Source organism: Parabacteroides sp. AF48-14 (assembly GCF_003477465.1).
Taxonomy (GTDB): Bacteria; Bacteroidota; Bacteroidia; order Bacteroidales; family Tannerellaceae; genus Parabacteroides; species Parabacteroides acidifaciens.
Window position 1 is genome coordinate 1 of the sequence record NZ_QUDI01000034.1, and the last position, 57671, is coordinate 57671.

A 57671-nucleotide genomic window follows, 5' to 3' on the forward strand; every position below is an offset into this window, starting at 1 on the left:
ATGTTTTCCACTTCGTTCTTCCTCGGATAAGTCCTTCTCATCTAAGTATATTAATATGGCTGTTGCTGTGCGATCGGCATGGGTTACTTCAAAGTAAGTCAATATGCCTTCGGGTAAGAATAGTTCGTAACCTGTTTCCATTGAGCAAAAATAATTATTTTTTGCTTTCTCCACAACTTTTCGGGGTGAGCCATGATTATCGGGTGATCCCTAAATCGGCTACCGATGAATGGACATAATAAAAAAGGCCATCCTTTTCAGGATAGCCTTACGGGTGAAAGATGGGGCTCGAACCCACGACCCTCGGAACCACAATCCGATGCTCTAACCAACTGAGCTACTCTCACCATGTTTATCTTAACGAACCACGTTTCCTTTAAGACGGTGCAAAGATAGATATTTTATTTTAAGCTCCAAACATTCCGGACACTTTTTTTAATCAAAAACATACTCATCAACCGCTTTATTGTTTCCATTTAGAAGCAAACGGGTATTCTTTACATACTTAATTAATGCCGAATCGACTGAAAAAGAGCCATTTTGATTCTTCTCCGACCAAGATGCCGCCGGAACGACCCGGATATCTTCTTTTCCCCGTTTATTTACATACCGGGAGGAATAAACCAATGAATATTGTGCGGAGGCAATATATCGGCGTAGCCCTTTCCGGCACAGGACTACTTTTACCATTGCACCTCCGTCCGTATGTTCCCGGCTCATGTTTGAGATAAAATTGCCTAATGAGTAGACGACCAAACGATCGGGGACGCCGTCCTCCCCTTTCCGAAGTTCCATAGGTTGGACGACATGCGGATGGCAACCGATAACCAAATCCACACCTTGCCCCAGCAACCAGTCTGCCAACCGGCGTTGTTCACGGGAAGGCATCTGCTCATATTCCAATCCCCAATGCATATTGGCAATAATAAAGTCAGGATTAAAAAGTTTAGCTTCGGCAATATCCGCCTCCATCACCTGTTTGTCGATATAGTTGACAATACGGGGCGTATCGACCGTCAGACCGTTGGTATCATAAGTATAATTAAGCATGATGATACGGAAATCCTTCTTGCGGAGCAACATCGGATACGTACAATGCCGATGGTCACGATCCAGGAAAGTCCCGGTATGGCGTATTTCGAGGGAATCCAGCATCCGGATAGTACGCACAAGTCCTCGTGTCCGCCTGTCAAGACAATGATTATTTGCTAACAGGAAGAAATCGAAACCCGCCTTCTGCAAAGCCAAAGCAAAGTCTTCCGGCGCACTGAAAGCGGGATAACCGCTATAAGGTTTCCCTCCCAACGGAACCTCAAAGTTCACGACAGCAATATCCGCAGCCTTCACCTCTTTCTCTATATTCGAAAAGTAACCGCTCAGATCAAAAGAATCTCCTTTCCGGGTATTATCGAGCTGCGCCTGGTGCATCATGGCATCCCCCGCAAACAAGATTGTCAGCGAATCCTGGGCGGAGAGCGGCAGGCAACTAAAAAGGAATAAATAAACGACAAAGGAACAAATCTTATTCATCATAAGGCTTGTTCCTTTGCGGTCCCGCATCAAGCGCGGGAACAAGGTATGTCGAGGCAACCCCACTATATTATTTATAAATAGCTTTCTTCCCTGCCAGAAGGGTATTACGCATCAAAGAGATAATTGTCATAGGACCGACACCTCCCGGAACCGGCGTGATATAAGACGCTTTGGGAGCGACTTCGTCAAACTTGACATCGCCCGTCAGCTTAAAGCCGCTTTTGCGGGTTGCATCCGGCACGCGCGTCGTTCCGACATCAACAATCACAACGCCATCTTTCACCATATCGCCTTTCAGGAATTCAGGCACGCCTAAAGCTACGATAATAATATCGGCACTCTGGCACATCTCCTTCAAGTTTTCCGAACGGCTGTGGCAGACAGTAACCGTGCAGTCACCCGGATAAGCCTTCTGCATCATCAGGGTTGCCATCGGCTTGCCTACGATATTGCTACGTCCTAAGACTACGCAATGTTTGCCGCGTGTCGGGATTTCATAACGGCGCAACAGTTCCAGAATACCGGCCGGAGTAGCCGACACGAAACAAGGAAGACCAATGGACATGCGTCCCACATTGATCGGATGGAAACCGTCCACATCTTTACGATAGTCGATCGCTTCGATGATCTTCTGTTCAGAGATATGCTTCGGCAAAGGAAGCTGCACGATGAATCCGTCCACATCGGGGTCGTTATTCAATTCGTCCACTTTGCGCAGAAGTTCTTCCTCAGTCACATCGCTTTCGTAACGGATCAGTGTCGACTTGAAACCGATCTCATTGCAGGTTTTCACCTTGCTGGCGACATACGTCTCGCTACCGCCGTCATGACCGACCAAAATAGCCGCCAAATGCGGAATCTTACCGCCTGCAGCCTTGATCTGAGCTACTTCTTCAGCCATCTCCTGCTTCATCTGGGCAGAAACAGCCTTTCCATCCAATAGTTTGTACTGTTGCTCTTCCATATTCTATTATCTTTTCGGATTTATCTTTTAAATGAAGGGAATTTCTTGCTTCCCGGTTTGGCGGCAGTCAGCATACGCATCATCTTACGCGTTTCGTCGAACTGCTTGATCAGCTTGTTCACTTCCTGGATAGTCGTACCGCTACCCTTGGCGATACGCTGGCGGCGTGAACCGTTCAGGATAGCCGGGTTGACACGTTCGTCCGGAGTCATGGAATAGATGATCGCTTCGATGCTCTTGAAAGCATTGTCGTCGATATCCACATCTTTCAGGGCTTTGCCCACACCCGGAATCATGGATGCCAGTTCCTTCAGGTTACCCATCTTCTTGATCTGCTGTATCTGAGCGATGAAGTCATTAAAGTCGAATTGGTTCTTGGCAATCTTCTTCTGCAGGCGTTTGGCTTCTTCTTCGTCATACTGTTCCTGGGCGCGTTCCACCAACGAAACGATATCACCCATGCCGAGGATACGGTCTGCCATACGTTCGGGATGGAAAATATCCAGCGCATCCATCTTTTCACCGGTTCCGACAAACTTGATCGGTTTGTCGACCACCGTACGGATAGAAAGGGCGGCACCACCGCGTGTATCACCATCGAGCTTAGTCAGGACAACGCCGTCGAAATCCAGGCGTTCGTTAAATTCCTTCGCCGTGTTGACAGCATCCTGTCCGGTCATGGAGTCAACTACGAACAAGGTCTCATCCGGCTGGATAGCGCTCTTGATAGCAGCGATCTCTTTCATCATCTGCTCGTCGATAGCCAGACGGCCGGCGGTATCGACAATCACTACATCGTTTCCTTTTGCACGTGCTTCGCGAATTGCGTTCATGGCGATCTCCACCGGATTCTTATTCTCCAGTTCCATGTAAACAGGCACGCCGACCTGTTCGCCGACCACGCGCAACTGTTCGATAGCAGCCGGACGGTACACGTCGCAGGCAGCCAACAGCGGCTTCTTATTTTTCTTAGTCTTCAGCAAATTTGCCAGCTTACCCGTAAAGGTCGTTTTACCGGACCCTTGCAGACCGGACATCAGGATGATTGACGGATTACCCGTCAGTTCCAGTTCGGTAGCCGTCCCTCCCATCAGTTCGGCCAGTTCGTCATGCACGATCTTAACCATCAACTGGCTGGGCTTAACGGATGTAAGCACATTCTGTCCTAACGCCTTCACCTTCACCGTGTCGGTGAAACTCTTGGCCACTTTATAGTTTACGTCGGCGTCAAGTAATGCTTTACGTACATCTTTCAATGTTTCCGCCACATTGATTTCCGTAATCTTACCTTCACCCTTCAACAGTTTAAACGATCTGTCTAACCTTTCGCTTAAGTTCTCAAACATAATTCGTATGTATATTTATTTTATCTTCTATTCTTTGAATGAGGGGCAAAGGTAAGAAAAACTGATGAATAAAGCAGGAGATTGCCCGGACAAAATAGCTTCAGATTTTCTTATTCTGCCAGGAAGCTTTCTTCAGATAGGCAACGCTTGACACCAACAGACCGGTATAATAAACAACCTCGGTCAGGAAGCAAACGGCTACCGGCAGATGCAAACGCATTCCCGCTACATATATAAACAAGGTGTAAAAAACAAGCGTAACCAACTCCATGGCAAAGGCGGAACGCGTATTTCCCGTACCTGTCACCCCGTTAAAAACGATATTCGCAACCGCCCCGATCAACAAAGCGCCGGAAATGACATAAAGCGAAGGTACAGACGCCTCGATCAAAGACGCGTCATTCGTATAAACTGACAGAATCGTAGACGGAATCAAACAGGTGACGGAAACGAACACCGCCATGATCCCCAACGAAATCCAAGTGATATGACGGATAATCGGTATCACCTGATCTTTATGACCCGCACCGATGCTGTTACTTACGAATGTATTCGTCGCCGTCGACAAGGAATTGACAGGAATCAACAAGACAATATAGACACTGCGGACAATATTCGCAACCGCCAGCTCCCGCTGTCCCAGATGTTCCACCGCCACGAAAAGCATGAAATAGGTACTAAGCGATATGAAATACTGCAACATCGTGAAGATGGAAATACCCAACACATGCCTCAGCAGCTTGACATCGAACGAACGGAACTGGTTCAAGGCATACTTCTTGATATCCACCGTCACCCGAGTATAAATCATATAAAACACAATCGAAACAGCCTCCGCCATCACCGACGCAATAGCCGCTCCCTTAATCCCTAATTCCGGAAATCCCCAATGTCCGAATATCAACAGATAGTCGAGCAAGACATTGGTCAGCGCCATCACAATCGCATTCAACGTCAACACCTTTGTGCGCGTAATACCGATGAACAAAGCACGGAACATCACATTCACAAAAGAGAAAAAGAAACCGAACACGCGCCAGTCCAGAAACTCTTCCGTAGCAGACAGAATCGTATCGGAAGAAATCAGTCCCCGCATAATATCACCCGCAAACAGACGGGACAACGTAAACATGACTGCCGCTAACGCAAGCAGGAAGAAGACGCCCTGTATCATCACCGGCCCGACTTCCCTGTAATTCCGCTCTCCATTGCGCCGGGCCATGATAATCTGCGACCCGGTACTGAAACCGAAAGCAATCGTAAAGGCACAGATATAGAACAAACCGCCCATCGCCGATGCGCCCAGTTCAACCTCGCCTACCCGCCCTAAAAACGCAGTATCTGTTACGTTGATAACATTCTGCGCTAAAAGGCTTAAAAAGATAGGATAACTTACATTCCAGATTTGTTTATTCGTGTACATACAGTTTATTTTCGAATGGGATGTTTATACTCATAAAAAAAGCCCGTCACATCAGACGAGCTTTTTCTATATGCTTTTGCATTTATTATCAGCTACCGATGTTTCATATCAGCCTATTTGTCGCCGTATCGGGGAACACAACAGACGGCTTAAATGTTTTCGCTTCCTCAAAATCCATCAGGGCATAAGACATGATGATGATGATATCGCCGGGCTGTGCCTTTCGTGCTGCCGCCCCGTTCAGGCAAACCATACCAGAGCCTCGTTTTCCTTTAATAATATAGGTCTCAAGGCGTTCGCCGTTATTGTTGTTCACAATAGATACTTTCTCGTTGGCAATCAGATTAGCGGCGTCCAACAAATCCTCATCGACCGTAATACTGCCGATATAATTCAAGTTGGCCTCCGTGACCGTCACCCGGTGAATCTTTGATTTAACTACTTCTATTAACATACGATATGAGTTATGATTCCAATTTCTGAATTATTTAGTTTCACTTGTTCCCCTTGCTTGAAACTTTTGTTTCACCAGCATGAAACTTTTGTTCCATAGGCATGAAACTGGAGTTTCATGGGCAGGAAACTATTGTTTCACTTATATGAAACTTTTATTTCGCAAGGAAAGCAAAAACATAATTCACAAGTCTATTTTAGTACTTAATATTATCTATCAGACGAACCTTTCCGCAATATACGGTAATACATCCCACGGGATAAGTCGTATCGGACCAGTTCCGGATGGATTCCATCGTGTAGCCATCTACAATCTCATAGTATTCCACCCGCATGACAGGATCGGCATTTATCGTATCGATAACATAATCTATCACCTCCTGCACACTCTTTTCGGGCGCAAAGTTAGTACTTTCTTTTAACGTACGAGCTATTAACGGCGCTTTTTGACGTTGTTCCGGCGTCAAACGTACATTCCGGCTGCTTAAAGCCAGGCCGTCTGCCTCGCGTAAAATCGAACAGGCATTGATTTTTACCGGGATATCCAACTGTTTCACCATCGCGCGAATCACAGCAATCTGCTGGAAATCTTTTTCGCCGAAATAGGCATTATCCGGTTCGACCACATAAAAGAGCTTGCTCACAATCTGGGCGACCCCGTTAAAATGACCGGGCCGACGCGCCCCTTCCATAACTGCCGACACCGTCCCAAAATCGACGTACGGGTATCCGGCTCCGGATACATTTCTTCTGCCGACGGGGCAAACACATAGTCACAACCGGCCGGCTCTAACAAAGCGCAGTCCTGATCCAGCGTACGCGGATAAGTTTCAAGGTCATGCTTGTCGTTAAACTGGGTCGGATTGACAAAGACGCTGACCACACATACGTCGTTTTCCTTCACACAACGTTCGACCAGGCTCAGGTGTCCGTTGTGCAATGCCCCCATAGTGGGAACAAAGCCGATTTGCTTGTTATTACGCTTTTCTTCAGCGAGATAACTCTTTAATTCTTTAATACTGTTTACTATTTTCATCCCTTAGATGCTTATTGACGGTGCAAAGCAAATAAATAATTGCGGTAAATGAAAGAAATTTTGTATCTTTGTAGCGTCTTTATAAAACTAGTTTACAGAATGGATGCAAAAAAAATCTTGTTTATAGCTCAAGAAATAACACCCTACCTTCCCGAATCCGAGATTGCAACGATATGCAGAAACCTGCCGCAAGGCATACAGGAGCGCGGTCGTGAAATCAGGACTTTCATGCCTAAATTCGGCAGCATCAACGAGCGCCGTAACCAATTGCACGAAGTGATTCGTCTTTCGGGTATGAATCTTATCATTGATGATACCGACCACCCGTTGATTATAAAGGTAGCGTCCATTCAGGCAGCCCGCATGCAGGTATACTTCATTGACAATGAAGATTTCTTCCAAAGAAAACATACTATAAGCGATGATGATGGAAACGAATACGAGGATAACGACGACCGCTCGATCTTCTATGTTCGTGGTGTATTGGAAACAGTGAAAAAGCTCCGTTGGATACCCGACGTGATTCACTGTCATGGATGGATGTCAGCGCTAACAGCCCTGTACATCAAACGTATGTATGCCGACGACCCTTGCCTCAAAAATGCAAAGATTGTCTATTCTATTTATAACGATGACTTCAAAACACCGTTCAGAAAGGAATTTGCAAGCAAATTAAAGATGGATGGAGCCAAAGACAGCGACCTGAAAGGTATCAAGGCCGATACCAGCTTCACCGGACTGACAAAACTTGCCATTGATTTCGCTGACGGCGTGATACAGGGAAGTGAGACAATCAACCAGGATGTGTTGGATTATATCGCGACCAAAAAGAACACGCCGTTCCTGCCTTACCAGTCTCCGGATGTTTATATGGATAAATTCAACGAATTCTACGATGTCGTATTAGGCACAAAATAAATTTAGAGAAATGAAAATCAAGCTTTTTATACTTGGCCTGAGTCTCGGGATCTCGATCTTGAGCGGGTGTAATGATGAGTTGACGCAGGTAGGAACCGGTATCCAACCGGAGAATGACAGACCGCTGGTGCATGCGGACACATTCTACATGAAAGCAAGCACAATGCTTACGGATTCTGTTTATGCACGAACGACTTACGGTTCGTTGGGAGAAATCTACGATCCTTTATACGGCAACCTGAAATCCGATTTCATGTGCCAGTTCTACAGCCCGGAGAACTTCCGGTTCAGAGAAACTCCATATAATGGTAAAATAGACTCTGTTGAATTTAAAATATATTACAGCAGAAGCTGGACGGGTGATTCTCTTACGCCCATGCGTGTCCAACTCTATGAAGTTACGACACCGTTGACAAGGGATTTCTACACAAATATCGATCCCGGAAAGTATTGCAATATGCAGAAATCATTGGGTATGCAGACTTATACGGCACGTGATTTGGCCGTTTCCGACTCTCTTTGGAATGATAAAAACACCACATCCGGTGAATACACTTACTCGCCAAATGTAACCATCCGTATGCCGCAGGAGCTCGGACAACGTTTCTATGAAGCGACGATCAACACACCGGAAGTCTTTAAAAATCAGAACACATTCAATGAGTTCTTCCCGGGTATTTATGTAACAAACACGTACGGGACAGGAAATATCCTGAACATTGACGGTACCCAAATGAACATATTTTATAAATATGTAGTGAAAGGTTCTGCCGGCCAGGATTCAATCATACAAACAGCAGAAGTATTTAGCGCCACATCTGAAGTAATCCAGTTGAACCGCTTTAAGAATACCGACATGAGCCATCTCTTGGAACCGAATGACAGCATCGCTTATTTGAAGAGTCCGGCAGGTGTTTACACTCAACTGACCATTCCTGCACAGGATATCGCGCCTATCATTAAGGGCCGTATCGTCAGCAACTTTGCGCTTTCATTGAAAGCGCTTCCGCAGGAAGACTGGAAATATGCATTTGAAGCTCCTGCCAACCTGTTGATTTTGCCAAAGGATTCGGTTGATAGTTTCTTTAAAAGCAATAGTGTTGAAAATAGTATAACCTCTTTTAGAGCTCCATATACGGCTTCTACCCGAACTTATACATTTGGGAATATAGCAAAATTGCTCAAAGCTCACATCGAGAACTCTCCGGACGAGGATCTTGTTCTCAGTGTTATCCCGGTAGAACGCAGAGTAGGAAAGACTACAAACTATTACGGACAAACAAGTGATTATACCGTCGCTATCGAAAACTACTTGAAACCGTCCGGTGTTAAGTTGCGTATCGACAAAGATGCAATGGAAGTACGTGTTGTAACAATTGAATACAGATAAATCAACCTTACATTACAGACATAAAAAAACCGGGGTTTCCAGAAGGAAGCCCCGGTTTTTACTTTTACCACTTTACCTCTATTCAGCAGAAGCAGCTTTCTTTGCTACTTTTTTCTTGCATTTATCAAGTTCTTTCTGCAATTCCTCTATCTCTTCTCCCTGATTCTTGATTGTTGTCAACAAAGAATTCAGTTCTTCGTTTTCTATTGTTTCCGGGAATTCGGCATTCACACGAACGATAAAGTCCGACAAGACGTTCATATAGTTATTGAAAGCGTCATACGGATTGTCGTATGGACTGAATCCGGCACCGATATGCTTTGTACTCATATAATAGAAATGGTCGCTGCTCTGCAGATAATACCAATCCTGACGGATACGGCGGGTCTGCGACAGGCGTACGCGTTCGCCTATTTCATTCAGCTTGCGGAATGCCTCTTGCTGCAAAACATTACCCAACCAGGAACTGCAGTCTCTTTCTTCATCCACCCATGACATCGGGTAAGGAACAGAAATACAATCAACCGGTTTCATCAAAGCCAACACTTCCGAAGGAGTAGAGAAACCTATTCCCTTTTCAGCGGCAAAGCGAGGCAGTGCCTTAAAGAAGTCGAAGATTCCGGTTTCTGCCGGGTGCAGAGAACCTAACACCTCATAATTCATAAACAGATTGATGATCTGTTCGGAATCCGGAGTTGCAGCAATCCAGGATATATATTTATCAGCCGTCAGCGGATATTCATTCCAGCTATAATTACTGAAACGGTCGGACAGGTCTTCACTGAAACGGTCGTTCTTCAACAGCAATTTCAATTTCGGTTCCGTGCAGGAAGAATAGACATAGTTCGGGCTCTTCCATCCCAAGATGTGTTTAGCCCCTTCAGTCAACATTCCTTTATAACCCATTGCATAAACCATCTCCGAAATCTCGTCGGAATAGATCAGTTCCGTATTGCGGAACACCTTCGGTTTAACGCCGAACAAGCTCTTGATCTTATCTTCCTGTTTCTGTACCTGGTGTTTGAATTCAGCAGGGTCGCCCAGAGAAGACAAAGAGTGAGCATATGTTTCCGACAGGAATTCCACATTGCCGGTTGCAGCCAGCTCCTTAAAGCTGTCGATTACTTCCGGTGTATAGATTTCCATCTGTTCCAATGCCATTCCCGAAATAGAGAAAGCCACTTTAAACTTGCCGCCACTCGTTTTAATCATCTCCAGAATAGCCTTATTAGCCGGCAAATAGCAGCGTTCGGCTATACGGCGGATAATTTCTTCATTCTGGAAATCATCATAATAATAATGATCGTTGCCGATGTCGAAGAAACGGTATCTTTTAAGACGGAACGGCTGATGTATCTGAAAATAAAAGCAGATCGTTTTCATAATATCTTATTTTTTTATTTTTTCTTGTCGTTACTTATTCAATACTTGATCATAGATGCGGCGAACCTTTTGTCCGGCATATTCCCATTTAATATTGTCCACCTCTTTCTTACCTTCCTCTTGCAGGAACTTATGCATGGCGGGGTAGGTAATAATGGCGTACATGGCATCTGCCAACGCCTCGATATCCCAATAATCCACCTTCACTGCATAATCAAGAATCTCGGCACAACCGGATTGCTTGGAAATGATGGAAGGCACACCGCACTGCATCGCTTCGAGCGGAGAAATACCAAACGGTTCGGAAACAGAAGGCATCACATATACATCACTGGCTTTCAACACCTCGTACACCTGTTTACCTTTCATAAACCCGGTGAAGTGGAAACGGTCCGAAATATTGCGCATCGCCGCCAGGTTGATCATCTGATCCATCATGTCGCCGCTACCGGCCATCACGAAACGGGCATGCGGGGCTTTCGCCAACACCTTGGCAGCTGCTTCCACAAAGTATTCAGGTCCTTTCTGCATTGTGATACGTCCCAAGAAGGTGATCACTTTATCTTTCACACCCTTTTTATCCTGGATGGACAAAATCTCCTGGCTCAGCGGTTCAACGGCATTATGCACAGTCGTCACCTTTGACGGGTCCTGATGATATTTTTCGATCACCGTCTGCCGGGTCAGGTTACTTACCGTAATAATATGGTCCGCATTATCCATACCGTTCTTTTCGATGGCATACACATCCGGGTTCACATTTCCGCGACTGCGGTCATAATCGGTTGCATGTACATGGATCACGAGAGGCTTGCCACTCACATTCTTGGCATGAATACCGGCCGGATAAGTCAGCCAGTCGTGCGCATGAATAATGTCATACTGTTCCGTACGAGCCACAACGCCGGCGACGATCGAATAGTTGTTGATCTCTTCCAGCAAGTTATCAGGATAGCGCCCGGAAAACTCCATGCATCCCAAGTCATTTACATGCCTGTAACTGAAGTCTGCATAAATATGGTCACGAAGATCATAATATTTCTGCGGATCCATGTATTTCGACAGTCGTTCTCTGACATAATCCATCTGGACATCACGCCATACGATCGGGACGTTGCACATCCCTATTATCTTCAGGAAACTCTGGTCTTCATCACCCCAGGGCTTCGGTATACAAAAAGTTATATCCATATCCGGCTGCATAGCCATTCCACGTGTAAGACCAAAACTGGCCGTACCCAGACCTCCCAGGATATGAGGAGGGAATTCCCATCCAAACATTAATGCTTTCATATGGTACTGTTTTATTCGGCATTATACATCTTCAACAAATCCACTACCCGGAGGATAGCAGCCACATTCATTGCAAACGAGATAGCTCCTCTACCCGTAAACGGAGGGTTACCATCAAACAATTCAGGAATTGTCCCGATACAATGCAATGACATTTCCTCCTCCATGCTTATCAGCATACGTTCGGCGAAAGGCACCCCGCCTTTTCCAAACACACGGAGATAAGCCTCCAGATAAGCTCCCAGCAACCACGGCCACGCCGTACCTTGATGATAAGCTAAATCCCGCTCATATTGCGGCCCGACATAATATGGTTTATATCCTCCACTTTTCGGACTCAGAGAGCGTAACCCCTTAGGCGTCAACAACTCTTTCGTCACAATATCCAACACTGACCGTTTCTGCATTCTCGTCAATGGAGAATAAGTCAGTGCAACAGCAAAGATCATATTCGGACGGACACTCCAGTCAACCGTTGAACCGCTAACCGAATCAAACAAGTAATTATACCCGTTTATGAATGTTTCGGGGAACGATTTATCCAGCGCCTTGATAATTTTGTCATACTTCTCAACCGGTGCACCACCGACCAGTTCCGTATAGAAACAAAGAGCATTATACCAAAGAGAGTTGAATTCTACAATATAACCGGAACGGGACACCACTGGTTTTCCGTTAATAGTGGAGTTCATCCAGGTTATCGCTTTATCACGGCCATTTGCAAAAAGCAAACCGTTATCCATCAACTTCATATCCGGATGTTTCTGGCCGGAAATATATTCCAGGATTTCATGTACGAAATCGGCATACAGCTCACGGGCCTTTTCCACGCCGACAGCTTTTGCATACTGTTGGATAGCCCAGATTGCCCATAAAGGCACATCCGGATGTTCCAACTCCCGGATCACAGGATCTAAACTATTCTGTGACATGAAGGCACGCAATGCAGGCATAGCTGTACTCATGATTTTCTCAAAGCGGACAGGATCGTCGATAGACAAGGTACAACCCGGCAAAGCGACGAACAAGTCTCTTGCACGGACTTTAAACCAAGGATAGCCGGCCAACAAATAAGCATCGTCTTCTTTCGGACGGAAATAGAACTGCTGCGCCGAGTTTTTCAGACAGTTGAAAAAGCTGGTACGCGGCGTACGGGCATCGACCTCCTGTTCATACAAACTTTTCAGGCGGGTCGTTGTGACAGCACTGTCGCCTGCACTGAAAATAATCGATTCCCCTTTCTTGATCGGGACTTCAAAGTAACCGGGCACATACAAGTCTTCCTGATACGGATATCCCCGCTCCTGCTCTTTCGGATATTCTATTCCAAAATACCAATTCGGCTCATACACAAATTTCACTTTCTTGTTGAATTGCATATAAAGCTCGGGATATCCGGGATACATACAAGTCTTGATACCATTCGTAACCTCTTCAAAACTCTGATTCACATTCCCATTCGCCTGTGTCAGGGATTTTACACTACGGAAAGCCAGAAACGGGCGGAAACGCAGGGTTGTCGCCGAATGGGCATCTTCCAAAGTGTACTTGATCATGATACGGTTTTCATACAGGGAAAAGACCTTTTCCTTCGAGAAGATAACGCCACCGACACGATAAACGGTCCGGGGCACTGTTTCCGAACTATATTCACGAATATATTTATGTCCCTTCGGGCTAAAGTTATTGCCCTGATACTTATGTAATCCAAGATTAAATTCCGCGCCATGCTGAATAACCGTTTCGTCCATAGATGACAGCAACACGTGGTTGTCGTCATCTATTGCAGGAACAGGCATTACCAGCAGTCCGTGGTATTTTCTTGTATTACAATCAACGACAGTTGTACAATGATAGGCCCCCTTTCGGTTTGTTCGGAGGACTTCACGGGTCAAAGACTCCTCCAAATTTATCATGACTGTCTTGTCAAATTTAAGATAACTCATACTTTATATTTGGTTTTAAGTTTATGCTTTAACGTGATAATAAATAAATCGGTTTTATATTCTGACCAAAAGTATCACTTAAAAAATAAAAAAACAAATTTGCTTTCATATTTATTTAGAAATTACATTTTTTACTATTTCAGAACAGTTTGATAAATAATTTGTTACGTTTTAGGACTTATCAGTATATGTGTTGTCAAACACATGCAAGGTTGTTAAAAACTGCCAAATGCACCAATTTCAGAAAGCCCGAAAATCAAGACATTTTTATTTACCGATTATTCCGTACCTTTGTTATATAAATATGATAACACCAAAGAATATGAAGCAAAATAGCGAAAATCCCTTTTTCGGGACTTACCAGACACCTTTCGGGACTCCCCCGTTCGATCAAATCAAAACAGCTCATTACGAACCGGCTTTCGATGAAGGCATCCGGCAATTGGATGAAGAAATCCGGGCAATAGCCGATAATCTGGAACCGCCGACTTTCGAGAATACGATTGTCGCGTTGGAACGGAGCGGCAGGCTACTGGATAAGGTCAGTTCCGCCTTTTTCAATGTGCTGAATGCTGAAGCGGACGACGAAATGATGGAAATTTCACAACGGGTATCGCCCAAGCTGTCGGATAGCTCCAATAATATTTACCTGAACGAAAAACTGTTTACACGGGTAAAAAGCATCTATGGGCAGAAAGAGATGTTGCATCTATCAACGGAAGATGCCCGCCTGCTGGAAGAAACATTCGAGGCTTTTTCCGTACGTGGCGCCGCCCTCAACCCGGAAGACAAGGAAAAATACCGCAAACTTAGCTCTGAACTGAGCCGGCTCTCCCTGACATTCGATCAGAATGCGCTAAAAGATAAAAACCGCTACGAGCTGCTCTTGACAAAAGAAGAAGAGCTGAAAGGCCTTCCCGAAAGCATACGGGAAGCGGCTGCGCTCCGGGCCAAAGAGAAAGGAAAGGCCGGATGGCTGTTCAACCTTTCGGCTCCCAGCTATGTGCCTTTCATGCGCTATTCGGCTTTGCGGGAATTACGTGAAAAGATGTACCGGGAATACATGAGCGTCGGTAACAAAGGGGACGGATACGACAACAAAGAGATTATCCGGAAAATCGTCAATATCCGGTTGGAAATCGCCCGCCTGATGGGTTACACGAATTATGCAGACTACAAGTTGAAACACACGATGGCCAAAACACCGGCGCGCGTCTACAAGCTGCTCAACGAACTGCTGGAGGCTTACAAACCGGTTGCCGTCAACGAATATAACGCCATACAAGGTTTTGCTTTAGGGACTGAAAAAGAAAACATGAGCGTTATGCCTTGGGACTGGAGTTATTATTCCGAGAAGCTGAAAGACATCCGTTTCAAGGTGAACGACGAAATGACGCGTCCTTATTTCGAACTGGGCAACGTGAAAAAGGGCGTGTTCGGGTTAGCGACTCAATTATACGGCATCACATTCAAAGAGAATAAAGAGATACCGGTCTATCATCCGGAAGTGGATGCCTACGAAGTGTACGATGCGGACGGCCAGTTCCTTTCCATATTATATACGGACTTCCATCCGCGCGACGGTAAACAATCGGGTGCCTGGATGAACAGCGTAAAGGAACAATACCGCGAAGGGGACGGAAGCGACAGCCGTCCGCAGATCATTATCGTGATGAACTTCACCCGTCCGACCGAGACAAAGCCGTCTTTATTGACCTTCGACGAAGTCAACACATTGCTGCACGAGTTCGGACACGCCCTGCACGGTATGTTTGCGAAAGGGTCCTACGCGAGCCTTTCCGGAACGAATGTCTACCGCGATTTCGTGGAACTGCCTTCCCAACTGATGGAAAACTGGCTGACGGAAAAAGAATTCCTCGACCAGATCGCCGTCCACTACCAGACCGGAGAAAAGATTCCGCAGGAATTAGTACAAAAACTGGTCGATGCCGCCAACTTTAACGTAGGATACGCTTGTTGCCGCCAACTGAGCTTCGGTTTTCTGGATATGGCCTGGCATACACGTACAGAGCCGTTTGAAGGCGACGTGATCGCCTTCGAGAAAGAAGCATGGAAACAAACCGTCATCGTCCCGGAAGTTCCCGGCACCCTGATGAGCAGCAGCTTCGGGCATATCTTTTCCGGAGGTTACTCCGCCGGATACTACGGTTACAAATGGGCGGAAGTCCTGGATGCCGATGCTTTCTCCCTGTTCAAAGAAAACGGTATCTTCAACCGGGAAACCGCCCGCTCCTTCCGCGAAAACATCCTGGAAAAAGGCGGCACGGAAGATCCGGACGTCCTCTACAGACGCTTCCGGGGGAAGGAGCCGGGAATCGAGGCGCTGCTGAGGAGGAATGGGATAAAGAAATAAAAACTTAATCCACGGGAAATTACAATAACCCCCATTTTCGTAATTTTTCTATTTCATCCGAAATCTTGATCCATTTTGGATTGACTTTTTTCACGGATTTACCCCTTCCTGCTGACAACAGCCGGAAAGGGGTGCCGAGCCCATTCCAAAAAGCGTGCAATTTGATTCTCGAAAACCGGAAATACCGGCAAAGTGATAAACCTTAACTCCCGGAGAATCACCTGTAGCAAAATAAAACGGACGGCGCTCCAAATATCGCAAGGAAATTCAGGGGCTTTTTTGCCCTAAAGACGGTCCTCTTTTCAATTACGACCGTCCTAATCGCCATTACGACCGTCCTAATCTTCGCGAGGTGCCGAGTGCACTACACATTAGCACGGTCGCAGTGGCAAAGAGGACGGTCATAATTGCGGAAAACGCACAAAAAAGGCGAAAAAGTCCCTTTTTGAGGTCAAAAAAGCGGATTAACATTTGTTTAGTTTCAGATCTCTTTTTTGCCGGAAAAATACGTTTTATACAATAACCCCCTAATAATACCCCCTCCAAAAGCGTACCGGGAAAATCCGGAAGGGACGTCGGGATCTTTTTCAAAATCCACCGGAGGTAAACAAAAACCGTTAAAGCTGTTCCATATATCCCAAATATATGTACCTTTGTCTGCTATTATATAATAAGGTATATAAAATCAGAAAACGATGTGCGATAAGAAGGAAAAGCAACTCGAATTGGATAGACGTTATCTCAGGATGGCGGCCGTATGGGCGGAAAATTCGTATTGCAAGAGACGACAGGTTGGGGCACTGATAGTTAAAGACCAAATGATTATCTCTGACGGATATAACGGTACGCCATCTGGTTTCGAGAATGTTTGTGAAGACGAGAATAATGTCACCAAACCCTATGTCCTGCATGCCGAAGCTAACGCAATCACAAAAGTGGCGGCTTCGTCAAACAGCAGCAAAGGAGCGACTATTTACGTCACATCCGCACCCTGCATCGAATGTGCCAAGCTTATCATCCAGTCGGGAATCAAACGGGTGGTCTACTCTGAAAAATACAGGGTGGAGGACGGTTGCAACCTATTGCGTCGCGCAGGTGTTATTATTGATTACATAGAAGATATAAACGAATAAAGATACGTTTTTATGGAGAAGAATAGAAGGCTGTCCGTATGGCTGCCTGTGATTATAGCTTTAAGTGTTGCTCTCGGGATCTTTGTAGGAAATCATTACCTTAGACTGACACAGGGTAAGAGACATATTTATTCCAGCGGGAACAAGATCAATGCCATACTCGACATCATTGACGAACAATACGTCGACACGGTCAATATGAAACAATTGGTAGAAGATGCCATACCTAAGGTTTTCAGCGAGTTGGACCCGCATTCCGTATATATACCAGCCAAAGACGCCCAACGGGTGAACGAAGACCTGGAAGGATCGTTCAGCGGGATCGGCGTTTCCTTTAATATGCAGACGGATACCGTTTTGGTCATTAACGTAATCCCCGGCGGACCATCCGAAAAAGCGGGCTTGAAGCCGTTCGACCGTATCATTACAATCAACGACTCCTTATATGCCGGCAACAAGAGCGACCAGGAAGTAATCATGAAGACACTTCGCGGAGCCAAGAACAGTACCGTCAAGTTAGGAGTAAAGCGAAAAAACGAACCGGACCTGTTGTATTTTGATGTAACCCGTGGCGATGTTCCCGTGAACTCCGTCGATGTGGCCTACGAAGTGAGTAAAGGAATCGGTTACATCAAAGTTAGCAAATTCGGACGTACAACCTATAACGAATTTATCACGGCAATCGCCAAGCTGAAACAGGCTGGCTGCACTTCCTTCGTGATCGACCTCCGCAGTAACACCGGCGGTTACATGGATGCCGCCATCAATATGGTCAACGAATTTATGCCGGAAGGCCGCCTGATCGTTTACACCGAAGGAAAGGCGTTCCCGCGCAATGATGTTTATACGAACGGAACCGGCACTTGCCAGGATGCACCGCTCGTAGTCCTGACAGACGAGTTCTCGGCTTCCGCCAGCGAAATCTTCTCCGGGGCGATCCAGGACAACGACCGGGGTCTGATCATCGGCCGCCGTACGTTCGGCAAGGGATTGGTGCAGTCGCCGATCCAACTTAGCGACGGCTCGGAAATCCGCCTGACAATCGCCCGCTACTACACGCCGTCCGGACGCTGCATCCAGAAAAAATATGAATTGGGCAAGGACAACGAATATGAACAGGATATCTACAACCGTTTCATGCACGGAGAGTTTGATTCTGCCGACAGCATCAAACAGGACAATGGCGAAAAATACGAGACCGTCATGGGACGTACGGTTTACGGCGGCGGCGGTATCATGCCGGATATCTTTATCCCGCGCGACACCAGTGGCGTGACGACTTATTTCTCCAATGTGGTCAATAGCGGAACACTGAACCTGTATGCACTCGAATACTCGGACCGCAATTACGACAAGCTGTCTTCTTTCAAGACCTATCAGGAGTTGTACAAATACCTGCAACAGCAACCGTTGCTGTCCGACTTCATTAACTACGCGACAGCGAAAGGCATCAAGAAACGCCCGCACCTGATCAACATATCGAGCAAGCTGATGGAGAAACAGATACATGCTTACATCGTCCGCAACTTCTTTGACGAAGCGGGCTTCTATCCTATTTTCCAGAATGACGACGTCACACTGAAACGTGCGATCAAAGTGCTGAACGAAGGTAAATCGGTCCCGACACCGGAAAATAAAAATATTACAGAAGATGGAATTGCACAAAGCCAAACAAGCACTTCGAGAAGATATGGCCTCATTAAAGAGATCATATACGAAGACTGCATTGCTGGAACTCTCTGCTAAGATAACGGAACGGCTGGAAGAGACCGATCTCTTCCGGCAAGCTTCCTGCATTGCGCTCTACCACGCCCTTCCGGGAGAAGTACAGACAGCTGCCTTCATCGAAAAATGGTACCTGAAAAAGAGACTTCTTCTCCCTGTTGTGAAAGGGAACGACCTCCAATTGTTGCTTTATGCCGGAAAAGAATCCCTGAAAGCCGGAGCTTTCGGCATCCTGGAACCGACGGAAACATGCCAGCCGGTTGCGGAAAACGAGATAGACCTTGTGATAGTTCCCGGTGTCGCCTTTGACCGCGGGCGTAACCGCCTCGGGCGGGGAAAAGGTTTTTACGATCGCCTGCTCTCCACGTTTGACGTGCCTAAAATAGGTATCTGCTATGATTTCCAACTGAAAGACGCCATCCCGGTCGAACCGTTCGACCGAAAAATGGACTTGATCGTAACCGAAAAAGAGATTATCTGATCACGATATCCTGCAAAACTTCCGCCCCGGCATACTCGTTCAAGCTCTTTATCAAACGCTCCCGGCACAATACCAATTCGCTGCGCAAGACGGAGGACGTGAGGGAAACATGCAACACACGGTCCTTTACATATATATTACGTGTGTATTGTGCGACCATCGGCCCCATTATCTCGCCCCAGGCCCGTTGGACACGTATCTCTAAAATCTTCCCGCGCAGTTCGGCGTTGTCTTCGAAGACTCCCGGATCGCCTCACCCAATGTCTGTGCATTCCGACGTATCATCCTGCTTCCTCCATCGGTTGGACTTCGCCCTGTTCGACCCTGAACAGAGCATAACCGTGATTGATCGATTGCAGGATTGCATCCAGATATTTACGGTTCGTGTCCGTAATGAATATCTGCCCGAACTGATCGCCACTCACCAACTTGATGATTTGCTCCACCCGGTCGGCATCGAGCTTGTCGAAGATATCGTCCAACAACAAGATCGGACATGCCTGCCCCCGGCGTGAAAGGAAAACGAACTGCGCCAGCTTGAGCGCGATCAGATACGTTTTGTTCTGCCCCTGTGAACCGACACGGCGGATCAGGTAGTCGTTCAGCGTCATCTCCAACTCATCCTTATGAATGCCTGTCGAGGTATAACCGAGGATACGGTCGCGCTCCCGGTTGGCAGCCAGCATATCCGCCAGGCTGCCGCGTTCGAGTTGGGAGATATAGCGCAAGCCGACTTGTTCGGTCGAACGGCAGATCGTCTGGTAATATTCGTTGAATATCGGGGTGAAATCATTTACCAGCATTTGCCGCTTCTCATACACCATCCGCCCGTACATATCGAGTTGCATTTCCAGCACTTCGTACAGGGAAGCATCCGTGCACTGGTCCTTCAGCAATGAATTCCGCTGGAGCAACGCCTTATTATATTGTATTAGCGCATGCAAATACGGCTTGTCCTGCTGCGAAATGATCACGTCGACGAAACGGCGGCGCTCCTCGCTCCCGCCCTGTATCAGTTCGGAATCGGCGGGCGACACCATCACTAACGGCAACAACCCGATGTGTTCCGACAGCTTGTCGTATTCTTTTTTATTCCGTTTGAACTGTTTCCGCTGCCGGCGGCGGATGGCACAGAATATCTCTTCCTCCCGCCCTGCATAATCGTAATTACCTTGCAACACACACATATCCTGACCGTTATTGATCAGTTGGGAGTCGGGCGTATTGACATGGCTCTTGCAAAAAGAGAGATAATGAATGGCATCCAGCAAATTCGTCTTTCCCATTCCGTTATTCCCGAAAAAGCAATTAATCTCGGGAGAGAAAGAAACTTCTGCCTGGAGAATATTTTTGTAATTGAGTATAGAAAGCTTTTTAAGTATCATCCGCACTATATTAGTCGCACAAAATTAAAAAATATACTTCTAAGTATAGATTTTCTCAGTAAAAAAAACTACTTTTGCGACTTGAATTGCCACAGGCATAAAACAGTGATAAAATAATAACAACTATAAAACATTATGGCTACTAAGGAAAAAGACACCAACAAAGAGTTAGAGGTCGAAGAAATTGTTTCGAAATCGGAACAGTTCATTGAAAACAATTCAAAGAAAATCATTTATGGTATCATCGCTATCGCACTCGTTGTTGGAGCGGTTTTAGGTATCAAACACGGATATTTGATCCCGCAGGAGAAGAAGGCCGCAGCAGCTATGTTCAAAGGTGAACAATACTTTGCAAGAGATTCTTTCAACCTGGCATTGAACGGTAATGGTGCAGATTATGAAGGATTCGAAGCCATCATCGACCAGTATGGCAGCACATCTGCCGCAAACCTGGCAAAAGCTTACGCAGGTATTTGCTACTTCAAGATGGGCAACAACGAAAAAGCGCTGGATATGCTGAAATCTTTCAGCGGTGGCGACAAGATGATCTCTCCGGCTGTAACTGGCCTGATCGGCGACTGCTACGTCAATATGGGCAACATCAAGGAAGGTATCAGCTATTTCGAAAAAGCAGCCAAACAGGCCGACAACGAAGTGGTCAGCCCGGCATACCTGAAGAAAGCCGGTATCGCTTACGAAAACCTGAAACAGTATGGAGATGCTGTCAAGGCTTATACGACGATCAAAGAAAAATATTTCAATTCAATGGAAGCAAGCGATATTGATAAATATATCACGCGTGCATCTGCTTTGAATAAATAAAATCATCTGCTTACACAGTATTTATAATCATAAAAGAGGATGCCTTGTTCTGACGAGACATCCTTTTCTTTTAATAATAAGAATATGGCAACAGCTTATCAAAATTTATCGGAGTACGACTTCAATAGTGTTCCCGACGGTTCAGACATGACCATCGGTATTGTCGTAGCGGAATGGAACAAGCACATCACCGAAAAACTACTGGAAGGTGCCTGCAACACACTGGAAAAGCATGGCGTAAAAGCAGAAAACATATACGTGAAACGAGTACCGGGCAGTTTCGAACTGACTTTCGGAGCAAAAAGACTGGCTGAAACCAAAGAATTGGATGCCGTTATCGTCTTAGGATGCGTTGTAAAAGGCGATACTCCCCATTTTGACTATGTATGCTCCGGCGTTACACAAGGCATTACGGAACTCAACCTGATGTATGATATCCCGTTCATATTCGGTTTATTAACAACAGACAACATGCAGCAGTCCGAAGACCGCGCAGGCGGCAAGTACGGAAACAAGGGCGATGAGGCTGCAGTTACCGCACTTAAAATGGTAAATTTTTCAGCCTAAACACTTGCAGGTTTCAAAAATAATCGTACCTTTGCACTGCAATTGAAAATAACGGGGGCAGTTACCAGAGTGGCCAAATGGGGCTGACTGTAACTCAGCTGTCTTTCGACTTCGGTGGTTCGAATCCATCACTGCCCACCTTTTTTAATTGAACATGCGGAAGTAGCTCAGTCGATAGAGCATTAGCCTTCCAAGCTGAGGGTCGCGGGTTTGAGCCCCGTCTCCGCTCTCAAGAAGAGGAAAATCTTTTAGGTTTTCCTCTTTTTTATATGCTTCCCCCCTGTTTATGTACAAAATAGTACTATCTTAGCTTCGTGTTTACAAACCATAAAAATAAAGGCATATGAATAGGATGAAATGGGCGTATATGTTATTAGTCGCATTGCTGTTGACAGGCTGCGGAACACTTATGCAGCCTTACCAGATGGACGGCAAGATGAAAGATATCGAGTTAGGAATGACCAAGAAGAAAGTAATCTCTGTGTTAGGAAAAGATTTTGAGTCTGCCGGTGCCCGCATGACACCTGAAGGGGCGATTGAAAGTATCAGCTATAAGACAGCCTCCATGATGGAGGATACGGAAGGATATTATATCCTGAGTTTTAAGGACGGAGGTTAGTAGAATGGTTTAAGGAAAAATACCCGGCCCGCAACTACAACCATTCCCATTAATTAAGACAAACGGTCAAAAACAAATAAGGCAGACGCCTCTGGGCATCTGCCTTATCTCTTTTACGGTTATAAACCTTTTTCGATACATGCACCCGGTTAAAGCTAACCGGATGGCCGTGATTCTCAATCTCCGCTTCCCTACTTCCTTTTCGGTTCGCCTTGATGTAATCCATAAACGAATCTTTCTTCTTTGTCCTCATACTGAATATATTTAACGGGACAAAGATACGGATAATATTTGGATCCATTGATCTTGCCTAAGTATAATCTACAATAGCATACAAAGCAGCACATTACGCCATATTCGTAATATTTACATACAATTCGTTTGTACTGTCAATTATTAATGTTACTTTAGCCGGAAACATTATTCATTTTTCAATCTTACGCATTATGAATAAACATTTACTTTCCGCCATAATCCTATTTCTACTTATGTCCTGCCAACAGGGGAATAAAAAAGACCAGGGTCTATTGTTTGAAATCAATGTAGAAGAGGGTATCAACAATAAGGTCGACAAATTGCTGCTAAGTGATGCGGCTATGGACATCGATATTATTCCGCTGGAAACAACAGACAGTTGCCTGATATCCAGGATCAGGAATTTGGTTATTGGAGAAAACGATCTGTTCATTAACAATTTCTATACGATCTTGCGCTTCGACAAGACGGGAAAATTCAGAACTGTAATTACAAAAAAAGGAGACGCTCCTTTCAACATCTCAGCATCAAGCGGATTAGGCATCGACGAGAGGGCTAAACTCGTACACGTAGCAAACAGCTTCGGCTTCCATAACGAAATCAAAACATATCGATACGACGGGACATGGGTCAATACAATCCATCCGGCACGGCCCGGAAAGGCTCTTTTCGGAACCATGAACTGGGATGAACGTTCTTACAATTTCTTTAATGGGAAACATATTATCCGACGCTTCCTTCCCCTACAAGATGGCTCGAAAGACAACTGGCAGATCGGTATATTAGACGTAAACGGCAAGGTTCTGGCTCATTTCTATGATCCGAAGATCCTCCGCTATCAAAAAGAGGTCGATAACAACAACAGCGGACACTCCATCGACAGAATCCGGTATGCCTGGGGAACAGACAGCCCGGTACAGAACCGTTACTACAACCACGTAAACTTCATGTTCGAGGCCAACGATACAATCTATCGCTACAGCGAAAAGAATAATACCCTGAAACCCCGTTACGTCATGCAGTGCGGCAAACGCCCGGATGCCGAGGCTACTTACAAACTCGGAAAAGAATCCGGCTACTTCCAATACATATTCGCCATTGAGCTATTGGAAGCTAAAGACTACCTGTATATAGATGTGGAAAAAGACCGATCAGCCTTTCTTCTTCGCGTCGACAAACAAGACGGCAACATCCAGTCACTGGAATTGGAAGGAGAAATCGTAGACGGGGCAATGACGAAATACCGGAAAGTTGACGCTCCCCACTTCACAAACGACCTGTGTGGGGGCCTCCCTTTCTATCCCACCAGCACAAACGACCGGCAATGGCTCTGTGCCTACAATTCCTTCGACCTGTTAGAACAGATCGACATCGAAAAACTGAAGCAGACAAAAGTCCTTCTCCCAGAGAAACGGGATCAACTGGTCAAGATACTGGAAAATCTGAAAGATGACGATAATCCGGTTGTCATGGTAGCAACCCTCAAATACTGACCGGACTTTACTTTTCCGGATAGGTCCGCTTTGGATTCTTGGGGAACCAGCCTTTGAGGACGCGTTCTTCCTGTTCGAACACCTCCTTTATTGTCCAGAAGGAAGAGAATGCGAAAACGCCGCAAATGGCCGAAAAGAAAACGCTTTCGATCAGCAAAGAGGCGATTGTTCCGGCAATACCCAATACGAGAAAAATCCACCAGCATTTCGTGCCCCAGTAATATTCCGCTTTCACTACGACCGGATGAAAAAGCCCGATAATCAAGAAGGTTGCGATACCTATCAATAATCCATTAAAGTTAATCAAGTCCATCATATTTGTTTACTGTTTAGAGGAGGGTGCCTGTTTGCACATCCTTTTCAGACAAAGATACAAGAAAATAATATCTCCCACGATCAATTATATCTATCCATTTATCGATAATTATATAAAAGATAACAAAAAAAGAGGCATTCCGGTTGCGGAATACCTCTTCTCTATATCAGAAAATTCGTTTCTAATTAATTAGCCGGAGTATCTTCAGAAGGAACAGGGGCTGTAGCAGGCTGCTGAGCCGTACCGAAGTCAGGAGCTACCGTATTCGGATCGATCGTTACAGCGTTGTTTATCTGTTCTTTGATTTCAGACTGGGTAGTGTGCTGAGCTCTTGGAATGAAAGCAGTAATCACAATACTTAAAACAACAACGGTACCGGCAAGGCTCCATGTTGCTTTTTCAAGAAAGTCCGTGGTTTTGCGTACCCCCATAATTTGGTTAGAAGAAGAGAATCCTGAAGCCAGACCTCCGCCTTTTGAGTTCTGTATCAATACAATCAAGATCAATAGTATAGATGCGATCAGGATTAAGATAGAAATAAATACGTACATCTTTGTTTTATTTTTTAGTGTTAATAATCAACTTTTCAAGAAATCTGATTTGGTCTGCAAAGTAAACATTTTTTTCTGGATATTTCAAGTTTAAGTTTTTAATTATTTGCAATGCCTTCTCATATCGCTTCTGTTTTATGTAAATATGGGCCAAAGTCTCGGTAAAATAGGAGTCGTCCAGCGATTTATGCTGTCCTTCTTCCAGCTCGGCCAGATTTTCGGGAGCGCTTGCTTCCGGAGCTTCCGCATCCAGATTCAGACCGCTTCCGGGCGGGCGCTGTTCCTCGTTGCGGATAAAAGAGTCGATCAGGTCGTGATGCTGCAAACGGACCTCTTCTTTTTCCTCGGGCTGTTCGTTTTCTTTTGTCAGCGACCAATAGATATAATCGGACGAAACGGACGGCTGGAACAAGAGGGAAGCATCCGCCTTCGGTTCCTCCTCTTCTCGGTTGGACAGGAAAGCGTCAATCAGGGAAAAAGCATCTTCCTGTGACGGTGTTTCCTCTTCTACCGGCTTGGATTGCAGACCGTAGCGCTCTCCTTCTATCAAGGTGAACAGTTTCCTGCGGTCAGGAATAAATATCGCCATTTTTTTAAGTTCAGCGCTGAAACGTATATCACTCAAGACAGCCAGATTCTTCAGGTAAAGCATCCGGGCTATCTGAAAATAGGGAAACTCGTCCACGATCTGCTTCAACTGGGGAAGCGTTTCCTCAGTCAGCAGCGTGGGATTTCCCATCAATTGATATAAATCAGCCGCTTTCATCCTTACCAGTTAGCAACGGTTGCATTATAAATCTGGTCGACCAACTCATCCGTAATCTCTTCCGACAGCTGGTCCTGTACCTGCTGTAACATCTGAGTCGCATCGAACTCGCGATAGGCCGAAAAACTCTGTTCGAAATCTTCTTCCGGGTTCACCCGGTTGGAATAGCGGACACGCACCGTAATCGTCAGCTTGGTCTGTGACGCATAGGCATCTTCCTTAACTGCCATAGGAGTCAGGTCGTAGCCGGTGATCTCACCTTCCAGATCGAGGTCGCCATTGCTGTTGACCAGTTGCAGGCGGGTCTGGCGGATATAAATATCCTTCAGGGCTTCCGTGAACTTCTGCGAAAGGGGCGGATAGACCAGCGGGGCCTGGTTGGGGAAATCCTTGATGGTGATCGTCTTGACCTTCGTATAGTCGATAGAGGCACCATTAAACTTATAGGAGATCGAACAAGCCGTCACGATCAGCCCGATCAGGCAGAAAAGCCATATCTTATTATTCTTCAACATCTTTTATTCCAGATTATATTCTTTAATTTTTCTGTACAGGGTGCGCTCCGATATTTTCAGGTCCGCAGCGGCATTCTTACGGCGTCCGTTATGTTTCTCGAGCGCTTTGCGGATCATCTCTCTCTCGACCTCTTCCAACGACAACGTCTCTTCCTCTTCCACCGCTTCGGCTTCCTGGATGGTGGGAACGGGATGAACCGGATGTGCGGAATGAATCGGATGCGGATACGTCACCGGTTCTTCGGGAACATCGATCGGCATCTTGCCTCCCATAATATCGTGCACTAACTTTTTCAGGTCGTTGACATCTTTCTTCATATCGAACAATACCTGGTACAGGATTTCCCGTTCACTGTTAAATATCTTCTGATCCGGGTCTTGCTTGACCAGGACCGGATATTTCTCCATATTCAGATCCGGCAGATACAGGCGGAGCGTGGGAGCTGTGATATCCCGGTTCTCCTCGATCACGGAAATACGTTCGGTGATATTCTTCAATTCCCTGACGTTGCCCGGCCAGCGGTACGACAGCATCAACTGGCGCGCTTCCTCATCCAGGCGGATCGGCGGCATGCGGTATTTCTCCGCACAATCACCGGCAAACTTACGGAACAGCAAGATTATATCTTCCCCCCGCTCGCGCAAAGGAGGAACCTGGATAGGTACCGTACTCAAACGATAGAACAAGTCCTCGCGGAACTTGCCTTCCGCAACGGCCTGCGTCAGGTTCACATTGGTAGCCGCTACGATACGGACATTTGTTTTCTGTACTTTGGAAGAACCGACACGAATGAACTCGCCCGTTTCCAACACACGCAGCAGTCGTGCCTGCGTCGGAGTCGGCAACTCCCCTACCTCATCCAGGAAAATAGTTCCGCCGTCCGCCACCTCGAAATAGCCTTTACGGTCGGACAAAGCCCCTGTAAAAGAACCCTTTTCATGCCCGAACAATTCGGAATCGATCGTTCCTTCAGGGATGGCGCCACAGTTCACGGCTATATATTGCCCATGCTTACGCGGGCTGTTCTGATGTATTATCTGAGGAAAAGTTTCTTTACCGACACCGCTCTCTCCGGTAATCAGCACAGACAAATCCGTCGGAGCGACTTGTAAGGCAACATCGATAGCACGGTTCAACGCGGCATTATTGCCGATAATCCCAAAACGCTGCTTTATCTGTTGCACGTCAACCTTAATCATATCTTCTATCTGTAATTATTTCAGTTTAACCTGCCAAAATTACAAATCTTAATCCAATTTACCGAATCTGCAGGTGGTTTCTGTGCCGCTTTGTTATTTTTTAGCACCGTATGTCCGCTGATACAGGAATTCGGCCAGGTCTTTATCATCGGCGATCGCCCCGATTTCTTCCGGAGTGACAGGCTCGCCGATATAGACGTCGACCGTACGTCCGCGTTTGTTAAACGCTTCGGTCGGTATCCGCAACGTACGGATACGCCAGTCGATACGCCCCAGCCAATAGAAAAAGCGGGAATTCAGAAAATCGAAATAGACAGGATAGACAGGCACTTTGGATTTCCGGATCAGGCGGATCACACTGTGCGTCCAGGGCAAATCCTGTATCCTCTTTGTTTTCTTATTATACATCGAGATACCGCCCGCCGGGAAAAAGCCCATCGGATGGCCCTCTTTCAGTTGTTGCAGGGAGAGGCGGACTCCGTTTATATTTTTGGGATTGGCCCCTTGCTTGTTGGAATCGGGAGTGACAGAGACGAAATTGTCTTCCATCGCGCCGATCTTTGTCAACACTCCGTTGACCATCACTTTGAAATCCGGACGCCGCGAAGCAAATATATCGATCAGCATAATGCCGTCTATCGACCGATCGGATGGTTGGAGACAGTTGCAAACGCGCCTTCCGGCAAGTGGTCCAACACTTCGGCATTGTGCAACCTGTATTTAATATCAATCAACGGATCATTCAGCAAAGCCGTTGTAAAAGCAGCCCCCCGCAGGTGGCAGTTGTTAGCATGTACCCGGTTTACCTTTTCGATGTTAAACCATTTGATCAGCGCATTTCCGAGAAATGCACCGAAACGACTTTTGAAGAACGGGGCGACCTGCTGTAAATCATGGATGTCTACTACGCTCTCTTTCATAAGTTATTGTTTATAGAATGTTGCACACATCTTTTCGTGCTTCCGCATGGCAAGCAGCAAAACGATGTTCAACACGATTATCTCATAGAGGAAATAAAACCAGACCTCCCCGACCAACACGACGATAAACATCACGATCGTACGCCCGTTGAAGGTCAGCAGGTCGATCATACGCATCAGTTCCTTGCTCTGCTTGCGAAACCTGACGCGGATATCCTCCGGTATATTATCACCGTAGCGGGCATGCAGGCTGCGGAGCATCCCTTGCAAGGAAGGGGTAGCTTTCACCTGTAAAAGCGTATAGCCACGATACAGGAAATAAAAGAATTTGTTTATACCGTATTTCATCTCCTTATGGCGGGCACGCACCTGTTCCAATGTCTGGAACTCCGCACCTTTATCCTTACTGATGAAATACAAATGAAGTGTCTTGTAATAGTCCGTGATATTAGCCTGCACCAGATGCGACAGACCTGAAAGGACCGCTAAGGCAAAGAACCAGTCCGTCCCGTAATCGTGAGACAGGCGGAGCGCAAAAGCTACGTATATACAAGCAAACCAGATATCTCCGGCAAAGCCATCCAGGATACGGCCGATAGCCGATTTGATACCGGTCAACCGGGCCAACTGCCCGTCCACGCAATCCAGGATATTCGCAAGCACCAGCAACAGGATGCCGCATATGTTATAAATCAAATCGTCATGATAGAAAAAGAAACCGACTGCCGCCCCCACAAAGATGGACACCACAGTCACCATATTAGGAGTAATACCTGTACCTTTCAGCATACGGGCAATACGGAAACCGATAGGACGATAAAAAATCCGGTCAATCTTATTTTCTGTTTCTATCGACTTCAACGAAGCCTCGTATTCCTTATCCAAATCGCTCATTTATCTTTTATTTATACGAATAACCGCCGTCTACAACGACCACTTCGCCATTAAAATAACTATTTTCTATTAACATCTTATATACCTCCGCCAACTCCTCCGGATCGCAGAAACGCCCCAACGAAACCTTATTTTCGATGTTACGGCGTATCTCGCAGGCTTTGTCTTCTGCCATTCGGTATCGACGAAACCGGGTGCCACAGCGTTCACACGCAGTTCATACGGCACGAGGAATTTCACCATATTTTTCACCAGAGAATGCACGGCGCTCTTCGTCACACCATAGGCCAATGAAACCGAATGGGGCTGAATCCCCATCAGCGAACCGGTGAAGACAATGCTTCCCCCTTTGCCGATGCGACGGACAATCCGCTGCAACAGGAAAACCGGGAAATGCACATTGGCAAAAAATACCCGCTCCCACTCTGCCATATCCAGCTCCTCAAACGGATCCCGGCAAGTCAGACCGGCATTAAAAACAACCGCTTCCAACCGTATGTCGCGGTCATCCAGGTATTGTTCTATCTTGTCAATCGTATTTTTATCGGAAATATCAGCTTGAAGCGAATCGACCTCCACGCCGAACTGCTGCTGCAATCCGTTTACGGCACGGATAGCCTCGCTTTCATCCGAAGCATAGGTAAGGAGCAGATTATGCCCGGCTTTTGCCAGGCAAGAGGCAACCGCTTTACCGATTCCTTTTGTCCCCCCTGTTATCAATATAACTGTCCCATCTGCAACCCTCACTCTTTTTCACCGAAACCTTTGACGGATTCAGGCTTGGACTGACGCTGAGACTTCAAATTCGCTTCATAAGAATCGTGAATCGTTTTCTTCAGGTTCGAAGAAGAAACGCCTGTGCCGTAAGGGAAGTAAAACACCTGTACACCCAGGTCTTTCAAATAGTCGTATTTACCGTACCAGTCATCTCCCACGACAAAAGCATCGATATTCAGCTTTTTCACTATTTCAGAATGGTCCAGTGTATGTTGCGGAATCACAATATCCGGAGTTTTCAATGCTTCGATAATCTGCAGGCGTTCGGTAAAAGGGATAATCGGTTTCGCTTTATAAGAAGACACCAATTCATCCGTGCTTACACCTACGATCAATATATCCGCAATACTGCGGGCATAATTTATCATCCGGAGATGGTTGTAATGGAACATGTCGAATGTTCCAGATGTATATACAATTGTTTTATCCTTAAACATACTACTTATATTCTTTTGAAACCGCAAACTTACGCAAACTTTTCCTATCAAAAAAAAAATGACAGGAAAAAGGGACAGATATTATCTACTATGACTGTAAGCATCCCAGCTCATTGTCCAAGCGAACCAGATCCATCAGGTCGCTCAGATAATCCACAGCCTCAGTGAAGTCGAAAGCAAGGAAATGATGATTTATTACTTAAACCTAAGAAGTATCGGACCTATTTTACTACTTTTGTACAGAAAATTAAAAGTATATTGTATTATGAGTGATATAAAGATCGGAGACAAAGTGCGTTTCCTGAACAGCACCGGCGGAGGTGTCGTGAGTCGTTTCAAAGGGAAAGATCAGGTTTTGGTGGAGGATGAAGACGGGTTTGAAGTGCCGGCACTGATCCGTGAATGTGTCGTTGTTAGCGACCGGGAAGTACAGGTGCACAGCTCACGCCGTTCCCCGCTCCCTCCGACCCAGCCGACGCAAGCGCCGGCCCCGCAACCCAAAAAGCCGCAGCCACAACCCGAAGAAGAGAAGGTGACGGAAACCCCGGAAGGAGAACGCCTCAACGTCTATTTGGCTTATCTTCCGATAGAGCCCACTAAGGTGATGCAGGACAGCGGTTATGAGACCTATTTCATCAACGACAGCAATTATTATCTGTTCTTCAACTATATGAACCGGCAAAACAATAGCTGGATCAGCCGTTACAATGGCATCGTGGAACCAAACACACAGATTTTCCTGGAAGAATTCGGCAAGGACGATCTCAACAGCCTGGAACGTATCTGTGTACAGCTAATCGCCTTCAAAAAGGGCAAGCCCTATTCGTTGAAAAACACAATTTCCGTAGAACTTCATCTGGACACGGTCAAATTCTACAAGCAACACTGTTTCATGGAAAACGATTTCTTTGACGAAGATGCGATGGTTTACCCGATCGTACGCCAGGATGTTCCCGAAAAAGAGCTGCTGGTCTCTGCGACCGAGTTGAAGGAAGCCATGTTGCAGAAAGTGCGTGAAGACCGCCATGCCCCACAGACGATCGTCAAAAAGAAAGTATCCGACAGTAACGTCCTGGAAGTGGATCTTCATATCACCGAATTGTTGGATAACACCAACGGACTTAGCAATGCGGACATGCTGAACTATCAGTTGGAGAAATTCCATGAAATACTCGCCCAATACGCGGGCAACAAAGGACAAAAGATTGTCTTCATACACGGTAAAGGCGACGGCGTATTGCGTAAAGCGATTGAAAAAGAACTGAAAACAAGATACAAACAGCACTATTATCAGGATGCTTCTTTCCGTGAATATGGATTCGGGGCTACGATGGTAACCATTAAGTAGTTGAAAGTTGAGAATTGAAAGTTGAAAGTTAATATTCCAAATGTATGGCGACGGAGATTGAACGGAAGTTTTTGGTAAAGGGGGATTTCAGCGGGCAGATAACAGGTTCGCAACGTATCGTCCAGGGATACATCTGTTCACAGCCGGGGCGGACTGTTCGCGTACGCATCCGGGGAGAAGAAGGATTCCTCACGATCAAAGGGGCTTCGGATGAAAAGGGATTGAGCCGTTACGAATTTGAACAAAAGATTCCGTTAGCGGATGCCGAAGAGTTGTTGAAACTGTGCGAACCCGGTGTGATCGACAAGGTGCGCAACCTGATCCCCGCCGGACGGCATACATGGGAAGTCGATGTCTTTCACGGTGACAACGAAGGGCTGGTCCTGGCCGAGATCGAACTGGATTCCGAAGAAGAAGCGTTCGAACAGCCGGAGTGGTTAGGGCAGGAAGTCAGCGGTGACCGGCGATATTACAATTCGATGCTGACCAAGCATCCGTTTACAGAATGGAAAGAATAAGAATGTTGAATTATGAATTATAGAACACAAATCATGAAAAGACTCATCATCTCCCTGGCGGCAGTAATTCTGTCACTGCCGGCTATGGCTGACGAAGGGATGTGGCTATTGCCATTACTGAAAGGACAGAAGTTCCCGGAAATGCAGGCACTGGGACTTAAATTACAGGATTATGATATATACAGCCCCGACTCGGCTTCTCTAAAGGACGCCGTCGTGATATTCGGAGGCGGCTGTACGGGTGAAATCGTTTCACCGGAGGGCTTGCTCCTGACCAACCATCATTGCGGATATGGCTGCATCCAACGTCACAGCACACTGGAACACGATTATCTGACGGATGGTTTCTGGGCCATGTCGCGCGAAGAGGAACTGCCGAATCCCGGCATCACGGTTACTTTCATCGACAAGATCGAAGATGTCACCGACTATGTGAAGAAGGAACTGGAGAAGAACACCGATCCCAACAGCATGGACTTCCTCTCCCCTAAGTTCCTGAACGGCCTGGCAAAGGCTAAAGCCGGAGAAAAATTCCTGCAGGACAACCCCGGAACGGAGGTCGAGATCAAAGCGTTCTACGGAGGTAACCAATATTTCATGTTCACGAAGAAGATCTATTCCGACATCCGCCTGGTCGGCGCTCCTCCTTCATCCATCGGAAAATTCGGGGCAGATACCGACAACTGGATGTGGCCGCGCCACACGGGCGACTTCTCCGTATTCCGCGTCTATGCCGATGCAAACGGAAATCCGGCGCCTTACTCGGACAAGAACGTGCCGCTCCGTCCGAAACGCTGGTTCAAGATTTCACTGAAAGGCGTACAGGAAGACGACTATGCCATGATGATGGGTTTCCCCGGCCGGACCAATAAATATTATACGTCTTGGGAAGTGGCGGAACGCCGCGACATCGACAACACGGTGCGCATCAACATCCGCGACCTGCGCCAGAAGGTGATGCTCGAAGAAATGCTGAAAGACCCGGCTGTGCGCATCCAGTATGCCAGCAAATACGCCGGCTCCACCAATGCTTACAAGAACGCTATCGGCAGTAATTGGGCCATCAAAAAACGGAACTTCGAACAGGTTAAAAAAGAGGAACAGGACAAGCTGATCGCCTGGTCCAACAAGATGTGCGAGCCGAACTATCCCGACGCCTGATGGCACTCGAACAGATCGTCTCGGACCGTAAAGACCTGCGTTTCCGGAGCTGGATGCTGGATGAAGCGATCATACGCGGCATCGAGTTCACCAATGTACCGACTAAAACGGATGCTGTCATAGAAGCCTTGAAGGGGAAAGACAAAAAGGCAAAAGACGAACAGCTTCGCCTGTTGGAACGTGCCTATCACGGATTTGCCAACGACAACTATTCCGCCGATGTAGACCGGAAAATAGCCAAAGTCATGCTGAAAGAATACCGCCGCCAGGTTGCACCGAAAGCGCAGCCGGCCTATTTCGAACAAATAGACAAGAAGTTCAAGGGTGACACCGACAGCTTTGTCGACTACCTGTTCGAGAAATCCATTTTCGGCAGTGAAGATAACTTCAACAAATTCCTTGCCCGTCCGTCTGTCAAGGCTTTGGAAAACGATCCGATGATCCTTTTCGCCAAATCCGTCCGCGCAGAAGAAGTTAGTCTGAAAGACTCTCTGAAAGAGTTCGAAGACGGTTATGCGATGGCTCACCGCTCCTATGTGAAAGGTCTGCTGGCGATGTACGGCGACCGCGCCAATTTCCCGGATGCCAACTTCACCCTGCGCCTCACCTACGGACAGGTAAAAGGCTACAGCCCGCGCGACTGTGACTACTACGGATACCAGACAACACTCGACGGCGTAATGGAAAAAGAGGATTCCACCAATTGGGAGTTTGTCGTTCCGGCACGTTTGAAAGAATTATATGCGGCAAAAGATTTCGGACGCTATAAAGCTCCCAACGGTAAAATGCCTGTTGCCTTCAGTGCAACCACCCATTCGACCGGCGGCAACTCGGGCAGCCCCGTGATGAACGCCAACGGCGAACTGATCGGCATTAACTTCGACCGCAACTGGGAAGGTGTCGGCGGCGATATCCAATATCTCCCCGACTATCAGCGCAGCATCATCGTCGACATCCGCTACGTCCTTTTCATCATGGATAAATATGCCGGGGCAGGATATCTGCTGGATGAGATGGAGATCGAATAGAACATAAAGAATATTTATTGATTATATTTGCCGTCTAAATGAAGGAAGGAACTAAATGATAGATCAACCTACCATAGACCGGATATTGGATGCAGCAAACATTGTGGATGTTGTCTCTGAATTTGTTACACTCCGGAAACGAGGGATAAACTATGTAGGATTATGTCCGTTCCATAGTGACAAGTCGCCCTCTTTCTATGTGTCGCCGGCAAAGAACATCTGTAAATGCTTTGCCTGCGGCGAAGGCGGTACGGCTGTTCACTTCATCATGAAGCATGAACAGCTGACTTATTTTGATGCGCTACGCTATCTTGCCAAGAAATATAACATCGAGATACAGGAACGGGAGCTGTCGGAACGCGAAAAACAGGTGCGCAGCGATCGTGAGAGTATGCTGATCGTCAACAGTTGGGCGCAGAAATATTTCACCACCCAGCTGTACGAACACCAGGAAGGGAAGGCTGCCGGCCTGCGTTACTTTGCCGAACGCGGTTTCCGGGAAGACACCATCCGCAAATTCCAGTTAGGCTACAGCCTCGACCAACGGGACGCCCTCTATAAAGCGGCGACTAAAAGCGGTTACAAAAAGGAATTTCTCGAAAAAACGGGTTTGGTGATTGCCTATGACAACGGCGGTGTGAACGACCGGTTTCGCGGACGTGTCATATTTCCGGTCCATACGCTAAGCGGCAAAGTGGTTGCTTTCGGCGGACGTGTCCTGAAGAAAGACGAAAAGACCGCCAAATATGTCAACTCGCCCGAAAGCGAGATTTACCATAAGAGTAACGAACTCTACGGCATCTATTTTGCCAAACAGGCCATCGTCAAGGCCGACCGCTGTTTCCTGGTGGAAGGTTATACGGATGTGATCTCCATGCACCAGGCAGGCGTGGAAAATGTCGTTGCCTCGTCGGGGACAGCCTTGACACAGGGGCAAATCCGCCTGATCCACCGTTTTACCAGCAATATTACAGTCCTCTATGACGGCGATGCAGCCGGTATCAAGGCCGCCTTGCGCGGTATCGACCTGCTGTTGGAAGACGGGATGAACGTAAAAGTGGTGCTCCTGCCGGATGGCGAAGACCCGGATTCGTTTGCCCGCAAACATAATGCAACCCAGTTTGCCGAGTTTATCAAACAGAACGAAACGGATTTCATCCGCTTCAAAACCCGGCTGCTTTTAGACGATGCCGGGACAGACCCGATCAAACGTTCGTCGCTGATCGCCGACATTATCAAAACGGTTGCCATCCTCCCCGACAACATCGCCCGCTCCCTCTATATCCGGGAATGCAGTGCCATGATGGAGATAGACGAGATGCTCCTATTGAACGAAGTAAACAAGATCCGCCTTAACAAGGAGGAAAGGCAGGCAAACCAGCCGTCTTCATTCAATCCGGCGCCTCCGGTCAGCAACATACCCGAATATCCGGATATTCCCGGATATCAGCCGTATCCGGAAGAAATACCGTCAGGACAGGAACCGGAAAGTTTCCTCCCGCCCGACGATACGATCCCGCCGCCACCGCCGGAAGAATACGAGTTGGGTGGGACGGATAACAACATGCCGCCTCCACCGCCACCGCCCGCCGCTGCATCGGTAAACATACCGGTGCAGCCGAAGCGCTCGCCCTATGAAGTGTATGAAGTTGCCTTACTGCGGTATATCGTACGCTATGGCGAACGCATCCTGTTCCAGTACACGGACGAAGAGACAAATGAAGAGGTGATTATCCGTGTTGCCGAATATATCCGTTCGGAGTTGGAGCGCGACGACCTCACCTTCTATACGCCTCTTTTCAAAGGCATGATGGATGAAGCAGCCGACCGTTGCCAGTCGGAAGGGTTCGTGGCGCACCGTTATTTCCTGGCCCATCCGGATCCGAATGTGAGCCGCCTTGCCGCCAACCTGATCAGTGAAAAGTATCAGCTCAGCAAGTATCACACCAAATACAGGGAACTGGAAACGGAAGAGGAGAAACTCGATTCGTTAGTGCTACGCGAACTCTACGGCTTCAAGGATGCTTACATCCTCAGCCAGATCAAGGAAGTACAGGCACAGATCAAAGAGACGCAAACGAAAGGGGACATGGACCAGGTATTTGAGCTGATGAAAAAGCTCACCCGCCTGAACGAGATAAAAAATGTATTAAGTAAAGAATTGGGAGAAAGAATCATATTAAAAATGTAATGCCTATGAACTTTTTAGAAACGGAAGACGTGGTAAAGCAATACGCCAACCATCTCGCCCTTAACAAGGTCAGCATCCAGGTCCCCGAAGGGAAAGTCTTCGGGTTGTTAGGGCCGAACGGCGCCGGGAAGACCACACTGATCCGCATCATCAACCGCATCACCGCCCCCGACAGCGGCCTTGTCCGCTTCAACGGACGCGAGTCGCAGCCGGAAGACATCTACCAGATCGGCTATCTGCCGGAAGAACGCGGCCTTTACAAGAAAATGAAAGTCGGTGAACAGGCCATCTATCTGGCACAGCTCAAAGGACTCTCCTACCAGGAAGCACGTACGCGGCTGACACACTGGTTTGAGAAATTCGACATCATGCCTTGGTGGAACAAGAAACTGGAAGAGCTATCCAAAGGGATGCAACAAAAGGTGCAGTTTATCATCACCATCATCCATGAGCCTAAGCTGCTCATATTCGACGAACCGTTCAGCGGCTTCGACCCGGTGAATGCCGAATTGCTGAAAAAAGAGATACTGGAGCTGAAAGATGCCGGACACACGATCATCTTTTCCACACACAACATGTCGTCCGTTGAAGAGATATGCGACAATATCGCCCTGATCAACCGCTCGCAGGTGGTTCTTTCAGGCAATGTGACAGAAGTGAAAAGCCGTTTCCGCACCAACAATTTCACCGTCCGTTTCCATACCGAATCGGGAAGATTGCAGGAAATACCGGAAATGTTCAGCCTGCTGACGGAAAAGGACCTCGCCGGAACAAGTGAAGTGCGCATCCATAAAGAACCGGAGATATCCAACTCCGCCCTTCTTTCCGCATTGGCCGGACAGACCGAGATTATTTCCTTCACGGAAGAGATTCCTTCGATGAACGACATATTTATTAACACCGTTTCCGGTACAAATACTACGCAAGCATGAATAAGATAGGACTTATTATCAAAAGAGAATACCTTCGTCGTGTCAGCAAAAAATCATTCCTGCTGCTGACTTTCCTGACGCCGTTCCTGTTTGCCGCCCTGGTGTTCGTCCCGTTGTGGCTCTCTACCATCAAAGGGGATGAGGCCAAACAGGTAGCCATCATCGACGCAACCGGCAAATATGCGCCTCTGTTCAAAAACACGGAAGAATATACCTTTATAACCGAAAAAGGTTCCAGCCTGGAAGAATATCGTAAAAATCCGGACAAGGAAATATTCGCCTTTCTGAATATCACGGACGATTTGTTGCAAAACCCGGCTGCCGCCACGCTCTACTCCAAGAAGCAAATCCCGATGGGGTTGAAGAATACGATCGACAAGACCTTGTCCGAATATCTGAAAGACGAAAAACTGGCTTCATACAACATCGACAACCTGAAACAGATCATCGAAGACAGCAAGATCAACTTCAATATCAAGACGATCAAATGGGATGAAGACGGGGGCGAGAAAAGCACCTCTGCCGAAGTCGCTTCAATCTTAGGCATGATCCTGACATTTATCATCTATATGTTCATTATTATGTATGGTTCGATGGTGATGCAGGGCGTGATGGAAGAAAAGACGAACCGTATCATAGAAGTCATGATCTCGTCCGTCAAACCATACGACCTGATGATGGGTAAAATCATCGGTATCGGTTTCGTCGGGCTGACACAAGTATTCCTGTGGGGCATCCTGACAAGCGTTCTGATATCCGGAAGCCTCTTCTTCTTCGGTGGCAGCGCTTCGCCTGAGGATGTCATGACGGCGCAAATGGCCGCACAAGGTGTAGGAGACATGGCTGCCGGTTCTTCCGACATAAGTATTCAGATACAGGAAATCCTCAATTCCATCAACTTCGGTGTGATCGGTATTTGCTTCGTTCTCTACTTCATCGGAGGATATTTGCTGTATGCAGCTCTGTTTGCCGCTATCGGCAGCGCCCTGGAACAGCAGGAAGACACGCAGCAGTTCATGACACCGATTATGCTTTTGATGGCGTTCAGCTTGTATGCCGGCATCTACAGTATGAATAATCCGGACGGTCCGTTGGCTTTCTGGTGTTCGATGATTCCGTTCACCTCTCCTATCGTGATGATGGTCCGCCTGCCGTTCGACATTCCGGTATGGGAACTGGTTGTTTCATTTGCCTTGTTGTTCGCAACGGCGATATTCATCGTTTGGTTCTCTGCCAAAATCTACCGTGTAGGAATCCTGATGTATGGTAAAAAGCCGAGTATCAAAGAAATGATCAAATGGGTAAGATATAAATAACCCGATAAAAAAAGTCCGTCACTCAAACGAATGACGGACTTTTTTTGTTGTTCAACCAGGACTCGAACCTGGACTAACAGGACCAGAATCTGTTGTGCTGCCATTACACCATTGAACAATTTGAAATAACTAACTCCCTTGTTAGCGAGTGCAAAAGTACATACTTTTTCAAAATAAACAAACGTTGCGACAATATTTTTTCATTCATAAACTTTTTTCTTTGCCTGCTTGTTTTGATTTTGCAAGTATATACATATATTAATAGGAGGAAATCACCGACATAATAAATTTAAGAAGTATATTTGCGTCCTTGAATATTACTAATAAAAAATAGATGGATCAAACAGAAGCATTAGTTAAAACGATTGTAGAAGGCCTACAGGAAAAGAAAGGCAAAAATATTGTAACCGTAGACTTAACCCGATTATCCGGCGCAATTTGCCAACATATGGTGATCTGCGAAGGGAACACTCCTACCCAGGTTTCCGCATTATCTGATTCAGTTTGGGATTTTGCCCGTCGCGAGGCAGGTGAAAAACCGCTTTCGATAGATGGTTCACAGCGGGCCGAATGGATCGGGATGGATTATGGCACGGTTCTTGTACATATATTTCTACCGGAACTACGCGAGTTTTATAATTTGGAGAACCTTTGGTCGGATGCCAAATTGACTCAAATTGCCGATCTCGATTAATCACCGGTCTCACATAGCATAGAGATAATCATATATGGAAAATAAAAACGACATGTTTAACAAAGCACCGAAGAACAATAAGCAAAAGATGTTCAAATTCAATCTCTATTGGATGTACGGACTTATCTTTATGATGCTTATCGCTTTATATCTTACAAACGATTCTTCGGCTTCTAAGGAATTAGGCTGGACAGAATTTCAAAAGCTGGCTCAAGAGAACGTATTTGACCGGATGGTCGTCTACAATAAAAAGAATTTAGTTGAAGCGACAGTTAAGAACGGCCAGAAAGGTCTGGTTTTTAAAAGAGACAGCGCAGCATTGGGCACCAACCCGAAAGTGTATGTCAAAATACCATCGGCTGACAAATTTTCGGATTTCTACGACAAGGCTGTCGCTGATAACCATATCAATACACAAGTCAGCTTTGAAGAAGGAGACGATGCGATCTGGAATTTCCTTGTTTCGTTCGGTCCGATCCTGCTGATCATCGTTGTCTGGATCTTCCTGATGAGGCGTATGTCGGGAGGAACGAGCGGCGGTCCCGGCGGTGTATTCAGTGTTGGAAAAGCAAAAGCGCAACTATTCGACAAGGATAACGACGGGAAAGTGACATTCAAAGATGTTGCCGGCCTGGCCGAAGCCAAACAGGAGGTGGAAGAGATTGTTTCCTTCCTCAAAAACCCTGAAAAATACACGGAATTAGGAGGTAAGATTCCTAAAGGCGCATTGCTCGTGGGTCCTCCGGGAACGGGTAAAACACTATTGGCTAAAGCCGTAGCTGGAGAAGCAAACGTTCCGTTCTTCTCGTTGTCAGGTTCCGACTTTGTGGAAATGTTCGTCGGCGTGGGCGCTTCCCGCGTACGCGACCTGTTCCGCCAAGCCAAAGAGAAAGCTCCCTGTATCGTTTTTATCGACGAAATCGATGCCGTAGGCCGTGCCCGCGGTAAGAATGCGAACATGAACAGTAACGACGAGCGCGAGAACACATTGAACCAGTTGCTGACGGAAATGGACGGTTTCGGTTCCAACAGCGGTGTGATCATCCTGGCTGCAACCAACCGTGCCGATATTCTGGACAAGGCGTTATTACGCGCCGGACGTTTCGACCGCCAGATACATGTGGAATTGCCGGACTTGAACGAACGTAAAGAAATATTCGGCGTACATCTGCGTCCGATCAAAATAGACGAAAGCGTAGATGCTGAGTTTTTGGCACGCCAGACACCTGGTTTTTCAGGTGCGGATATAGCCAACGTATGTAATGAAGCCGCTTTGATTGCCGCCCGTAGCGGTAAAAAGTTTGTTCAGAAGGACGACTTTATGAATGCGGTGGACCGCATCGTCGGTGGTCTGGAAAAGCGAACCAAAATAACGACAGCCGACGAACGTCAATGTATCGCCAACCACGAAGCAGGGCATGCGACATTGAGCTGGTTGTTAGAACATGCCAATCCGCTGGTGAAAGTGACGATTGTTCCTCGCGGCAAAGCATTAGGCGCCGCCTGGTACTTGCCGGAAGAGCGCCAGATCACAACCCGCGAGCAGTTGTTGGACGAAATGTGTGCTACCTTGGGAGGACGTGCCGCCGAAGAACTTTTCTTAGGAAAAATATCGACCGGTGCTTCCAATGACCTGGAACGTGTGACCAAGCAGGCCTACGCAATGGTTGTTTATTTCGGTATGAGCGAACGGCTGCCGAACCTGAATTACTACGATTCGAGCGGCCAGGACTGGGGCTTCACCAAGCCATATAGCGAAGAGACGGCACGTCTGATCGACCTCGAAGTACAGAAGATCGTCAACGAACAGTACGAACGGGCCAAAAGTATCCTGAAGGCATATGCCGAAGGACACAATCAGCTGGCACAGGTATTGTTGGAACGCGAAGTTATTTATACGGAAGACGTCGAACATATCTTCGGTAAACGCGCCTGGGTTTCCCGTTCGGAAGAAATCCTCGAACTACAGGAAAAAGCCAATGGCAAAAAAGAGGAAGCAAAAGAAGCAAATATAGCAGAAGCAAACTAACAAATAATTCCATGCCCATCTGTCTTCGGTTTCATGGGCATCCATTTCCGGTTTCATGGGCATGGAATTAATTTATTCCTTATATTTGTACCGATAATAAATCAATAAACAAAACACTACTGCCTTGAGAAATCTGATTATACGAGCGTTAACCGGCATAATATTCGTAGTGGTACTGGTCAGTGCCATTTGCGTCCATCCTATTTTCTTCCTCATTCTCTTTTGTGTCATAACAGGATTAACCCTTTGGGAATTCGGTGGGCTGGTCAAACATTATGAAAATGCGGACCTGCAACGGACGATGAACGTAGTGGGCGGCGTCTATCTGTTCATAGCGACTTTCGTCTATGCGAACGGGCTGGCGGACGGAAAAATATTTCTTCCTTACCTGCTTTTCATCATGCTGACGATGATTGCGGAACTTTATTATAAAGCGCCGAACCCGATCAACAACTGGGCATTTACACTGTTTGCGCAAGTATATTGTGCCGGATCTTTTTCCATGTTGAACTTCATCGGAGCGGAACCCGGGACACCCGGCGTCATGAGCTATACGCCGCTTTTCATCATGGCCATTTTTATTTTTGTCTGGCTGGACGACACCGGAGCTTATCTGGTCGGTTCCCTGATCGGAAAAAGAAAATTGTTTGAACGCATCTCTCCTAAAAAATCGTGGGAAGGTTTCTTCGGCGGGTTAATCCTCGTATTGGCTTCTTCACAGGTTTTTGCTTGGTATGCACCGGAAATCAGTCGGTATAACTGGCTCGGGCTGGCTGCGACAGTCGTTATATTCGGGACTTGGGGAGACTTGATCGAATCGTTGCTGAAACGTACGCTCAGTGTGAAAGATTCCGGAAACGTATTGCCGGGTCACGGCGGGATGCTGGACCGTTTCGACAGTGTCATGCTGGCTGTTCCGGCCTGCTACATCTATATCGAACTCTTTATTCGAAATTGAAGGTCAACGTCACCATCCGGGATGTTGCCTTGGAAAGGGAATTCGGATATTTGATCAATTCCGGGTCCGTCAGATCGCCTCTGTCTTTTTCCAACAGATCGACAAGTCCGAAGCTGAATTTAAGCTCGGGACATAATTTAAAGAACGGAAGATAAATATCACATCCGATACCGAACTCAACACCAAAGTCCGTTCCCTTCAACAGGATCGGATTTCCTTTTTTACGCCCCAGGTCGAACGCGCCGTAGATACCGCCAATCAGATAAGGCCGGTAGTTATTCACACGAAAAGCGCTATATTTCACATCCAACGGGAAAGTCAGGTAATTGGAACGGACAGATGTGGAATACTGGCTTATCACCGGATTATCTTCTGTCCCCTCTACTCCTTCCATCTCCGGACGACGAAACACAAATTTCTTATCGCCAAAATGGATTGTCGGCGTAAAGCGCAGGCTGAAATAAGGATTCAGGTACATATCTCCGATCACACCGACACTGAATCCGGGCGAATAGCTCGGAATCTCGGCATACCAGGTTTCACCATCCGTGGCAACACCGGTATTGGTCAATATCAAATCCTGTGCATGAATACCCACATGAAAACCCAAATGGAACCACTTCAAATCCGCATAGGGCTGGTTCTTTACCTTTTCTTTCTGCCCCATCACAGTGGTAACAGCCAGAAAAAATACACATATAATAAATAGTAGACGTCTCAATTCTTTTCGTAATTTTGAATTATAACGGGAAAGAACCCGACTTATTGCAAAAATGCATTTATTTCGACAAAATAAAGGGGCAGATCTTTTTTTAATACAAAGAAAGCTCTATTTTTGCACGAACTAATAGTTATCAATTAAACGTTTAAAAAAATGGCTTACGTAATTAGTGACGATTGTATCGCTTGCGGTACTTGTATTGACGAATGTCCGGTAGGAGCAATTTCAGAAGGTGATAAATATCATATCGACCCTGAAATGTGTACTGATTGTGGAACTTGCGCAGATGCTTGTCCTACTGAAGCAATCCATCCGGAAGCATAACCGCAACAAAATAGGCTTCCTTTTACAGGGCCTATAAAGATAACGGGCTGTTTCCTTCCGGAACAGCCCGTTATTATTTTACTCCATTTTCCCCAATTCCGTCAGAAATCGATATCCAGCTTTATTTCATCTGACTCATCAGCCAGCTGGTCGTTATCCGACACTTCTACCGGGCTTCCTCCCGCCCTGCATTGTTTAATGTAATTGATTACATCATTCATTCCATCCATGAACTTATCAAAGTCCTCTTTGTACAGGAAAATCTTATGTTTTTCAAAAGAGACCTGAGTACCGACCTTCGGCTGCACCTTCTTACTTTCCGTCACAGCCAGGAATAAATCGTCTTTCAGATTCTTCTTTACATCCAGATAATAGATTCTTTTTCCTGCTTTAATGGTTTTAGAGTATAAAATCTCTTTGTCACCACCTTCAACCTGCATTTTCTTCACCGAGTCTTCCATTATAGCAAACATTCGTTAAACACCCACCCATTTATCATAACTTGCTTCAAATATGTGCATTTTTTTTTTAAACAACAACTATTTTAACGCATCAAAATGCACATAAAAAATCAAGTTCTTACAAAATAATCGCGAATGCGCATAAAATTAAGCGAAGCAAAGAGCTTTTATCAAAAGAATGACTAACTTTGCAGCCTAATTTATAACAAGTAGTTCCTTCAAACGATGATCAACAGAATTTTAATCCGCATTAAAGTTTTACAGATAGTATATTCTTACTATCAAAATGGAAACAACGACCTCAAAGTAGCGGAAAACGAATTGCTTTTCAGTCTTAGAAAGTCTTATGACTTATATCATTATTTCCTTCTTCTAATTGTCGCTGTAACTAATCTGCAAAAACGCATCCTGGACGTCCGTAAGAACAAATACATGCCGACAGATGCGGAACTGAATCCGAACACCCGTCTGGTAGACAATCGTTTCGCGGCTCAGATCGCAGAAAACGAAGCCTTGCAGAAGTATGTGGCCGAACAAGGTATCTCATGGGATAACGACGAAGACTTCATCCGGATGGTGCTCGATCTGATCCTTTCATCCGAACAGTACAGCGAATATCTGAACAACGAGAACGATTCATACGAAACAGACAAGGAGTTCTGGCGTACCGTGTTCAAGAAACTGATCTGCGGCAACGAAACCATCGACGATTACCTGCAAGACAAAAGCATCTACTGGAATGACGATATCTCCATCATCGAAACATTCACGCTGAAAACGATCAAGCAATTCGATGAAAAGGCCGGAAGCAAACAAAAACTGTTGCCGATGTTCAAGGATCTCGAAGACCAGTCGTTCGCCATCAAACTGTTCCGCCAATCACTGATGAACGGCAGCCAATACCGCGAACGCATCAACAGGCACATGAAGAACTGGGAAACCGAACGTATCGCCAATATGGACCTCATTATCATGCAGGTCGCACTGGCCGAAATCATGACATTCCCGTCGATCCCCATCAATGTGACACTGAACGAGTATATCGACACCGCAAAATACTACAGCACACCCAAAAGCGGCACGTTTATCAACGGCATTCTGGATTCTGTAGTCAGCGAGTTAAAAAAAGAAAAGTTATTGCTCAAAGATTAATTATTATCCTTACATTTGTGACAGTATCGAATTGATATTAACTTATTAATGTTTATAGTTATATGAGCTTACTTACTATTTTACTCCAGGCAGCTGCTGGAGGTCAGCAGTGGTCTGGTATTTTGATGATGGTTGTCATTGTTGCGATCTTCTATTTCTTCATGATCCGTCCGCAGCAAAAGAAACAAAAAGAAATTCAGAAAGCCCGCGAAGCATTGAAAGCGGGAGACAAAGTGATCACAGCCGGAGGTATCTACGGAAAGATTAAAGAAATCGGTGACACATATATGTTGATTGAAATTTCTGATGGTGTACGCATCCGTGTAGACAAAACTTCTGTTTTTGCATCTGCAGAAGACGCACAGCAAAAATAAACAACGGGACCTATGTCACGACTTGGACAAATAAATCAAACATTCAAGTCTATCCGGATAGAGATTAAGGCTTTTCTTCACCGACAGAAGTGGAAAGAAGCCTTGATCTTTTTCTTTTTTGTACTGCTTGCATTAGGTTTCTGGCTACTCCAGAGCTTGCAACAAGAGTATGAAATAGACATCAACATTCCGGTCAAATACAAGAATGTACCGCCTGACATCTCTTTTACGGAAACGCCGCCTGAAGCCATTACCGTAAAGGTGAAAGATAAGGGGAGTGTGTTGCTGAACTACTCCTTCGGACGGTCGTTTGCCCCGATCGAAGCGAACATGAAAGATCAACCGGAAAAGACCGGAAAACTGGTCATCAACCGGAAAAGCATCGAGAGTGACATAAAGAAACAACTGATCGCCACCACTTCACTGGTCAGTTTCGAACCTCAACAGATCGAGGTGGCTTACAGCAAACGTATCAAAAAGGAGATACCGGTCGTATTCAACGGAACGATCCGGACGAACGCGGGCTTCAAAATATCCGGCGATATTACCATTACGCCCCATAACATCAGTGTCTATGCCAGTGACGTCGTGCTGGATACTTTGAAAGAAGTCAAAACGGTCTTTACCGAAATCAAGAAAGGAAATAAGACCATTACACGTAACGTCCAGCTACAAAAAATAGACGGTACGACATTCGATCCGGCAAGTGTATCCGTGACTGTTCCAATAGAGGAATATACAGAAAAGACACTGGAAATCCCGGTTATCTGTACCGACTTGCCTCCCCATTACACGCTACGAACATTCCCGTCTGTCGTAAAGGTAAGCTGCAGTGTGCCTCTTTCCCGTTTCAAGAATGTCTCGGCCGATGATTTCGAGATACGTATCTCCTTTGCGGACCTGGAACAAAACGTCTCCGGCACCCTGCCTCTCAAGCTAAATAAAAAACCGGCAGGAGTGGACATTGCCACGATTGCCCCCGACCGGATCGAATTTATACTGGAACAGACCAAATCAAATGATTAAGATCGGAATCACAGGAGGGATAGGAAGCGGAAAATCGGTTATCGCTTCACTGCTGGAATTGTCCGGTGTACCGGTTTACATTGCCGATACGGAGAGCAAGCAGTTGACAGAGACATCCCCTGTCATCCGCGAAAAGCTGACCGCCCTGTTCGGCGAAACACTTTATACCGCTGAAGGACTGGATAAAAAGCAACTTGCATCCCATATATTCGGCAATCCCGAACGGCTGAAAGAGGTAAACGCCATTATCCATCCGGAGGTAAACCGCCATTTCCAAGCCTGGGCAGATAAGCAAAACACACCGCTATGTGCGATCGAGTCGGCCATCCTTTTCGAATCAGGCTTCAACCGGGCCGTAGACGTAAGCCTGATGGTGTACGCCCCGATGGAAGTGCGCATCCGGCGGGTGCTGGAACGCGATGCCGCGTCGCGTGAAGAGGTCATACGCCGTATCGGCAGCCAATTACCGGACGAGGTGAAAAAAGAGAAATCAGACTATGTAATCTTCAACGACGGCAAGCAGGCATTACTCCCACAGGTGACCGCCTTTCTGGAAAAACTGCGTTCCCGATAGTGAATAATCATTAGAAACAAGAAAATATGCTCAAAACTGCCGGATATTCCCGTCAGTTATACTACATTTGCAGCACGAAAGTTAAACACTATTTAGAAAAACGAAGTATTATGTTGAAGACGATTTTGTCTATCTCGGGTAAACCGGGATTGTTTAAATTGGTTTCCCATGGGAAAAACATGCTGATTGTTGAGTCGTTAGCAGACAAGAAAAGAGTTCCTGCATACGCAAAAGATAAAGTAATCTCATTAGGAGACATCGCGATTTACACCGATGACGCGGAAGTGCCTTTGCATGAAGTGCTGACCAGTGTCAAGAATAAGGAAAACGGAGAGAAAGCCTCTATCCCCACCTCCGCTAAACCGGACGAACTGCGTGCCTATTTCGCAGAAGTTCTTCCGACCTTCGACCGCGAACGCGTTTATCCGAGCGACATCAAGAAACTGATCTCCTGGTATAACATCCTGATCGGTGCCGGCATCACCGACTTCACCCCGGAAGAACCGGCTGCAGAAGAAACTCCGGCAGAAGAGACAAAAGAATAAGTCAGGTTAAACTGAACCATATAACAAAGAGGCGTATCGGATTCCGGTACGCCTCTTTTGGCATTTGCAAGAACGCTTTTATATTCAATTTATTGGGAAAGCTGAACTAATAGTTTGGCTCACCCGATAATCATTGGGGATAAATAAATTCATTATTTACAGGTTCACTTTTTCTTACAACTGTATCTGTATAAGCAAGCGGGAAGGTCCTGACTCGTCAAGATCGACCGCGAAATGGTATTGCAGTACTTCATGGGGTTATAGTGCCGTAAAGGAATGAATAACCCGGCAGATAGAATGAACGATGCGGAATGTGCGCTCCCTCCATACCAACCCGCTATTCATGTTACAGCCGTGAAACAAAAGAAATCCAACTGTAACATAGAAAGAAGACAGTTGTGACATGCAAAAAATACAGCTGTAACATGCAATAGAAGACCGATGTTTACCCGTTATTGATTCATTATTTGACAGGCTTAAACTGATCCGTATAACCTGCCTCATCCTTGTGTTTATCCCCAATGATTATCGGGTGAGCGTTTTACAATAAGCCAATTCAAATCTCACAAAAAAAGCTGTCTCAAAAGTTCCATTTATAGCGTTAGAACTTACTTTTGACACAGCTCTTCATCATACATCAGGTCTCAGACCTTAGACCTCTTCTTCTTTCGTCAAGTCGAGTTTTTCGTTGTCGCCTCCCTTATCGAAATATTGTTTGCGTAAGGGGTTGGCGGTTGCTTCCCGGTAGTTCATACGGTTGCGATAAATATCCAGGGCTGCATATAAAGCCTGGCGGAAAGATTCTTCGGAAGCTATATTCCGGCCGGCAATATCGTAGGCCGTGCCGTGAGCCGGGGACGTACGTACGATCGACAGGCCGGCTGTATAGTTAACGCCGTCGTCCATTGCCAACGTCTTAAACGGAGCCAATCCCTGGTCATGGTACATAGCCAGGACACCGTCGAACTTCTCATACATCTGCGAACCGAAAAAGCCGTCGGCGGCATAGGGTCCAAAAGACATCACACCTCTCTTTTCGGCCTCCTGGATAGCGGGAATAATGATTTCTTCCTCTTCCTTTCCGAGCAGTCCGGCATCACCGGCATGCGGATTCAGGGCAAGAACAGCTATGCGGGGACGTATGATCCCGAAGTCCTGTTTCAGCGACTGATTAAAGATACGCAATTTCGAAACAATGTCTTCGACAGATATCTTCGATGCGACCTGTGCCAAGGGGATATGCCCCGTCACCAACGCAACCCGGAGACTGTCTTTCATCAGAATCATCAAAGCTTTCTTTCCTAAACCGCCGAAACACTGTTCCAGATATTCCGTATGACCGGGGAAATGAAATTGTTCATTCTGTATGTTGTGCTTGTTGATAGGAGCCGTCACCAGGACATCCACAACACCGCGTTTCAAGTCGGTTACAGCGGCCTCCAAAGCCATATAAGCGGCTTCTCCGGCAACAGATGTAGACTGACACAATTCAACCTTTGTCTCGTCATCCACGCAGTTGATAATGTTCACCCGGTTTATTCCGGCATCTTCAGCCTGTGCAATGATACTCAAATTCACAGCGGGCAGTTCCAAAGCCTTCCGGTGATAAGCGGCGATCTTCGACGAACCGTAAATGACCGGCGTACAAAGTTCGGCTATACGGGTATCGGACAAAGTTTTCAGTATCACTTCGTATCCGATACCGTTTATATCTCCGTGAGTAATACCCACTTTAATCAATCGTTCTTCCATTTATTATGTATGTTTGTTACTTCTCTTCTGGGACATCCGGTTTCTCTATCGCCGTTTCTTCAAACTCGCCCGGCAGGCGCAATGTGTACAAAGCCGATTCAATACGGCGGATAAAGTTTCGTTTATCCGTTTCAGGTGCGAATACGAATCCTTCGACGACCACTACCCGGTTATTCTTTTCATCCAGGCGGGCATGGCTGACGAACGGACCGCCCATCATATCGCCTTTCATATGCCACAATCCGCGCAGCACACCGCAATATTTACCGTTTATCGTAGTCGGGGTGTATGTCACCCAAGCCGTATCCGTAGCCATATAGGAACCGGGGAAGGTTCCCGGCATATTCGCCTTCATGACCGAATCCCGTTTGGCGATCAGGTAATCGGCAGTGAATGTGTCGGCATCCTCATATGGGAAATCATATACGACAATATCCGTACGCCCTGTATTGGCATTATTGGACGCCCAGAAAAAGTCGGTCGTATCACGGAAATAAGTCATATTGCCCGGGGCATTCAGTATTACGTTAAAGCGGTCCTTGACATGATTTGCCACTACGACACTATGTTCTTTTTCCAATTGCCCGATCGTACGGTTTCTTTCACATTTGGTGAAAAAATCTACGATATTACGCGGATGGGCCTTGACATATTCAAGAATCGCTTCGTCATCGGGGGCTGTCAACACCATAACGACCTGTCCCTTTGCCCAACGGTTATTCTCGTAGCTTAACGAGACTTTCGTGTACTGAGTCTTGTCTATCTTGACGATCAAGATATTACGCACATATGTCAACAGACCGTTAAACTGATCCGGAGTTACATATGTAATCTTAAAAGCAGGCTCTGCCTGAGGCAGTCCCGGTATATCGGAAGTCAGTTCGGCCTTGATAGCCTTCCCGGCAGGAGCGTCCCAGTCGGCTTTATTCATTGTTACCACCACTTCATAGGCGAAACCGGTAGCGTTTCTTACTATCGGGCCCGAACTACATGCCCCCATCAGTACAAGAAGCATTAAAAAACTGATTAATAAAGAATGTGTTTTCATACCCGTTTATTTTTTTGTTATACAAATATAGTTCCTTTTTCCCTCAACAGAGGCCTTTTCTACCCTTTTTGTTGTTTCTTAGCCGTAGAAAGCATTCCGCATGCTGCAAATATATCTTCCCCACGCGACGACCGGATCGTACAGACTACGCCGGCGGCATTCAAGGTATCCCGGAATGCTTCCATCCTACCCAGATCCGAGCTCTCCAACGGAACGTCAGGGATTGCATGGAAACGAATCAGGTTGACTCTACAGGGAACTTTGTTTAATAAACAAATCAGAGCCTTTGCATGTTGAAGATCATCGTTCAAATTTTTAAAAACAATGTATTCGAATGACACGCGGCGCTGGTGGGTGAAGTCGTATTGTTTGATCGTCTCGATTATATCGCGTGCCGGGAAAGCCTTTTCGACCGGCATCAGGGAAAGGCGTTCTGCCGGATATGGAGAATGAAGGCTGACTGCCAAGTGGCATTCGCTCTCTTCGAGAAAGCGTTTAAGTCCTTTGGCCACTCCGATCGTAGAGACGGTGATCCGTTTCGGACTCCAGGCATATCCGTACGATGCAGTCAGAATCTCCAGCACTTTGAACAGTTCGTCCACATTGTCCAGCGGCTCTCCCATCCCCATAAAAACGATATTGGTCAATTCATCTGTTTCCGGAAGGGATTGTATCTGGTTCAGGATTTCGTTAGCCGTCAGATTCTTGGTAAAACCTTGCTTGCCCGTCATACAAAAAAGGCAGTTCATTTTGCAGCCCACCTGTGAAGAGACACACAGAGTAGCCCTGTCGTCTGTCGGAATATAGACCGACTCTACAAAATTGCCCGGCCGGCCGGATAGAGATATTTGATTGTCCCGTCCACCGATTTCATCAGGTCGGAAGGAGGCACAGCCCCTACTTCAAAATTTTCTTCCAGCAAAGCGCGTTTGGCTGCCGCAATGTTTGTCATGGCAGCGATGGAGGCCACTTTCTTTTTATACAGCCAATCTGCCATTTGCTTTGCTGCATAACCCGGAAGTCCGACTTCGGCAGCCACCTCTTTCAACTCTTCCAGGGTCATTCCCAATAAACGTCTTTTCTCACTCATGATCCTTCATCTGTTTCTTTGGCGCAAAGATATAAAAAACCGCCAATCGGGATACGACTGGCGGTTTCCTATGATAGTCCGGCAGCAAACTGCCGCTATTGTTTACGATTAATAGAAACGGATACGGTTGTCTTCGACATCTGCCTTGTTAACCAATGACTGGATAGCCTGGAAACCGAAACGGTAAGCATTGGAAGCATCCAATGTTTTGACTTCGGCTGCTTCGTCATAATCCTTAGCGTCTTTGTTTTGTCCGTACACTTTGAATACATATACACCGTTGTTGCCTGCAACCGGAGCGCTCAACTGGCCTTCCTGAGCCAGTGAAACCATAGCATTCAGTTTCGGTTCGACACCGATACCGGCGATACGGCGTGTTGCAAAGCTAACAAACTTAACAGAATCCACAGAAGAATTCATCGCCTGTGCATAAGCATCGACAGAAGTCAGATTCTTTGCAGCCAGATCCTGAGAAATCTTTTCGCCTTTCTTCTGGGCTACCAATTCAGACTTCAACATCGGAGTAACCGATTCAACAGAACGATAACCTTCCGGCAATGTTCCCTGAATAGCTGCAATCACAAACTTATCATCACATTCGAAGATTTCAGAGATGTCGCCTTTCTTGTTCTGGAAAGCCCAACGGACAACCGGACGGGAGTTCTTGATAGAACCCAGAAGCTGGTCGTTAGCTGTAACCGTTACATTTGAGAGCAGGTTATAACCGGCTTCTTTTGCAGCGTCATCCAGCTTATTCATATCGTGATTTTTAGAGATGAACTGGTTCAGCTCGTTATAGATATTACCATAAGTCTTTGTGCTCGGAGATACAGTCATATCGATATCGGCTACTTTATATTTATCGACATTGGCTGTCTTTTCAGTAACCTTGACAATATGTGTTCCATACAGTGATTTTACGATTGAATAATCATTAACCGGAGTAGAGAAGACTGCTTTCTTGAAATCTTCGTTTACGCCTCTTAAAGCTGTTGCTTCCGTGAACCAACCTAATTCGCCACCCTTTTCAGCAGCCTGGTCAGCAGAGAACTCTTTTGCCAGTTCAGCAAAATCGCCGCCTTTCTTCAATACGTTCAGCAAGCTGTCGGCTTTAGCCTTAATTGCAGCTTCATCACCTGTATTGGCCAACATGATATGGCTTACTTTTACAGAGTCGGGAGCAACTGTTTTGTCAACCAGCTTGAACATTCTGTATTTATCATTTTCAAATACCGGGCCATATACATCACCGACATTTGCAGTCTTGACAAACTGTTTCATTTCAGCATCCAATGCGTTTTCTGCGAAGAAAGCATCCAGATAAGGTATTTCAGAATTTTCAGTAACCAAGTCAGCTACCCGATCCGTAGAGGCCAATTCACTCTTCAATGATTCGATCTCTGCACTCGCCTTATCATAGTCTTCCTTGCTCGGACGGATATCGACAGCGATATATTTGATTACTTTACCTTCTTTTTGTTTGAACAACTCTTTGCGTTGGTTGTACAGCTTTTCAATTTCGCTCTTGCTTACCTGAACAGTAGAATCAGGAATCGTAGCGTAAGACTGCATTGCATAAACGATATCCGAACTTACGGCAGAACCGTCGAAAGCGTCTTTTGCATCCAGCTTATTAGCAGAAACAGCCTTGCTTAACAGCGTCGTATATTTCTGTTCCAGACGCTGACGTTTGATATTCTTTTCCCAGAACATCCAGAACTGGCGGGCCTGCAACAACTGTGCCTGCTGGTCGGCAGGATAGTTGGCGATGTTATCATCGTCGATAGTCTTCAAAAAGTTCAGTAATGCAGTTTTATCGAATGCGCCTGTCTGAGGATTCACAAACATCTGCATCTGTTGGATCATCGGAGAAATGTTTTCACCCTGAACCATATCGAACAGTTCTTCCGGGCTGACAGTCAAGCCTAATTTGGAAGTCGCATTATCCAATACGATCTCCTGTACCATACCATCGAATACAGACTGACGGATCTGAGTCTGATATTCTTCGGGCAGACTGGCCGAACCTGACTGCATCTTGTACATTTCAGTCATCTCGTCTACACGATTCTGATAATCCTGAATTTTAATAACTTCTCCGTCTACTTCCGCAACCTTCTCCTGAGATTGTCTGAAATAAGTAGAACCGGAGTTCAAAAAGTCACCGATGATAAAAGCGAACAATGCTAAACCCACAACGAGTACTAACAGTCCTGCTTTGCTTCTGATTTTTTCCAGCGTAGCCATTTATCTTTATCTATTTTTAAAGTTTATTATTCCACATTTTAAGGGCACGAAGATACGAAAAAAAGAGATTGCTGCATCTTTTTATGCTCTTTTTTTAATTAACTCGTTACTTTCATACGAACTAACTCGATTTTCGTCGCTGTAACTTTTATGATTTTAAAAGAATACTTATCAATTACTACCGTTTCATTCAGCTTCGGGAATTTCTGATAGAAGTGCAGAATGAAACCGGCGATCGTGACATAATCATCCGATTCCAGCAACTCCAAATCGAACTTCTCGTTCAAAGTGTCGATCTCCATACGGCCGGACAGCAGGTATTCGTCATCTCCGACCTTCCTTGCCACATAGGATTTTATATCATGTTCGTCTTCAATTTCCCCGAAAATTTCCTCCACCAGGTCTTCCAAGGTCACAATACCGGAGGTTCCTCCGAATTCATCCACCACGACAGCCAGACTCTTCTTATCCTGCATCAGGACTTTCATCAGCTTATTGGCAGCCATCGTTTCCGGCACGATCGAGACACTCCGGATGCTCTGCGTCCAATCCTCCGGATTCTTAAACATCTCCGACGAATGGATGTATCCGATAATATCGTCTATATTCTCATTATATACGAGTATCTTGGAAAGTCCGGTTTCAATAAAACGGGAACGTAGCTCCTCTATTGTTACCGTCTTGTCGCACGCTACAATCTCTGTCCGGGGAACAATACAATCGCGCAGACGCACGTTCGAGAAGTCAAGTGCATTCTGAAATATCTTGACTTCCGTATCCATATCCGAATTCTGCGGCGCATCCTCTATACTCTGTTGAATGAAGTAATCGAGGTCCACCTTTCCCAAAGTCCGCTGTGTCGAATCGGTCACGTTCTTTACCCCGACAATCTTCAGAATCAAAAAGGAAAGTAAAGACGAGAACTTGGAAATCGGATATAATACGATATAAATGATCAATAAAGGTACCGAAAACAGGGTAAGTGAAAAATTCGGATTCAGCTTAAATATCGTTTTCGGAATAAATTCACCCGTAAACAAAATCAGAAGGGTGGAAATGATAGACTGAATCAACACGATCAGCGCCTCGTTATTGACCACACGGGCGATAAACGGCTCCAAGACAATAGCCATCTGCAGGCCGTAAACAACCAATGCGATGTTGTTTCCGACCAGCATCGTCGAAATAAACTGATGCGGATTCCGGTAAAAGATTTCCAGAATTTTGCTCGTCAGGCTTTTTTCCTTCTTGTCGAGTTCAAAGCGCAGCTTATTCGAAGAGATAAAAGCAATCTCCATTCCTGAGAAAAAAGCCGAAAAAGCCAGTGATATTAATATGTATGTCAATGCTCCCATTTAGTTTGTATCAGAGGTCACAGGCTGTACCGTCGGGATAGCATTAACGGCAACGGAATCTACCGAAGCCTCAGTATTCGTTGAATCGGCGACAGCCGACTCATTTACCGGGAAAACACCCTGTGAATTAAATATCTTATAACGAGTCATATCCTGATTAGATTCGAACCCGATACCTGTTATTATCTTATCCTCTTCTTCTATCCGTATATACTTATCGGAATAGACTTTTTCTTCTTTCTGATCAAAAAAGAGCAGGGAAGTCTCAAACTTCTTTCCTTCCACACTTTCTATTTTCACGTTTCCGATCAGTTTCCACAGTTCTTTTTTCTTATAATTATAGACCGTATCAGCTTTGACACTTGCTACCGTATTGAACAAGGTATCGAATTTTTCCACATAAAAACCTTCCGGGAAATACAAAAACGGTTCTTTCGCCTTATCGAAGCTCAACATTTCTTTAGCATTCACACGATAACGCGTAATCCCCGAATCTGAAATTAAGGTTGAGTAGTCCGTAGTCTTCAAGGTATAGGTTGTCTCCGGGTCGAAGGCTACCACCACGACCTCTTTATTATCACTCCCGCAAGAGGCAGTAAATAAAAGAAGCATAACAACTACCGTAAAGATAGTTGTTATGCCTTGATTATTCGTTTTACAAAGAAAACGGTTCCAATTCATACTTATCGGATTGTTACAGTCTCACCGATCCAGCCGCCAATTCTGAATGTTTTACCTTTTTCCAGATCCGGGTGCATGAATACTTCTTCCGTAGAAGGAAGATGAGCACGATACGTATTAGCCAATTTTGCAGCGTCTTCTGCTACGTTCTGATCCACCTGTCTTGCCTTTTCAAATTTGTCAATAGCTGCATAATATACAACTTTTGCCAATACCGGGTCATTCGGATAAATAGACTTGGCAGATTTAGCATACATGTTACCGATCATGATATACGGTGCTCCGTAATCCGGGTTTGTTTCGATAGCTTTCTGGCAATACTGTCTTGCTTTTGCCAAGTTGTTCTGTTCGAACAAAAGTACACCGATCAGGTAGTAATCTTCAGCTTTTGAAACAGCATCTGTTTCCATGTTGGCTGCTTCTTCAAAATACTTGATTGCCTTATCGTAATCTTTTGCTTTTACAGCTTGTTTTGCAATACCCAGAGCTGCATCTGCACTCGGTTCCAATTCATAAGCATAGGCAGCAGCCGTATAGAATGCTTCGATTTCCTGGCAACGAACACGTCTCAACATAGAAACGATTTCTTTCAGGGCTTCCAGATTACCCTTGGCAGCTTCTACCTTAGGAGCATACATACCCTGCAAAGTCTCACAATCAGCAGCGCCACTACCGGCAAAACCGCCGTCGATAGCAGATTTGTAAGTAGTCAGGTTCTTCACTTCCTTCTCATTATTTGCAGCCTGAGCAGCAGCTAACTGAGTAGCAATGATCTTAGAACACTTCAGATAATCTTCCAGGTAAGTTTCCTTGAAGTTCGGATCAGCCAGCAACTGACGGTGGGAAGCCATCATATACAGGGAAACACCCATTGCTTCGGTATTTTCACCAAACTCATTGATAACATCACCTAACCAAGCATAGTACACTTTAGGATCGGCATCATCACCCTTCAAGCGAATATAATCGGCCGCTTTACGAGCAACAATCCAGTCTTTACCATATTTCCGGTCATTACCGAAATATTTCACACGCGTATCATAAACTTTCATCAATTCATCGATAAGAGCAGCTTTCTTAGCCGGATCCGTTTCTGTATTGATTTTCCAGTCCATGATTTTCACACCATACAGGTAAATATCCTTATGAGCTCCCGGACATTCGGTATAAGCCTGGTGCCAGAATTCATAAGCATCCTTGAAATTCCCTGCTTTGGCGTAAGGGGTAAACA

49 protein-coding genes, 4 tRNA genes and 6 pseudogenes (1 of these 59 running past the window's edge) are annotated in these 57671 nt (G+C 46.1%); 27 read left to right on the forward strand and 32 right to left on the reverse strand.

The window, feature by feature from the left end; all coding sequences use genetic code 11:
- Window positions 1–273: 273 nt before the first annotated feature.
- From DW083_RS15455 to panC, 7 genes and pseudogenes are all read right to left on the reverse strand, one after another.
- Window positions 274–347 (reverse strand) — tRNA-His (locus DW083_RS15455).
- Between the two features lie 88 nt (window positions 348–435).
- Window positions 436–1533, reverse strand: a complete 1098-nt coding sequence (locus tag DW083_RS15460) for a CapA family protein (protein ID WP_233552233.1) — start codon at window positions 1531–1533, stop codon at window positions 436–438.
- A gap of 67 nt (window positions 1534–1600) precedes the next feature.
- Entirely contained in the window at window positions 1601–2497 is an 897-nt protein-coding gene (folD, locus tag DW083_RS15465; protein WP_122332989.1) for a bifunctional methylenetetrahydrofolate dehydrogenase/methenyltetrahydrofolate cyclohydrolase FolD, read from the reverse strand.
- 20 nt (window positions 2498–2517) lie between these two features.
- Window positions 2518–3843 (reverse strand): signal recognition particle protein, encoded by a 1326-nt coding sequence (gene ffh / locus DW083_RS15470; RefSeq protein WP_122332990.1) that lies wholly within the window; start codon window positions 3841–3843, stop codon window positions 2518–2520.
- Between the two features lie 100 nt (window positions 3844–3943).
- Window positions 3944–5266: an MATE family efflux transporter gene (locus DW083_RS15475; RefSeq protein ID WP_122332991.1), complete on the reverse strand. Its 1323-nt coding sequence runs from the start codon at window positions 5264–5266 to the stop codon at window positions 3944–3946.
- Window positions 5267–5369: 103 nt separating this feature from the next.
- Entirely contained in the window at window positions 5370–5720 is a 351-nt protein-coding gene (gene panD, locus DW083_RS15480) for an aspartate 1-decarboxylase (RefSeq protein WP_115500411.1), read from the reverse strand.
- A 196-nt stretch (window positions 5721–5916) separates the two neighbouring features.
- Window positions 5917–6755 (reverse strand): annotated as a pseudogene (gene panC, locus DW083_RS15485) (pantoate--beta-alanine ligase).
- Between the two features lie 99 nt (window positions 6756–6854).
- On the opposite strand from panC, the gene DW083_RS15490 reads away from it, so the two are divergent.
- Together DW083_RS15490 and DW083_RS15495 are read left to right on the forward strand one after the other, a co-directional pair.
- The gene (locus DW083_RS15490) at window positions 6855–7673 is read left to right on the forward strand and encodes a glycogen/starch synthase (protein WP_115500413.1); all 819 of its coding nucleotides are present in this window, start codon (window positions 6855–6857) and stop codon (window positions 7671–7673) included.
- 10 nt (window positions 7674–7683) lie between these two features.
- The gene (locus DW083_RS15495) at window positions 7684–9063 is read left to right on the forward strand and encodes a DUF4270 domain-containing protein (protein ID WP_115500414.1); all 1380 of its coding nucleotides are present in this window, start codon (window positions 7684–7686) and stop codon (window positions 9061–9063) included.
- Window positions 9064–9141: 78 nt separating this feature from the next.
- Here DW083_RS15495 and DW083_RS15500 read toward each other — a convergent pair whose 3' ends face one another.
- The 3 genes from DW083_RS15500 to DW083_RS15510 are packed head-to-tail and all read right to left on the reverse strand — an operon-like array spanning window position 9142 to window position 13685.
- A complete protein-coding gene (locus DW083_RS15500) occupies window positions 9142–10446 on the reverse strand; it encodes a glycoside hydrolase family 57 protein (protein ID WP_115500415.1) in 1305 nt (434 codons plus the stop codon).
- A gap of 30 nt (window positions 10447–10476) precedes the next feature.
- A complete protein-coding gene (locus DW083_RS15505) occupies window positions 10477–11739 on the reverse strand; it encodes a glycosyltransferase (protein WP_115500416.1) in 1263 nt (420 codons plus the stop codon).
- 11 nt (window positions 11740–11750) lie between these two features.
- Window positions 11751–13685 (reverse strand): glycogen debranching enzyme N-terminal domain-containing protein, encoded by a 1935-nt coding sequence (locus DW083_RS15510; RefSeq protein ID WP_122332992.1) that lies wholly within the window; start codon window positions 13683–13685, stop codon window positions 11751–11753.
- A gap of 322 nt (window positions 13686–14007) precedes the next feature.
- Here DW083_RS15510 and DW083_RS15515 point away from each other — a divergent pair, with 322 nt between their 5' ends.
- The 4 genes from DW083_RS15515 to DW083_RS15530 all read left to right on the forward strand — a co-directional run bounded on the left by DW083_RS15515 (window position 14008) and on the right by DW083_RS15530 (window position 19398).
- Complete coding sequence (locus DW083_RS15515; protein ID WP_122332993.1) at window positions 14008–16059, forward strand: M3 family metallopeptidase; 2052 nt, start codon at window positions 14008–14010, stop codon at window positions 16057–16059.
- Window positions 16060–16754: 695 nt separating this feature from the next.
- Window positions 16755–17192: a dCMP deaminase family protein gene (locus DW083_RS15520; protein ID WP_115500432.1), complete on the forward strand. Its 438-nt coding sequence runs from the start codon at window positions 16755–16757 to the stop codon at window positions 17190–17192.
- Between the two features lie 12 nt (window positions 17193–17204).
- Window positions 17205–18938: a S41 family peptidase gene (locus DW083_RS15525; RefSeq protein WP_122332994.1), complete on the forward strand. Its 1734-nt coding sequence runs from the start codon at window positions 17205–17207 to the stop codon at window positions 18936–18938.
- Window positions 18883–19398, forward strand: coding sequence for a 5-formyltetrahydrofolate cyclo-ligase (locus tag DW083_RS15530; RefSeq protein ID WP_233552234.1), 516 nt, complete (start codon window positions 18883–18885; stop codon window positions 19396–19398). Before DW083_RS15525 ends, DW083_RS15530 begins: the two co-directional genes overlap by 56 nt.
- On the opposite strand, the pseudogene DW083_RS23660 reads toward DW083_RS15530, so the two are convergent.
- Both DW083_RS23660 and DW083_RS15540 read right to left on the reverse strand, forming a co-directional pair.
- Window positions 19391–19683, reverse strand: a pseudogene (locus DW083_RS23660) (DUF721 domain-containing protein). The gene DW083_RS15530 and the pseudogene DW083_RS23660 overlap by 8 nt on opposite strands.
- On the reverse strand, window positions 19680–20783 hold the full coding sequence (locus DW083_RS15540; protein WP_122332996.1) for a DNA replication/repair protein RecF: 1104 nt from the start codon (window positions 20781–20783) through the stop codon (window positions 19680–19682). The pseudogene DW083_RS23660 and the gene DW083_RS15540 overlap by 4 nt, the downstream one beginning before the upstream one ends.
- Before the next feature lie 135 nt (window positions 20784–20918).
- Between DW083_RS15540 and DW083_RS15545 the strand changes: the two genes are divergently transcribed.
- The 5 genes from DW083_RS15545 (at window position 20919) to DW083_RS15565 (ending at window position 22791) form a co-directional block, all read left to right on the forward strand.
- Window positions 20919–21605, forward strand: coding sequence for a tetratricopeptide repeat protein (locus DW083_RS15545; RefSeq protein WP_122332997.1), 687 nt, complete (start codon window positions 20919–20921; stop codon window positions 21603–21605).
- Between the two features lie 84 nt (window positions 21606–21689).
- Window positions 21690–22172, forward strand: coding sequence for a 6,7-dimethyl-8-ribityllumazine synthase (gene ribH / locus DW083_RS15550; RefSeq protein ID WP_115500452.1), 483 nt, complete (start codon window positions 21690–21692; stop codon window positions 22170–22172).
- 55 nt (window positions 22173–22227) lie between these two features.
- A tRNA-Tyr gene (locus DW083_RS15555) sits at window positions 22228–22310 on the forward strand.
- An 18-nt stretch (window positions 22311–22328) separates the two neighbouring features.
- Window positions 22329–22400, forward strand: a tRNA-Gly gene (locus DW083_RS15560).
- Between the two features lie 115 nt (window positions 22401–22515).
- On the forward strand, window positions 22516–22791 hold the full coding sequence (locus tag DW083_RS15565) for a hypothetical protein (protein ID WP_233552236.1): 276 nt from the start codon (window positions 22516–22518) through the stop codon (window positions 22789–22791).
- A 49-nt stretch (window positions 22792–22840) separates the two neighbouring features.
- Here the strand turns inward: DW083_RS15565 and DW083_RS15570 are convergent, their stop codons facing one another.
- Window positions 22841–23044: a hypothetical protein gene (locus DW083_RS15570; RefSeq protein ID WP_122333017.1), complete on the reverse strand. Its 204-nt coding sequence runs from the start codon at window positions 23042–23044 to the stop codon at window positions 22841–22843.
- Between the two features lie 193 nt (window positions 23045–23237).
- Here DW083_RS15570 and DW083_RS15575 point away from each other — a divergent pair, with 193 nt between their 5' ends.
- Window positions 23238–24539 carry a 6-bladed beta-propeller gene (locus tag DW083_RS15575; RefSeq protein WP_122332998.1) on the forward strand — a complete coding sequence of 434 codons (1302 nt, stop codon included), beginning with the start codon at window positions 23238–23240 and terminating at the stop codon, window positions 24537–24539.
- Window positions 24540–24546: 7 nt separating this feature from the next.
- On the opposite strand, the gene DW083_RS15580 is transcribed toward DW083_RS15575, so the two are convergent.
- From DW083_RS15580 to DW083_RS15620, 9 genes and pseudogenes are all read right to left on the reverse strand, one after another.
- Complete coding sequence (locus DW083_RS15580) at window positions 24547–24852, reverse strand: DUF4491 family protein (protein WP_122333018.1); 306 nt, start codon at window positions 24850–24852, stop codon at window positions 24547–24549.
- A gap of 188 nt (window positions 24853–25040) precedes the next feature.
- A complete protein-coding gene (secG, locus tag DW083_RS15585; RefSeq protein ID WP_115500440.1) occupies window positions 25041–25406 on the reverse strand; it encodes a preprotein translocase subunit SecG in 366 nt (121 codons plus the stop codon).
- A gap of 7 nt (window positions 25407–25413) precedes the next feature.
- Window positions 25414–26172, reverse strand: a complete 759-nt coding sequence (locus tag DW083_RS15590; protein WP_122332999.1) for a hypothetical protein — start codon at window positions 26170–26172, stop codon at window positions 25414–25416.
- Window positions 26173–26174: 2 nt separating this feature from the next.
- Window positions 26175–26687, reverse strand: coding sequence for an LptE family protein (gene lptE, locus DW083_RS15595; protein ID WP_115500442.1), 513 nt, complete (start codon window positions 26685–26687; stop codon window positions 26175–26177).
- Window positions 26688–26690: 3 nt separating this feature from the next.
- The gene (locus DW083_RS15600) at window positions 26691–27887 is read right to left on the reverse strand and encodes a sigma-54-dependent Fis family transcriptional regulator (protein ID WP_115500443.1); all 1197 of its coding nucleotides are present in this window, start codon (window positions 27885–27887) and stop codon (window positions 26691–26693) included.
- Between the two features lie 93 nt (window positions 27888–27980).
- Window positions 27981–28807: pseudogene (locus DW083_RS23665) on the reverse strand (lysophospholipid acyltransferase family protein).
- Between the two features lie 3 nt (window positions 28808–28810).
- Window positions 28811–29701, reverse strand: a complete 891-nt coding sequence (locus DW083_RS15610) for a CDP-alcohol phosphatidyltransferase family protein (RefSeq protein ID WP_115500445.1) — start codon at window positions 29699–29701, stop codon at window positions 28811–28813.
- 7 nt (window positions 29702–29708) lie between these two features.
- Window positions 29709–30424: pseudogene (locus DW083_RS15615) on the reverse strand (SDR family NAD(P)-dependent oxidoreductase).
- Between the two features lie 20 nt (window positions 30425–30444).
- Window positions 30445–30915, reverse strand: a complete 471-nt coding sequence (locus DW083_RS15620) for an adenylyltransferase/cytidyltransferase family protein (protein WP_115500447.1) — start codon at window positions 30913–30915, stop codon at window positions 30445–30447.
- Window positions 30916–31180: 265 nt separating this feature from the next.
- Between DW083_RS15620 and DW083_RS15625 the strand changes: the two genes are divergently transcribed.
- From DW083_RS15625 to DW083_RS15650, 6 genes and pseudogenes are all read left to right on the forward strand, one after another.
- Complete coding sequence (locus tag DW083_RS15625) at window positions 31181–32263, forward strand: DUF2027 domain-containing protein (protein WP_122333000.1); 1083 nt, start codon at window positions 31181–31183, stop codon at window positions 32261–32263.
- A gap of 44 nt (window positions 32264–32307) precedes the next feature.
- Window positions 32308–32781, forward strand: coding sequence for a CYTH domain-containing protein (locus DW083_RS15630; RefSeq protein WP_122333001.1), 474 nt, complete (start codon window positions 32308–32310; stop codon window positions 32779–32781).
- A gap of 33 nt (window positions 32782–32814) precedes the next feature.
- Window positions 32815–34970 (forward strand): annotated as a pseudogene (locus tag DW083_RS15635) (S46 family peptidase).
- A gap of 55 nt (window positions 34971–35025) precedes the next feature.
- Window positions 35026–37161, forward strand: coding sequence for a DNA primase (gene dnaG / locus DW083_RS15640; RefSeq protein WP_122333002.1), 2136 nt, complete (start codon window positions 35026–35028; stop codon window positions 37159–37161).
- A 5-nt stretch (window positions 37162–37166) separates the two neighbouring features.
- Window positions 37167–38093 carry an ABC transporter ATP-binding protein gene (locus tag DW083_RS15645; protein WP_115499912.1) on the forward strand — a complete coding sequence of 309 codons (927 nt, stop codon included), beginning with the start codon at window positions 37167–37169 and terminating at the stop codon, window positions 38091–38093.
- Entirely contained in the window at window positions 38090–39409 is a 1320-nt protein-coding gene (locus DW083_RS15650; RefSeq protein ID WP_122333003.1) for an ABC transporter permease, read from the forward strand. Before DW083_RS15645 ends, DW083_RS15650 begins: the two co-directional genes overlap by 4 nt.
- A gap of 47 nt (window positions 39410–39456) precedes the next feature.
- Here DW083_RS15650 and DW083_RS15655 read toward each other — a convergent pair.
- Window positions 39457–39527, reverse strand: a tRNA-Gln gene (locus tag DW083_RS15655).
- A gap of 216 nt (window positions 39528–39743) precedes the next feature.
- Here DW083_RS15655 and rsfS point away from each other — a divergent pair.
- The 3 genes from rsfS (at window position 39744) to DW083_RS15670 (ending at window position 43090) form a co-directional block, all read left to right on the forward strand.
- Entirely contained in the window at window positions 39744–40103 is a 360-nt protein-coding gene (gene rsfS, locus DW083_RS15660) for a ribosome silencing factor (protein WP_115499869.1), read from the forward strand.
- Between the two features lie 34 nt (window positions 40104–40137).
- Entirely contained in the window at window positions 40138–42132 is a 1995-nt protein-coding gene (gene ftsH / locus DW083_RS15665; RefSeq protein WP_122333004.1) for an ATP-dependent zinc metalloprotease FtsH, read from the forward strand.
- 124 nt (window positions 42133–42256) lie between these two features.
- Entirely contained in the window at window positions 42257–43090 is an 834-nt protein-coding gene (locus DW083_RS15670) for a phosphatidate cytidylyltransferase (RefSeq protein ID WP_122333005.1), read from the forward strand.
- Here the strand turns inward: DW083_RS15670 and DW083_RS15675 are convergent.
- Entirely contained in the window at window positions 43077–43811 is a 735-nt protein-coding gene (locus DW083_RS15675; RefSeq protein ID WP_122333006.1) for a porin family protein, read from the reverse strand. The genes DW083_RS15670 and DW083_RS15675 overlap by 14 nt on opposite strands.
- 153 nt (window positions 43812–43964) lie before the next feature.
- On the opposite strand from DW083_RS15675, the gene DW083_RS15680 reads away from it, so the two are divergent.
- The gene (locus tag DW083_RS15680; RefSeq protein WP_115499873.1) at window positions 43965–44135 is read left to right on the forward strand and encodes a DUF362 domain-containing protein; all 171 of its coding nucleotides are present in this window, start codon (window positions 43965–43967) and stop codon (window positions 44133–44135) included.
- Window positions 44136–44236: 101 nt separating this feature from the next.
- On the opposite strand, the gene DW083_RS15685 is transcribed toward DW083_RS15680, so the two are convergent.
- A complete protein-coding gene (locus tag DW083_RS15685) occupies window positions 44237–44596 on the reverse strand; it encodes a DUF3276 family protein (protein ID WP_115499913.1) in 360 nt (119 codons plus the stop codon).
- Between the two features lie 225 nt (window positions 44597–44821).
- On the opposite strand from DW083_RS15685, the gene nusB reads away from it, so the two are divergent.
- From nusB to DW083_RS15710, 5 genes are all read left to right on the forward strand, one after another.
- A complete protein-coding gene (nusB, locus tag DW083_RS15690; RefSeq protein WP_122333007.1) occupies window positions 44822–45748 on the forward strand; it encodes a transcription antitermination factor NusB in 927 nt (308 codons plus the stop codon).
- A 62-nt stretch (window positions 45749–45810) separates the two neighbouring features.
- Window positions 45811–46122, forward strand: a complete 312-nt coding sequence (gene yajC / locus DW083_RS15695; protein ID WP_115499875.1) for a preprotein translocase subunit YajC — start codon at window positions 45811–45813, stop codon at window positions 46120–46122.
- Window positions 46123–46134: 12 nt separating this feature from the next.
- Entirely contained in the window at window positions 46135–47148 is a 1014-nt protein-coding gene (locus tag DW083_RS15700; protein ID WP_122333008.1) for a YbbR-like domain-containing protein, read from the forward strand.
- Window positions 47141–47722 (forward strand): dephospho-CoA kinase, encoded by a 582-nt coding sequence (coaE, locus tag DW083_RS15705; RefSeq protein WP_122333009.1) that lies wholly within the window; start codon window positions 47141–47143, stop codon window positions 47720–47722. Before DW083_RS15700 ends, coaE begins: the two co-directional genes overlap by 8 nt.
- Before the next feature lie 110 nt (window positions 47723–47832).
- Window positions 47833–48267 carry a DUF5606 domain-containing protein gene (locus DW083_RS15710; protein WP_115499914.1) on the forward strand — a complete coding sequence of 145 codons (435 nt, stop codon included), beginning with the start codon at window positions 47833–47835 and terminating at the stop codon, window positions 48265–48267.
- Window positions 48268–48918: 651 nt separating this feature from the next.
- On the opposite strand, the gene pdxA is transcribed toward DW083_RS15710, so the two are convergent.
- From pdxA to DW083_RS15745, 7 genes and pseudogenes are all read right to left on the reverse strand, one after another.
- Complete coding sequence (pdxA, locus tag DW083_RS15715) at window positions 48919–50019, reverse strand: 4-hydroxythreonine-4-phosphate dehydrogenase PdxA (RefSeq protein ID WP_122333010.1); 1101 nt, start codon at window positions 50017–50019, stop codon at window positions 48919–48921.
- A 16-nt stretch (window positions 50020–50035) separates the two neighbouring features.
- Window positions 50036–51067, reverse strand: a complete 1032-nt coding sequence (locus tag DW083_RS15720) for a DUF4837 family protein (RefSeq protein WP_122333011.1) — start codon at window positions 51065–51067, stop codon at window positions 50036–50038.
- A 59-nt stretch (window positions 51068–51126) separates the two neighbouring features.
- Window positions 51127–52157: pseudogene (rlmN, locus tag DW083_RS15725) on the reverse strand (23S rRNA (adenine(2503)-C(2))-methyltransferase RlmN).
- A gap of 108 nt (window positions 52158–52265) precedes the next feature.
- The gene (locus DW083_RS15730; RefSeq protein WP_122333012.1) at window positions 52266–54404 is read right to left on the reverse strand and encodes a SurA N-terminal domain-containing protein; all 2139 of its coding nucleotides are present in this window, start codon (window positions 54402–54404) and stop codon (window positions 52266–52268) included.
- A gap of 98 nt (window positions 54405–54502) precedes the next feature.
- Window positions 54503–55759 (reverse strand): hemolysin family protein, encoded by a 1257-nt coding sequence (locus DW083_RS15735; RefSeq protein ID WP_122333013.1) that lies wholly within the window; start codon window positions 55757–55759, stop codon window positions 54503–54505.
- The gene (gene lptC, locus DW083_RS15740) at window positions 55760–56440 is read right to left on the reverse strand and encodes an LPS export ABC transporter periplasmic protein LptC (protein WP_122333014.1); all 681 of its coding nucleotides are present in this window, start codon (window positions 56438–56440) and stop codon (window positions 55760–55762) included. It lies immediately after the preceding gene.
- Between the two features lie 2 nt (window positions 56441–56442).
- Window positions 56443–57671, reverse strand: the 3' portion of a protein-coding gene (locus DW083_RS15745; protein ID WP_115498227.1) for a lipopolysaccharide assembly protein LapB. 136 nt of this gene lie beyond the right edge of the window; 1229 of the gene's 1365 nt are visible here — the last part of the coding sequence; its start codon lies off the right edge, out of view; its stop codon occupies window positions 56443–56445.

Coding starts and splice junctions, on each gene's coding strand:
- DW083_RS15460 (WP_233552233.1), bottom strand. CDS start 1,533: ATGATGAATAAGATTTGTTCCTTTGTCGTTTATTTATTCCTTTTTAGT.
- folD (WP_122332989.1), bottom strand. CDS start 2,497: ATGGAAGAGCAACAGTACAAACTATTGGATGGAAAGGCTGTTTCTGCC.
- ffh (WP_122332990.1), bottom strand. CDS start 3,843: ATGTTTGAGAACTTAAGCGAAAGGTTAGACAGATCGTTTAAACTGTTG.
- DW083_RS15475 (WP_122332991.1), bottom strand. CDS start 5,266: ATGTACACGAATAAACAAATCTGGAATGTAAGTTATCCTATCTTTTTA.
- panD (WP_115500411.1), bottom strand. CDS start 5,720: ATGTTAATAGAAGTAGTTAAATCAAAGATTCACCGGGTGACGGTCACG.
- DW083_RS15490 (WP_115500413.1), top strand. CDS start 6,855: ATGGATGCAAAAAAAATCTTGTTTATAGCTCAAGAAATAACACCCTAC.
- DW083_RS15495 (WP_115500414.1), top strand. CDS start 7,684: ATGAAAATCAAGCTTTTTATACTTGGCCTGAGTCTCGGGATCTCGATC.
- DW083_RS15500 (WP_115500415.1), bottom strand. CDS start 10,446: ATGAAAACGATCTGCTTTTATTTTCAGATACATCAGCCGTTCCGTCTT.
- DW083_RS15505 (WP_115500416.1), bottom strand. CDS start 11,739: ATGAAAGCATTAATGTTTGGATGGGAATTCCCTCCTCATATCCTGGGA.
- DW083_RS15510 (WP_122332992.1), bottom strand. CDS start 13,685: ATGAGTTATCTTAAATTTGACAAGACAGTCATGATAAATTTGGAGGAG.
- DW083_RS15515 (WP_122332993.1), top strand. CDS start 14,008: ATGAAGCAAAATAGCGAAAATCCCTTTTTCGGGACTTACCAGACACCT.
- DW083_RS15520 (WP_115500432.1), top strand. CDS start 16,755: ATGTGCGATAAGAAGGAAAAGCAACTCGAATTGGATAGACGTTATCTC.
- DW083_RS15525 (WP_122332994.1), top strand. CDS start 17,205: ATGGAGAAGAATAGAAGGCTGTCCGTATGGCTGCCTGTGATTATAGCT.
- DW083_RS15530 (WP_233552234.1), top strand. CDS start 18,883: ATGGCCTCATTAAAGAGATCATATACGAAGACTGCATTGCTGGAACTC.
- DW083_RS15540 (WP_122332996.1), bottom strand. CDS start 20,783: ATGATACTTAAAAAGCTTTCTATACTCAATTACAAAAATATTCTCCAG.
- DW083_RS15545 (WP_122332997.1), top strand. CDS start 20,919: ATGGCTACTAAGGAAAAAGACACCAACAAAGAGTTAGAGGTCGAAGAA.
- ribH (WP_115500452.1), top strand. CDS start 21,690: ATGGCAACAGCTTATCAAAATTTATCGGAGTACGACTTCAATAGTGTT.
- DW083_RS15565 (WP_233552236.1), top strand. CDS start 22,516: ATGAATAGGATGAAATGGGCGTATATGTTATTAGTCGCATTGCTGTTG.
- DW083_RS15570 (WP_122333017.1), bottom strand. CDS start 23,044: ATGAGGACAAAGAAGAAAGATTCGTTTATGGATTACATCAAGGCGAAC.
- DW083_RS15575 (WP_122332998.1), top strand. CDS start 23,238: ATGAATAAACATTTACTTTCCGCCATAATCCTATTTCTACTTATGTCC.
- DW083_RS15580 (WP_122333018.1), bottom strand. CDS start 24,852: ATGGACTTGATTAACTTTAATGGATTATTGATAGGTATCGCAACCTTC.
- secG (WP_115500440.1), bottom strand. CDS start 25,406: ATGTACGTATTTATTTCTATCTTAATCCTGATCGCATCTATACTATTG.
- DW083_RS15590 (WP_122332999.1), bottom strand. CDS start 26,172: ATGAAAGCGGCTGATTTATATCAATTGATGGGAAATCCCACGCTGCTG.
- lptE (WP_115500442.1), bottom strand. CDS start 26,687: ATGTTGAAGAATAATAAGATATGGCTTTTCTGCCTGATCGGGCTGATC.
- DW083_RS15600 (WP_115500443.1), bottom strand. CDS start 27,887: ATGATTAAGGTTGACGTGCAACAGATAAAGCAGCGTTTTGGGATTATC.
- DW083_RS15610 (WP_115500445.1), bottom strand. CDS start 29,701: ATGAGCGATTTGGATAAGGAATACGAGGCTTCGTTGAAGTCGATAGAA.
- DW083_RS15620 (WP_115500447.1), bottom strand. CDS start 30,915: ATGTTTAAGGATAAAACAATTGTATATACATCTGGAACATTCGACATG.
- DW083_RS15625 (WP_122333000.1), top strand. CDS start 31,181: ATGAGTGATATAAAGATCGGAGACAAAGTGCGTTTCCTGAACAGCACC.
- DW083_RS15630 (WP_122333001.1), top strand. CDS start 32,308: ATGGCGACGGAGATTGAACGGAAGTTTTTGGTAAAGGGGGATTTCAGC.
- dnaG (WP_122333002.1), top strand. CDS start 35,026: ATGATAGATCAACCTACCATAGACCGGATATTGGATGCAGCAAACATT.
- DW083_RS15645 (WP_115499912.1), top strand. CDS start 37,167: ATGAACTTTTTAGAAACGGAAGACGTGGTAAAGCAATACGCCAACCAT.
- DW083_RS15650 (WP_122333003.1), top strand. CDS start 38,090: ATGAATAAGATAGGACTTATTATCAAAAGAGAATACCTTCGTCGTGTC.
- rsfS (WP_115499869.1), top strand. CDS start 39,744: ATGGATCAAACAGAAGCATTAGTTAAAACGATTGTAGAAGGCCTACAG.
- ftsH (WP_122333004.1), top strand. CDS start 40,138: ATGGAAAATAAAAACGACATGTTTAACAAAGCACCGAAGAACAATAAG.
- DW083_RS15680 (WP_115499873.1), top strand. CDS start 43,965: ATGGCTTACGTAATTAGTGACGATTGTATCGCTTGCGGTACTTGTATT.
- DW083_RS15685 (WP_115499913.1), bottom strand. CDS start 44,596: ATGGAAGACTCGGTGAAGAAAATGCAGGTTGAAGGTGGTGACAAAGAG.
- nusB (WP_122333007.1), top strand. CDS start 44,822: ATGATCAACAGAATTTTAATCCGCATTAAAGTTTTACAGATAGTATAT.
- yajC (WP_115499875.1), top strand. CDS start 45,811: ATGAGCTTACTTACTATTTTACTCCAGGCAGCTGCTGGAGGTCAGCAG.
- DW083_RS15700 (WP_122333008.1), top strand. CDS start 46,135: ATGTCACGACTTGGACAAATAAATCAAACATTCAAGTCTATCCGGATA.
- coaE (WP_122333009.1), top strand. CDS start 47,141: ATGATTAAGATCGGAATCACAGGAGGGATAGGAAGCGGAAAATCGGTT.
- DW083_RS15710 (WP_115499914.1), top strand. CDS start 47,833: ATGTTGAAGACGATTTTGTCTATCTCGGGTAAACCGGGATTGTTTAAA.
- pdxA (WP_122333010.1), bottom strand. CDS start 50,019: ATGGAAGAACGATTGATTAAAGTGGGTATTACTCACGGAGATATAAAC.
- DW083_RS15720 (WP_122333011.1), bottom strand. CDS start 51,067: ATGAAAACACATTCTTTATTAATCAGTTTTTTAATGCTTCTTGTACTG.
- DW083_RS15730 (WP_122333012.1), bottom strand. CDS start 54,404: ATGGCTACGCTGGAAAAAATCAGAAGCAAAGCAGGACTGTTAGTACTC.
- DW083_RS15735 (WP_122333013.1), bottom strand. CDS start 55,759: ATGGGAGCATTGACATACATATTAATATCACTGGCTTTTTCGGCTTTT.
- lptC (WP_122333014.1), bottom strand. CDS start 56,440: ATGAATTGGAACCGTTTTCTTTGTAAAACGAATAATCAAGGCATAACA.